This window comes from Vibrio crassostreae (assembly GCF_041439375.1).
Classification (GTDB): Bacteria; Pseudomonadota; Gammaproteobacteria; order Enterobacterales; family Vibrionaceae; genus Vibrio; species Vibrio crassostreae_D.
In genome coordinates this window covers 45,006-87,327 of record NZ_JBGONY010000018.1, presented here as the reverse complement: position 1 = coordinate 87,327, position 42,322 = coordinate 45,006, and the positions used below count along the sequence as shown (strand labels likewise).

At 44.9% G+C, this 42,322-nt stretch carries 19 protein-coding genes and 1 pseudogene; 11 read left to right on the top strand and 9 right to left on the bottom strand.

Annotated features, from left to right (window positions below):
* The first annotated feature begins 70 nt into the window (after positions 1-70).
* The 3 genes and pseudogenes from ACED45_RS10160 to ACED45_RS10150 all read left to right on the top strand — a co-directional run bounded on the left by ACED45_RS10160 (position 71) and on the right by ACED45_RS10150 (position 3,033).
* Positions 71-983, top strand: a pseudogene (locus ACED45_RS10160) (tripartite tricarboxylate transporter substrate binding protein).
* 85 nt (positions 984-1,068) lie between these two features.
* On the top strand, positions 1,069-1,524 hold the full coding sequence (locus tag ACED45_RS10155; RefSeq protein ID WP_371713925.1) for a tripartite tricarboxylate transporter TctB family protein: 456 nt from the start codon (positions 1,069-1,071) through the stop codon (positions 1,522-1,524).
* 9 nt (positions 1,525-1,533) lie between these two features.
* The gene (locus ACED45_RS10150; RefSeq protein WP_371713924.1) at positions 1,534-3,033 is read left to right on the top strand and encodes a tripartite tricarboxylate transporter permease; all 1,500 of its coding nucleotides are present in this window, start codon (positions 1,534-1,536) and stop codon (positions 3,031-3,033) included.
* A 248-nt stretch (positions 3,034-3,281) separates the two neighbouring features.
* On the opposite strand, the gene ACED45_RS10145 is transcribed toward ACED45_RS10150, so the two are convergent.
* The 4 genes from ACED45_RS10145 to ACED45_RS10130 all read right to left on the bottom strand — a co-directional run bounded on the left by ACED45_RS10145 (position 3,282) and on the right by ACED45_RS10130 (position 9,864).
* On the bottom strand, positions 3,282-3,998 hold the full coding sequence (locus tag ACED45_RS10145) for a FadR/GntR family transcriptional regulator (RefSeq protein WP_004733498.1): 717 nt from the start codon (positions 3,996-3,998) through the stop codon (positions 3,282-3,284).
* A 390-nt stretch (positions 3,999-4,388) separates the two neighbouring features.
* Positions 4,389-5,186 carry a fumarylacetoacetate hydrolase family protein gene (locus tag ACED45_RS10140; protein ID WP_371713927.1) on the bottom strand — a complete coding sequence of 266 codons (798 nt, stop codon included), beginning with the start codon at positions 5,184-5,186 and terminating at the stop codon, positions 4,389-4,391.
* Between the two features lie 323 nt (positions 5,187-5,509).
* A complete protein-coding gene (locus tag ACED45_RS10135; RefSeq protein ID WP_371713923.1) occupies positions 5,510-7,663 on the bottom strand; it encodes a heparinase II/III domain-containing protein in 2,154 nt (717 codons plus the stop codon).
* Positions 7,664-7,665: 2 nt separating this feature from the next.
* On the bottom strand, positions 7,666-9,864 hold the full coding sequence (locus tag ACED45_RS10130) for a heparinase II/III domain-containing protein (RefSeq protein ID WP_371713922.1): 2,199 nt from the start codon (positions 9,862-9,864) through the stop codon (positions 7,666-7,668).
* Positions 9,865-10,197: 333 nt separating this feature from the next.
* Between ACED45_RS10130 and ACED45_RS10125 the strand changes: the two genes are divergently transcribed.
* The 5 genes from ACED45_RS10125 (at position 10,198) to ACED45_RS10105 (ending at position 15,773) form a co-directional block, all read left to right on the top strand.
* The gene (locus ACED45_RS10125; protein ID WP_010438329.1) at positions 10,198-10,533 is read left to right on the top strand and encodes a cupin domain-containing protein; all 336 of its coding nucleotides are present in this window, start codon (positions 10,198-10,200) and stop codon (positions 10,531-10,533) included.
* A 34-nt stretch (positions 10,534-10,567) separates the two neighbouring features.
* On the top strand, positions 10,568-11,500 hold the full coding sequence (locus ACED45_RS10120; protein ID WP_371713921.1) for a sugar kinase: 933 nt from the start codon (positions 10,568-10,570) through the stop codon (positions 11,498-11,500).
* Between the two features lie 73 nt (positions 11,501-11,573).
* Positions 11,574-12,200 (top strand): bifunctional 4-hydroxy-2-oxoglutarate aldolase/2-dehydro-3-deoxy-phosphogluconate aldolase, encoded by a 627-nt coding sequence (locus tag ACED45_RS10115; RefSeq protein ID WP_371713920.1) that lies wholly within the window; start codon positions 11,574-11,576, stop codon positions 12,198-12,200.
* 779 nt (positions 12,201-12,979) lie between these two features.
* Positions 12,980-14,749 (top strand): sodium:solute symporter family protein, encoded by a 1,770-nt coding sequence (locus ACED45_RS10110; RefSeq protein ID WP_371713919.1) that lies wholly within the window; start codon positions 12,980-12,982, stop codon positions 14,747-14,749.
* 259 nt (positions 14,750-15,008) lie between these two features.
* Positions 15,009-15,773, top strand: a complete 765-nt coding sequence (locus tag ACED45_RS10105; protein ID WP_371713918.1) for a transporter substrate-binding domain-containing protein — start codon at positions 15,009-15,011, stop codon at positions 15,771-15,773.
* 76 nt (positions 15,774-15,849) lie between these two features.
* Here the strand turns inward: ACED45_RS10105 and ACED45_RS10100 are convergent, their stop codons facing one another.
* The 3 genes from ACED45_RS10100 to speA form a co-directional block, all read right to left on the bottom strand.
* Positions 15,850-33,777 (bottom strand): retention module-containing protein, encoded by a 17,928-nt coding sequence (locus ACED45_RS10100; protein WP_371713917.1) that lies wholly within the window; start codon positions 33,775-33,777, stop codon positions 15,850-15,852.
* A gap of 665 nt (positions 33,778-34,442) precedes the next feature.
* Complete coding sequence (gene speB, locus ACED45_RS10095) at positions 34,443-35,372, bottom strand: agmatinase (RefSeq protein WP_371713916.1); 930 nt, start codon at positions 35,370-35,372, stop codon at positions 34,443-34,445.
* A complete protein-coding gene (gene speA, locus ACED45_RS10090) occupies positions 35,372-37,279 on the bottom strand; it encodes an arginine decarboxylase (RefSeq protein ID WP_105057850.1) in 1,908 nt (635 codons plus the stop codon). Before speA ends, speB begins: the two co-directional genes overlap by 1 nt.
* 561 nt (positions 37,280-37,840) lie before the next feature.
* On the opposite strand from speA, the gene ACED45_RS10085 reads away from it, so the two are divergent.
* From ACED45_RS10085 to ACED45_RS10075, 3 genes are all read left to right on the top strand, one after another.
* Positions 37,841-39,277: a coniferyl aldehyde dehydrogenase gene (locus ACED45_RS10085; RefSeq protein ID WP_285954380.1), complete on the top strand. Its 1,437-nt coding sequence runs from the start codon at positions 37,841-37,843 to the stop codon at positions 39,275-39,277.
* Positions 39,274-39,852 (top strand): TetR/AcrR family transcriptional regulator, encoded by a 579-nt coding sequence (locus ACED45_RS10080; RefSeq protein WP_146489905.1) that lies wholly within the window; start codon positions 39,274-39,276, stop codon positions 39,850-39,852. The genes ACED45_RS10085 and ACED45_RS10080 overlap by 4 nt, the downstream gene beginning before the upstream one ends.
* Before the next feature lie 142 nt (positions 39,853-39,994).
* Complete coding sequence (locus tag ACED45_RS10075; protein WP_371713915.1) at positions 39,995-41,233, top strand: leucine-rich repeat-containing protein kinase family protein; 1,239 nt, start codon at positions 39,995-39,997, stop codon at positions 41,231-41,233.
* A 132-nt stretch (positions 41,234-41,365) separates the two neighbouring features.
* On the opposite strand, the gene ACED45_RS10070 is transcribed toward ACED45_RS10075, so the two are convergent.
* Both ACED45_RS10070 and yqfB read right to left on the bottom strand, forming a co-directional pair.
* The gene (locus ACED45_RS10070; RefSeq protein WP_371713914.1) at positions 41,366-41,815 is read right to left on the bottom strand and encodes a hypothetical protein; all 450 of its coding nucleotides are present in this window, start codon (positions 41,813-41,815) and stop codon (positions 41,366-41,368) included.
* A 49-nt stretch (positions 41,816-41,864) separates the two neighbouring features.
* Positions 41,865-42,179: a N(4)-acetylcytidine aminohydrolase gene (yqfB, locus tag ACED45_RS10065; RefSeq protein ID WP_017063603.1), complete on the bottom strand. Its 315-nt coding sequence runs from the start codon at positions 42,177-42,179 to the stop codon at positions 41,865-41,867.
* Positions 42,180-42,322: the final 143 nt, after the last annotated feature.

Sequence of the window (42,322 nt, the reverse complement as noted above, 5' to 3'; positions counted from 1 at the left end):
TACCGATGTATTGTTGAACGCGAAATGTACAGCAAAGATCAACACGCCCTAGAAACAGAAGGAATTTACTATGAGTAAATTATTGAAATCCATCATGCTGGCAGCTGGCATACTTGTTTCTGCAACGTCGATTGCAGCAGACTACCCGAGCAAAAATCCCATTTGGCGCGGGCGGCGGTACAGATGCCGTTGGCCGTACCCTTGCAAATAGTGCGAAAGACATTTTAGGACAAAACATTTCAATCATGAACCGTACGGGTGGTGCGGGCGCCGTAGGTATGAGCTTTGGTGCCCAGCAGCGTGCGGATGGTTACACATTAACAGTAGTAACACGTGAAATCGCTTCGCTTCCTCAAATGGGTTTGATGCGCCATACCGCAGACGATTTTAGACTCATTCGCTTAGTAAACCTCGACCCAGCGGTCGTATTAGTTGCAGCAGATAGCCCATACAACACCATTAATGATCTGATTAAAGAAGCAAAAGAAAAACCTGGTAGCGTGAAATTTGCTTCAACCGCTGCGCCAAACTTCTACTTAATGTCTCTTGAAAAAGACCAAGATATTAAACTCAACGCTATCCCTTATAACGGTGCATCTGAAGCGATTCCTGCAGTACTGGGCCACCACACAGACGTAACCATGGTGACACCGGGTGAAGCTATCGCTCAACTTCGTTCAGGCCAACTAAAAGCATTAGGTGTCATGTCAGAAGAACGTATTCAGTACATTCCCGATGTTCCTACTTTGAAAGAGCAAGGTATTGATGTAGTAACAGGAACATGGCGTGGTATCGGCGCTCCAAAAGATACGCCGGATGCAGTAATCGAGAAACTAGGTGCGGCATTTGATGAAGCAATGGCAAGTGAAGAGTTCAAGTCTTTCATGGCAAAAGGCGCAATGACTATCCACAACCTTGACGATAAAGCCTTCACTACGTTCGTTTCCGAAGATACAAAATCGCTTACTGAACTAATTCAATAACATTCATCCAGAGGCACAACGATCAGTTGTGCCTTTTTTATCGGTATGTACCTTTCCCTTGCTTTACTTTTTAGGGGTAAATTCTATGTCTAATGCCAACTTAAATCGGAATGTCGTTTTCCCTTCCATAATCATCATATTAAGCGCAATAGCACTCGCGTTGATTACTCAGTTTGATCGTCCGATGTATCAAGATGCAAGTGTTGATGCAAAATTCTTCCCGATGATGATTGTGATTGCTCAAATTGCTATCTGTATTGTTCTCATCGTTCAGCACAAACTCAAAGGTGTTCCAGAACAACAAGAAGCGATGATAAGCAAGATGTCTATCTTCGGCGTGGCCTTTCTTATTGGATACGCGTTACTCATCAGTGTGGTTGGCTACCTTTACGCGAGTTTGATTGCCTTTATGTTCTACCTCGTTTACTTCAAAGTTAAGAAGCCAATCTACTACGTTGTCGCCGTTGTCTTTGTGTTTACGGTTTACTATTTGTTTGGCGAGGTGTTCTACATCGCGCTTCCTGAAGCAACCTGGTCATAGGAGGTCATAATGTTTGAATATCTAATCGATGGTCTCGCAACCGCTGTGAGTTTTGCAGTACTTCCTGTCCTTGTTTTTGGTGTACTAGGCGGTGTAATTTTAGGCGCACTACCCGGTCTAACAGCGACGATGGGCGTTGCGATTCTCCTTCCGTTTACCTTTGGCATGGAACCGACGTCAGCCCTCGTGATGTTAATTGGTGTATACATTGGTGGTATTTACGGTGGTTCTATTGCCGCAATACTACTTAAAACACCGGGGACACCAGCGTCTGCAGCAAGTGTACTCGACGGCCACACCATGGCTGTAAGAGGGCAAGCAGCAAGAGCATTAAGTATTTCGGCTGTTGCTTCATTCATTGGCGGGTTACTCAGTACTATCGTCCTTATTGCCATTGCGCCTAAATTAGCGACCTTTGCGTTGCGTTTTAATGCACCAGAGTACTTCGCACTTGCTCTGTTTGGTTTAACTATCATTGCGAGTGTTTCTTCGAACAACATCTTTAAAGGGTTACTTGCGGGTACGATTGGCCTACTGGTTTCTACCGTTGGGCTCGACCCAATCAGCAGTGTGCCAAGGTTTACTTTTGACATCATGGATCTCTACAGCGGAATCAATGTCATCCCTGTTTTGATTGGTTTGTTTGCTCTATCTGAAGCATTAAACCAACTAGAGAAACTGTTCTCTGAAAAGAAAGTCGTCGCGCCGAAGTTTGACCACAAATTATTGAGCAAAGGCGACCTTAAAGAAATGCTACCAACCGCAATAAAAAGTGGTTTGATGGGAACAACCATCGGTTCTGTACCGGGTGCTGGTGCTGATATTTCGGCATTCGTTTGTTACAACGAAGCAAAACGTTCATCGAAAAATCCCGAAGAGTTTGGTAAAGGATCAGTACGAGGTCTAGCAGCAGCCGAATCTGGAAACAACGGTGTAACGGGTGGTTCGTTAGTTCCATTGTTAACACTTGGCGTTCCGGGGGATGCTGTGGCAGCGGTTCTTTTAGGCGCACTCATTGTTCAAGGTTTAACACCGGGGCCTCTGTTGTTTGCCCAAAACCCCGAAGTGGTTTATGGCGTATTCAGCTCGATGTTGGTTGCTAACCTTGTGATGCTAGTGATTGGTTTACTGGGTATTCGTTTCTTCTGCCGTATCATTGAAGTACCCAAGATCATCATGAGCCCAATTATTGTCTTCTTGTCGATCGTTGGTGCTTACGCGATTAACAACTCGATGTTTGATGTGGGTATTGCGATCGGTTTCGGTCTATTGGGCTTTATCTTAACTAAACTGGATATTCCATCTTCGCCAATTCTGCTTGCGATCATTTTAGGTCCAATGGCAGAAACAAATCTGAGGAAATCACTGTTGATGTACGATGGCAGTTGGTCTTTCCTTTATGAGCGCCCTATTGCACTCGCGTTTATCGTGTTGGCTGTATTCTCTGTTTATTCAACGTTAAAAATGAAGAAGAAGCAGAAACAAAAGGAAACTGAACAATGTCCATAGTTGACGGCTTGTTCAATGGATAGCGGTTAAGGCAGAATATTTAGCTTATAACCTATAACCTTAAACGTTAAAAAACTAAAGCCAGAGACCTACGTCTCTGGCTTTTTAGTACACAATAAACAATCAATTTCTGTAAAAGACAGACAATAAAAAGGCATGTACTTGGCATACCTTTTTAAGTCGTTTACCTGAACAGAGGCTATTCATCTCAATGTGAGATGGCTCAGGTGCGCTCTAAATCATTTCTATTATGCTGTTGCCAAACGGTGGTTGGCATCTTGCAAGTGAACAGCAGAAGCAATTCTAGCCTTGTCACAATCACCGGCCATGATAGCTTCATAGATTCTACGGTGTTCATTGATGCATGTGCTTCCCTCTTCAGAAGAATGCACGATGAAGTTAACAAACATCGTAGTCAAAATATTACCGAACGGTAGATAGAAGTCGTTACCTGTCGCATTGAAGATCAAGCTATGGAAACGAGTATCAATGTCTGTCCAACGTTCTTGGTCAAACACTTCAGCTTCATCCACTTCGACCATTTTTTGGAAGATCTCTGAAAGCTCAATACGTTGTTCAGCCGTCGCAAATTTGGCTGCCAGTGCACACGCTTCAGGTTCAATCGCACGGCGAAGACCTAAGAACTGTGAACAGAATTGGTCTACGTCGGTTAGGCCGTCCATCCATTCAATCAGTTGAGGATCAAGGAAGTTCCAGTATGCGCGGTCTACTACACGAGTACCGATTTTCGGGCGGGACTCTAATAGACCTTTAGAGGTCAATAGTTTAACTGCTTCGCGAAGTGCCGTTCGGCTGATACCAAACTGTTCACACAACGCCATTTCACCAGGAATAATAGAACCTTGCGGCAGATCACCAGACAAAATTCCACGAGCGATTTCGCGTGCTACTTGCACGTGCAGGCTACGCTTCGAGCCCGAAATTGAATTAAAAGTGCTAGCCATAAGTTCGCTTATTTATATGTTATGTTTATGTATTATTTAAGGAGCACTATAACAGTATTTCAACCTACAGCCAATTGAGTAAAATCAAAGCGGATAGTACCTATTAATTTATGCAATTAATCAAACACTTAGAAAGCATCTAATTTCTCTTAGCTAGAAACACTGTATTACACCACTAACAAAACCCTCGCCGAGCATGTAGGTTCGTCATTCTCGTTTTCTCTGCTCGCTTCCAAAAACATCACTCAATTGGGCTAAAATAATGGAACCGAAAAACGGTTAGTTTATTCACTACACAAGTTAACCTAGTTCAAATTAATAGGTTCAAGTCGTCTACGTACTGCAAATTCAGACATAAGCTCTGTAGCTCCCAACGCTAATTCAATTCCATCAGAACCGCACTTCGTTGACCACAGTCCCTGCCCCTTCAATCGTGACACTCACTTGATCTTTGTCGGACAGAGCATAAGTTCTACCTGGCGTGCCCATGAAAATTAGATCGCCCGGTTTGAGGGTAAAATAATGGCTCAAATAGCTCACGACTTTTCTTGGCTTGTGGATCATGAACGAAGTATTTTCTTGTTGAACCACTTTACCGTTAACACGAGTGGTCAACTCAACATTGTTGTAATCAATGCCGCGCACAATTGTGTTGCCAACCGGGCCAAAACCATCGGAAGCTTTCGCTCGGAGCCATTGTAAATCGGCGCCTTGCCAACTTCTTTTAGTAATATCGTTGCCCACCGTGACGCCAAAGATCGCTTGTTCGGCTTCTTCTTCACTGGCTTGACTGAGCTCTCTACCAATCACAACCACCAGCTCGCCTTCAAAATGAACATTTCTTGCTTTTGGTGGCACTTGAATCACTTCGCCCGTGAGAATCAAAGAAGAAGGAAGTTTAAGAAACATCGGCGGTGGTGCATCGGCAGGTGAGGCTAAGTGGCTAGCGAAGTTCATCCCGACGGCGAAGACTTTCTCTGGTTTTGTCGGTAGTAACACCTCAACCGACTCTAACGGGATCGAATTTTTTGCTACCGAATATTCGCCAAAGAGATCACCGCTGACCGGTAACACTGCGTCATTGTCTAGCTTTCCATAGCTGATTTTGTCTTGGTATTGATAACGGACGAAATGCTCACTGCTCACCTCAACATTCTTATTTTCTGCCGCCAATGCGACACCAGACATCGCAACTATTGCCAATAACCACTTCATCCTTGAATCCCTTTATTTTTAAATCCTAAATTATACTTTAGCCCACTCTGTAAGATTCGAAGGAAAAGGGAAGCTCCGTTGCCCGTCCTCTTTCCCCCTTCTTATAAAAGCAGCACGCATAAAAAAACCGAGCAACTCACAGTGAGTTACTCGGTTTGACTTATTCCCGATGTATTCAGTCGTTGTTGGTATCAACGAACGATTTTGCAATCACGACTGAATTCAATGTGATGCTTAGTTCCCGCAAAGCACCACATCAACACAAGCCATCGTTAAATAACTTGCGTGTCAATCATTTACAGTTGGGCAAATGATCCTTCCCACGAGTATGTCTCACCCGCAAACTCAACAGTGTGAATTGCTTGCTGCGCGTCTTCAGCTTGGTTTGAGATACCGTAGTGGAAAGTGTTGCCTGAAGTAGTTTCAATGTGCACAACAGTCCCGACACTGTTATGGCCTACAACTGACACCGATTTAACCAGACCACGAGCGCCTACAGAGGCTTCGATAGACTCGTTAAAGTAACCATGCGTTTCTAATACAGAAGCAAACACATGGTTTTGACCAGACTGACGTAAGATAAGCGCAGGCTCACTCTTAAGATTGAAGTCTGGATCGTTAGCACCAGTGCGAGCAAAAATAACTTCGCTACCCGCATTAGCGCTGGTTACTAGGCTGTAGTAGCTGCTGTCATGTAGCCAGCTTACTAGAGAACCTTCTTCGTTCACTTTGCCTGAAGCCACGTTCCATAGATGTTGGTAACCGTTGTCTTCACCTAATGGCTTAAGCGTTTTTTCCATGTTGTAATCGAAGTCAGTACGAATGATTTGACCTGAGTGGTGAACTGGTAAGTCGTACTGATGTTCAGCGTCAGCTTCGATGCGGTAAACATCAATCACTAGCGGCTTTTCAAACTCAGGAAGGTCAGCAAGAATTACGCTGCGCTGCATGTCTACGCCCGTGTAGTACTCAGAAATCGTACCGCTCATGCCTTGTAGAGACTGGTCGTCTGCTACGAAGAAGTGCTTCTGACCAAACTTAGACTCAGCCAATGCTGTATCGAAGTTGTTCTGTGTTTTCTGATCAACCGTTACTGTATTGTGCGCAACTGTCTGCTTACAGTAAGACTTGTTTTCTGGGATGTAACGACCGCCAAACTTAGGCTCAACGTTTACCCAACGACCGAAGCCGTAATCGTGCAGCACTTCATGCCCACGGTTGAATACGCTTAGGTGCAGGCCATCGTAGTGACCGTGGTCTAACGCAGAGTGGTACTGGTGATCGCTGCCGTGTTGACCAAACCAAATAAGTGCCATGGTATCGTCGTCTTGCTCATCACGGTGGCGAAGGATGCTTACGCCGCCTTTTTCGCCTTCAGGGCCATCAGTTACAAACAGGCTACCCCAGTTAAATGCTTTGATGTCGTCTGCAGCATTAACGGCGTCAGACAGGGTTTTACCTGATGCGTGAACCCAAACGTCTTGTTGGTGATCAGCCATACCAAGTAGAGTTTCAGTCTGCTCGTATCGGTGATAACACACAGACGTCGCCATGATAACGCCTTCATCGTTGATAGAGATTGTCTTCGATGAATCGTTCAGAGCTGGCAATGTACCGTCTGGGAATGCCGTTTTGAATACCGCGTAAGACGTTGTCTTGATCACTGAATCGTTAAATTCGTAAATACCGATTTCTGGCTGACGACGTTCAATTGCTTCTGCAAACAGGTAGATTGGACGTAGAGAGAAACGGTGGTAGTAAGGACCTTCCATATAGTAGCCGTCTGACGAGAACAGTTGATCAAGCTGCGCTAAGAAACCACCGCTTACTTTATCTAATTTCAGGCCGTAAAGCGCTTTGTCTACAGATTCTTGGTCGTTGATTGCGTAACCACAAATACCTACTGCTGCCACTGCCCATAAGCCGTGGTTATGTACGATATCGAAATCGTGTGCGTAAGTAACAACAAACATTTCGATCATTTGATTAAGAAGATCGTCTTCAATCAGACGCTTTTGTTCTTCAGAGATGGTGTGGTAGATACAGCTGTATGCACAAGAGGCGTAAAGCATCCACATGTTCTCGTTCAACGTTTGGTGGAACAGCTTACCCGGAGGGTTAGAGTCACGGCTTACGTTGCTTTCAAGTGTTGGGTACACCGTCGCGTACGCTGTTAGCATATCAACGATGTAATCACGGTACTTTGTTTCTTCAGTAATAAGGAACAAACGACCTGCTAGATCCATGTGGATGTAGTTTTGCTTATGACGGTTATGTTCGTAACCGCCGCCTTCACCGTGGCCTGGAACTTCAATGCCAACTTCAGCTATATAAGCGTCGGTTTGTTTAATATCACGAGTCAGTGCGTTACCTAAAAGGCTATCCTTGCCAAGTTCTTTACGAAGCTCTGCTGCTTCCTCAAAGTTAAGTAAAAGTGGTTGATAGCTCATTATTATTTCCCCTGCTCTGCTGTGCTTGCTAATTCTGGGTTTAAAATTGTTTCTACTGAGTAGAAGCCCGTCCAGCTGTATACTTTGCCGTTCAGTTCTACTTTGTGTTCAGTGCTGTCAGTTGCGCCAAGTTGGTTGCTAATCATCACTGTCACGTTTGATTTCTCTGTCGTAATCTCAACTACCGAACCAATATTCGTGTGAGCCACTACTTTGATGTCTTTCACAACACCACGTGCACTTACCGATTGCTCGAACTCTTCGTTGAAGTAACCGTGCGTTTCAAGAACAGAAGCAAACAGTGTTGTTTCTCCTTTGCTACGTAGAATGAACGCGGGCTCTGAACGTAGATTGAAGCTTGGATCGTTAGCGCCGGTGCGAGTAAAGATAACTTCAGCACTGTCGTTAGACGTTGCGCCCAGCCACGTGTAGTAGGTGTTGTTTTGTAGCCAGCTCACAAGTGCTGTGCCCTTCACTTCACCACTTGCTACGTTCCATAGATGTTGATAACCGAAGTCGCTGCCTAGCGTGTTTAGCTCTTTGTTCGCTTGATATTCGAAGTTAGTGCGAACAATTTGACCTTCATATTGATGAGAGTAATCAAATTGGTGCTCGCCTTCGCTGCCTTTTTTAGAATCTAAGCGGTAGAGATCTAACAATAGCGGAGATTCTAATTCTTCAAGGTTTAGCATGAATACACTGCGTTGCATGTCAAAACCTTGGTAGTGATCGTTAGCAAATGCGCTCATGCCGTTGATTTTCTCGTCTTCTACTTTAAAGAAGTGAGGTAAACCGTGTACTGAGTCTGCACGCTCAACGTCAAAGTTGTTCTGACATTGTTCATCAATCGTAACTGCATTATGAGCAATCGTTTGACGAGCGAAAGATTTGTTTTCGTCTAGGTAACGACCGCCGAATTTTGGCTCCACGTTAACCCAACGGCAGAAACCGTATTCACGAAGCACTTCTTGACCGCGGTTGAAGAAAGAAATACCCAGCGTATCGAAGTTACCGTGACCCATGCCGTGTTGACCGTAGTTCATCACTAACTGAGAAACGTCGCCTTTCTTATCCTGCATGCGGATAAAGCCTTGTGCGCCGTTATGACCTTCAGGGCCTTCGTTCAATTCAACACTTGGCCAGAAAGGCATACCGATTTCTTGCTCAGCAGACGCCGCTTCATAAGCTTTAGATAGCTCAAGACCACATGGGTGCATCCAAACTGCGTCTTGAATCTTCGCCATACCAAGAATGTTTTTGTCAACTCCGTTTTCAGATGAGTAATGTTTGCTGTAAACGCTCACTGCCACCTGAACACCCATGTCAGTGATGCCCATTGTGCGAGATGCATCGTTCAGAGCTGGGAATTCACCGTTCGGGTACGCTGTCGCCAGCATTGCTTGTACTGTGTTACCAATCACGCCGCCTTTGTAGTTGTAGATATCTACTTCAGGCATATGACGGTGAATCACTTCAGCGAACACACACGTCGGACGAATCGCGTAACGGTGGTAGTAAGGGCCTTCCATGTAGTACCCAGAAGGTGCAAAAAGTTGAGATATTTGCGCTAAGAAGCCACCAGTATCGTTACGCTCTAAGCCATAAACCGACATTTCCAAATACTCACGTTTGCCCAACGCAAGGCCACAGATACCCACAGCCGCAACAGCCCAGATACCGTGATTATGGATGCGGTCAAAATCATGCGCGTACTTCACCGTGAACATTTCTAGCATTGGTTCGAAAATGCGAGACTCAATGTTGTCACGTTGTTCTTGTGTCAGAGTTGAAGCAATACAAGAGTAAGCTAAGCTTGAAAACATTAACCAGCAGTGTTCGTTCAGGATTTGGTGGAACAAACGGCCTGTTGGGTTGGTGTTTTTCTGTACGTGGTAATCAAACGTTAGATATTTGTCTGCGTACTCTTCTAGTAATTCTGTAACAAAATCCGCGTACTTTTGCTCTTTAGTGATCAAGAACATGCGACCAGCTAAGTTCATGTACGTGTAATTTTGCTTATGGCGGTTATGCTCGTAACCACCCGCCTCTCCGTGACCAGGAACATCAATAGGTAAGCGCATGAACGCCTCTAGGTCTTTCGCGTTCGCTGCAATGGTTTTGCCCATTAAGCTCGAACGGCCCATTTCAAGGTGAAGTTGCTCTATTTCTGCTTCAGTCAACAATACTGGTTTAGTCGTCATATTCTTTGTCACCCTCAATAAAGAGTTTATCTGTTTAAACTTTGATTAAATTTTCAAACTCCATATAAAGTAATACAATATGAGCTTTAATCATACCTATTCGTCATAAAATGATGAGCAGAATCACACAATCAACCATAAGTCATTGATGTAAAGAGTAAATGGCAAATACCAAGCATTTACTAAGTTGTTGATTTATTTACGCTATATAAAGTATCGCTTGATCAACATCACACAACTTTGGATATATTGTATTACAATTAGACTCATTCCCTTATTATGAATGCAAGCTAAGTAACACTTAAAAGATTTAAACAGATTAGGAGATACACAATGAACTCTTTCTTTATGCTAGATGAAAATCCATGGGAAGAATTGGGCGGCGGTATTAAGCGTAAAATCGTTGCTTACACTGACGATCTAATGGCTGTACACCTTTGTTTTGATAAGGGTGCGATTGGCCATCCTCACACACACGAAATTCATGACCAAATCGGTTATGTTGTTCGCGGCAGTTTTGAAGCTGAGATTGAAGGAGAGAAGAGAGTACTTAAAGAAGGCGACGCTTACTTCGCTCGTAAACACATGATGCACGGTGCGGTTGCACTAGAGCAAGACAGCATCCTTCTTGATATCTTCAACCCTGCGCGTGAAGATTTCCTAAAATAATAACTAGCGCAACCTCAGTTGCTAAGGTAAGCATATGAAATCATTAAACATCGCGGTCATTGGCGAGTGCATGGTTGAGCTACAAAAGAAACAAGACGGGCTTAAGCAGAGTTTTGGTGGCGATACACTGAATACAGCACTTTACCTGTCACGCTTAACAAAAGAGCAAGATATCCAAACAAGCTATGTAACGGCGTTAGGTACTGACCCATTCAGTGTCGACATGTTGGAAAAGTGGCAAGCAGAGGGTATCGACACGAGCTTAATCGCTCAGCTTGATCACAAACAACCAGGGCTTTACTACATCGAGACCGATGAAACTGGTGAGCGTAGCTTCCACTACTGGCGTAGTGACGCTGCTGCAAAATTCATGTTTGATCAGCAAGACACGCCTGCTCTACTTGATAAGCTATTCTCTTTTGACGCGGTTTACCTAAGTGGTATTACGCTTGCTATCTTGACAAAAAACGGACGCACGCAGCTATTCAAATTCTTAGACAAATTCAAAGCTCAAGGCGGCCAAGTATTCTTCGACAATAACTACCGTCCTAAACTTTGGGAAAGCCAACAAGAAGCGATTTCTTGGTACTTGAAAATGCTTAAGTACACCGACACAGCACTACTTACGTTCGATGACGAGCAAGAGTTGTACGGCGACGAAAGCATTGAACAGTGTATTGCACGTACGTCTGAGTCTGGTGTGAAAGAGATCATCATTAAGCGTGGCGCGAAAGACTGCCTAGTGGTTGAAAGCCAAAGCGCTCAGTACGTTGCACCAAACCCAGTAGACAGCATCGTTGATACAACAGCTGCTGGCGACTCGTTCAGTGCAGGCTTCTTAGCTAAACGCTTGAGCGGTGGCAACGCGCGTGATGCAGCATTGGCAGGTCACATTGTGGCAGGGACTGTGATTCAGCATCCAGGTGCTATCATTCCTCTAGAAGCGACGCCTGATTTGTCTCTATAATTGCGCACTTTAACTATTAATCAAGGGTTTGCTTAGTTGAAAGCAGGCCCATTATTAACGTGAGAAAGAATTCATGACTACATTAAATGAACAACTAGCAAACCTAAAAGTAATCCCTGTGATCGCTATCAACCGTGCTGAAGATGCCATCCCCCTAGGCAAAGTACTGGTTGAAAACGGCATGCCATGTGCAGAAATCACACTACGTACAGAATGTGCAATCGAAGCGATTCGCATCATGCGTAAAGAATTCCCAGACATGCTAATCGGTTCAGGTACTGTACTGACTAACGAGCAAGTTGACGCATCAATCGAAGCGGGTGTTGATTTCATCGTAAGCCCAGGTTTCAACCCTCGCACTGTTCAATACTGTATCGACAAAGGTGTTGCAATCGTACCGGGTGTTAATAACCCAAGCCTAGTTGAGCAAGCAATGGAAATGGGCCTTCGCACGTTGAAGTTCTTCCCTGCTGAGCCTTCTGGCGGTACAGGTATGCTTAAAGCATTAACAGCGGTTTACCCTGTTAAATTCATGCCTACTGGTGGTGTGAGCTTGAAGAATATAGACGAATACCTATCTATCCCTTCTGTACTTGCGTGTGGCGGTACTTGGATGGTTCCAACTAAGCTGATCGACGAAGGCAAATGGGACGAACTAGGTAAACTAGTACGTGATGCTGTTGACCACGTTAGCGCTTAATATCCGTTAAACTTCGTAAAAAGCCTCACTTCGATGGGGCTTTTTGCTATCAGAAACTTGCCATCCAAACGCGTTGCAATGGGCTCTAACTGAACATTGAATTCTGCACGCCGGTCCTCTATACACTGATTTCCCTCAGCTAAAATCACCCTTATTGAAGCTTAGTATTGTCGTACAAAAGGCTCAAATCCTTCTTTAAGGTGATTCGCGCTATCAAATATGTAAAAGCGCATTTAAGGGCTATGCTTTTATACTCATGACTGCCAATGATTAACTAAGCAACGGCAACTGGAGACTGATTTTACCCTGGGGACAACCAATTCACAGAAAACCTCATCACGTTAGCTTAAACTCGCCCATTGATGAGTTAACCACACGACCACCTAAGCAAAAAATTTAAATAGATAATAAAAAAGGTATATAAAATAGATAAAAAGACGTTACGCGAATAACTTTATCGGTTCTGGTTATCCTCTATATCATTGAAAAATGTAACGACTTTGTTATGAGGATAACTAAAATATTATAAGATCTCAGTTTTTCTAGATCCTCGGCCATATTGTCGTACATATAATAACTAAAAAGATGATTACCCTTAAACTAAAGCTGAATCCACACTTCAATTAAACCCATTTAAAACAGTCAATTAGAGGGTTGTTAACTAAATAATGAAAAATCAATGCGACCTGGATCATACTAAAGGCATATTGTAGTACAAATAAATCTTTGAGCGCGTTAATCTAAGCCCAGTTAATTATGATATTTAAAAGGCTGAAAAGATGACTATTGATACTTTTGTTGTTCTCGCCTACTTCTTCTTTTTAATCGCTATTGGTTGGATGTTCCGTAAGTTCACAACGTCGACTAGTGATTACTTCAGAGGGGGCGGCAAAATGTTGTGGTGGATGGTTGGTGCAACTGCCTTCATGACACAGTTTTCAGCATGGACGTTTACAGGTGCCGCAGGACGCGCGTTCAATGACGGTTTCGTTATTGTAATCCTATTCTTAGCCAACGCATTCGGCTACTTCATGAACTATATGTACTTCGCTCCAAAGTTCCGCCAACTTCGTGTGGTAACGGCGATCGAAGCTATTCGTCAGCGCTTTGGTAAAACGTCTGAACAGTTCTTCACATGGGCAGGTATGCCGGACAGCCTTATCTCTGCAGGTATCTGGCTAAACGGTCTAGCTATCTTTGTAGCAGCTGTATTCAACATCCCAATGGAAGCAACCATTGTGGTAACGGGTATGGTTCTAGTATTGATGGCAGTAACGGGCGGCTCTTGGGCGGTTGTTGCTTCTGACTTCATGCAAATGCTTGTAATCATGGCCGTGACAATCACTTGTGCGGTTGCAGCTTACTTCCACGGTGGTGGCTTAACTAACATCGTTGCTAACTTCGACGGCGACTTCATGTTAGGTAACAACCTAAACTACATGAGCATCTTCATCCTTTGGGTTGTGTTCATCTTCGTGAAGCAGTTCGGTGTAATGAACAACAGCATCAACGCTTACCGTTACCTATGTGCGAAAGACAGTGAAAACGCACGTAAAGCGGCTGGCCTAGCATGTATCCTTATGGTTGTTGGTCCATTAATTTGGTTCCTACCACCTTGGTACGTAAGTGCATTCATGCCTGAGTTTGCTGAGCAATACACATCAATGGGCGACAAAGCCGGTGATGCTGCTTATCTAGCATTCGTACAGAACGTAATGCCAGCAGGTATGGTTGGTCTTCTTATGTCAGCAATGTTCGCTGCAACGATGTCTTCTATGGATTCAGGTTTGAACCGTAACGCTGGTATCTTTGTAATGAATTTCTACAGCCCGATTCTTCGTCAAAACGCGACTCAGAAAGAGTTAGTTATTGTAAGTAAGCTAACGACTATCATGATGGGTGTTATCATCATCGCGATTGGTCTGTTCATTAACTCTCTACGTCACTTAAGCTTGTTCGATATCGTGATGAACGTAGGTGCGTTGATTGGCTTCCCAATGCTCATCCCTGTACTACTAGGTATGTGGATTCGTAAGACTCCTGACTGGGCTGGTTGGTCTACTCTAGTGGTTGGTGGTTTCGTTTCTTACATCTTCGGTATCTCTCTTCAAGCAGAAGATATCGAGAACCTATTTGGTCTAGAAACAGCACTTACTGGCCGTGAATGGAGCGACTTGAAAGTTGGCCTAAGCCTAGCAGCTCACGTAGTGTTTACTGGTGGTTACTTCATCATGACTTCTCGCTTCTACAAAGGCCTATCGCCTGAACGTGAGAAAGAAGTTGACCAACTATTCACTAACTGGAACACGCCGCTAGTGGCGGAAGGTGAAGAACAACAAAACCTAGATACTAAACAGCGTTCAATGCTTGGTAAGCTTATCAGCACAGCAGGTTTCGGTATCCTAGCAATGGCTCTAATTCCAAACGAACCAACAGGACGCTTGTTGTTCTTACTATGTGGTTCGATGGTCCTAACCGTTGGTATCTTGCTTGTTAATGCTTCTAAAGGCCCAGCAAAAAAGTTAAACAATGAAGCCGCTGTTAAATAGTCTATTTAATAGCTAGCGACTGAGTTAACCGATACGTCAGTTAAAGAAATGCCCATGCTTTCCCCCGACAGCATGGGCTTTTTTATTGTGCACAATTCGTGAAGGTGTGATCCATCGTCGAAAGACATCCCCCCCTCACTCTCGCAACGACAAATTCAATCTATTTTCATGCGATTACGATCACTCTAAATGGTTTGATCTCTTTCTCGGATTGTTTCTGTTACTTTGATTACTACTACAAACACAACAGACAATTACAATGAAAAAAACTTCACTATTACTTGCTTCCATTACGCTGGCACTTTCTGGTGTCGCACAAGCTGATCAGTTAGAAGACATTCAAAAATCAGGCACTCTTCGTGTGGGCACCACTGGCGACTACAAGCCCTTCTCTTACTTCGACGGCAAAACCTACTCTGGCTACGACATCGATGTCGCACAGCACATTGCAGAACAGCTAGGTGTCGAATTACAGATTGTTCGTACCACATGGAAAGATCTACTGAGCGACCTAGATGACGATAAGTACGACATCGCGATGGGTGGTATTACGCGTAAAATGCAGCGTCAGTTAAACGCGGAACAAACTCAAGGCTACATGACCTTTGGTAAGTGTTTCTTGGTTGCGAAAGGCACCGCAGAACAGTACGACAGCATTGAGAAAGTGAACCTGTCTTCTGTTCGTGTGGGCGTGAATATTGGCGGCACTAACGAGATCTTTGCCGACGCGAACTTACAGAATGCAAGCTTCACACGCTACGAGAACAACCTCGACGTGCCGAAAGCTGTAGCTGAAGGCAAAGTTGATGTGATGGTGACAGAAACCCCTGAAGGTCTGTTCTATCAAGTAACGGATGAGCGCCTTGAGGCAGCTCGCTGTGAAACACCGTTTACCAACAGCCAATTCGGTTATCTGATTCCAAAAGGCGAACAGCGCCTATTGAACACGGTAAATTTCATTATGGATGAGATGAAATTGAAAGGCGTGGAAGAAGAGTTTCTGATCCACAACTCTCTTAAGTAACGTCTTTTCAATTTATACAGTGACAAAAATTAGGCCAGCATTGCTGGCCTATTTCGTATTGGTTTAATGCTTCACGTTAACCGTGAGTGATCACGTTCTGCTGCACTAATGCATCCAGAATATCCGAAGGCATAGTGCCACTTAAGGTTAGTTGTGGCGCAAGGTCTTCAACCACAATCACCTGTTCGGTGGTACCTACACCATCAGGGTTGATCGTAAGCTCAATATCATCCCCGTCCACTTTCGCGTCTATCTGCTGCAGTAACGCTGTCATGTCTGGTGAAGTATTCTTCAACTCTGGCAACACTTCTCTTAGGTCGATCTGGTCTCCTTCAGACAGGCTGAAATCAGTGATGGTGTCTTCAACGCCATCTTCGATATTAAGCCATACGAACGAATCCATACCAGCGCCACCAGTCAGGATGTCTGAGCCTCCACCGCCAATCAGGGTGTCATTACCGTCACCGCCAACAAGCGTATCATCACCCGCTCCACCCACAAGTCGGTCATTTCCTGACCCGCCAGTGAGGTTGGTATCAAAGTCACTCGCTAAAAGTTGCACATCGTCTGTTTCAGAAGACAGATCGAGATCGATTGGGTTCGCAACTATATTGAGGTTTAGATCAATGTTTTGAGATATCGCAATATCGTTATTCTCCGTTTCCTCAGATACCGCCTCAACCTTCAACGTGTAGTTACCAGGAGTTAACGGCTTACCAGCTGATGGTTGCTCGACGAGTCTGAGACTATCAATCGCATCAGCCGTCGCTATCCAAGTGTCACCTACTAGCGAAACCGTACCCGCATCACTGGCCACATTAACACCATCCGGAACATCACTGATCTTCAACGTTAACTCTTCAGTAATATCCGTCAATGCAGCAACAATTCCGACTAAAGCGACTCCACTATTAGCGACCACTGATGAGCTGGTCGTAATGTTTCTCACGTAGTTAAATGTCGGGTCGATAGACAAGGTTGGCGCATTCGCCACAGGTGTCACTGCAATATCATAGATCACAGGTGTCGTTTCTATCGCGATACCAGAAGGGTTTCCGCTGTCTTTAGCGATGACTTCTAATCCAATACTATTGGTTGGAGATAAACTCGCATCGAGGTAGACACCACTTGGACTGGTTGGCGTATCAATTAGAGCATTCAAATCGTTAAGAGTACCGACTAAGATGACCGAACTGGTATTGTTGCCGTTAACCATCACCGTCGTCACAGCCGGAAGTGATACATTCAATGTACCGTAATCCACTGTCAGCGTGACTGTCATTAAGTCATTAGCATAGGAATCAACATAATCGGGGTCAGTGACATTAATGCCACTCAACAACTGACCGGCGTCTTCGTTAATTAAATTAGTGACGTTGTCACCATTAACAATAGGCGTATCGTTAACGCCTTGCACCACAACACTGATTTCTGCTGTATCCGTTAGGAAGTCATCAGCCCCGTTGGTTGTGCCATTGTCTTCCACGGTGTAAATGAATTTAACGTCGCCATTGTAATCATCGGCTGCTGTGAATACCCAATATGGGCCGTTGATCGAGTTGTCATCCGCACCACCGACATTTTCGAACTTCTGAATCTGTCCCTGACCTTGGTCGATAACGACTCCAGTCACGGTAATGGCATCGCCCTCAGGATCAGTCGTCGCTACAATCAGGTCTTCAGCTTTGATGATCAATTGGCCTTCTTCAAGCATGGTACCCAAGTCAACATTGGTTGCCACTGGCTGATCATTCACTTCTGTCACCACAACGCTGATTTCTGCAGTATCCGTTAAGAAGTCATCAGCACCGTTAGTCGTGCCATTGTCTTCTACGGTATAAGTGAACTTAACGTCCCCGTTATAATCATCTGCAGCCGTAAATACCCAGTATGGGCCATTAATCGAGTTGTCGTCCGCACCACCGACATTTTCGAACTTCTGAAGCTGCCCCTGACCTTGGTCGATAACGACTCCAGTCACGGTGATGGCATCGCCCTCAGGATCGGTCGTCGCTGCAATCAGGTCTTCAGCTTTGATGATCAACTGACCTTCTTCAAGCATGGTACCCAAGTCAACATTGGTTGCTACCGGTTGGTCATTGACTTCTGTTACTACAAGGCTGATTTCCGCATTGTCTGTTAGGAAGTCATCCACACCGTTGGTGGTACCATCATCGATGATGCTGTAATCGAATTTAACGTCACCGTTGAAATCATCAGCAGCCGTAAATATCCAAAATGGGCCCGTAATCGCAGCGTTATCAGCACCACCAGCGTTTTCAAAGCGCTGTAATTGACCTTGGCCTTGAGTAAGGGTCACACCCGTTACGGTGAGGTTATGATTTTCAAGGTCAGAGCTTGCTGTAATTAAATCACCTTCAACGATAACAAGCTGGCCTTCCTCGGCAATCGAGCCCAGATCAACGTTGTTTGCCACCGGAGCATCATTCACTTCCGTCACCTTAATGGTGAAGGTAGTTTGATTGGTTTGAGCGGTATTCGGATCACCCGCGTCAATCAGACCGTTATTACCACCGTCATCGAGCGTTGCATTGATCGTCACTAACCCACCCTGACTAAGGTAATTCTGGTCTGGGTCTGGTTTGAAGGTCACCGCTCCATTGGTCAATGCCGTATTGATGTCGGCCTCTTTACCCGTAATCACCAGCGAGCCATCAGATTGCAATACAAACGTCACATCTGGAGAGCTTGTAAACTCAAATACGCCCTGTGCTCCCGGCAATGTTTGGTCAATTTCCAACGTCAGTACATACGGTGCATCCGGGTTATCAAAATTAGCGTCTACGTCGTAGATGCTAAAGTTGTCAATCGCCACACCACTTGAGTCTTCTTGCGTTTCAATGTTGGTGACATTCACAAACGTTGGTTGATCGTTAATAGGATCAATCACTAAATCAACATCGAAGCTCGTTGGAGTACCTAAGTATTCCGTGTTGTCAGCGTCTGTATCCACAGAGCGAACCGTAATTTGCAATGGCCCATTGATACCAAGCGCATTGCCTGTATCACTATTATGTTCTCCAGAATTGAATACGATCTTATCGAGTGACTGTGCAGGAACATCTAGCGTCCAGATCTGCGTCGCTGGATCATAGCTAGCTAAGGTGGTTCCGTCTGGATAGTAGATAGAGGCATCTTGAGGTACACCAGCCACCTCTACACGAAGTGTCTCTGGCGCATTTTCGGTATACGTGCCGCTGCCTGTTGCAGATAGCTCTTTATCCAAAATAGTCGCATTGATTTCGATATCAATGTTTTGGCCTTCATTGCCAGTAACAGAGTCCGTTGGGTTGGTGTCAACATCATCACCCACCGGCACCACATGCAGCTTAAAGCTTGGTAGATTCGAGGCTGCAGTAGGCACGCCTAACAAGGATTCTTGAGTAAAGACAGCAACGCCAAATTCCGCCGTACCACTGAAGTTTTTAGGCGGTAGAATCGAAATCTCACTCAAATCAAATGACAACCCTGAAGCTTGAGGAAGTTGAACACTCCACTCACCACCACCATTGTTCTTCACTGTATAAGCAGAGCCCGGGTCTGCACTCATTAAGAAGCCATCGGGTACACCGGTGAACTTAATCGAAACGAACTGCTCTGAGCCGTCTAGGTCAGTGAGCGCAATGGAGACTGGCCCTGTTCCCGATAGAGAAATAGCTTGATCTTCATTGCCCGTGATCTCAATGACATCAGGATCACTACCCGGCCCTGTTACAAGCACATCATCAACCACAGGAACGACTTCAAAGCTGACACTGGTAGAGAAAGTATCGGTATCAGTCGCGCTGCCAGTTGGCGAAGCTGCATCATTGTAAGTAGCAGTATCGGTAATCGTCCCGCTGACATTCACTTGTACTTGGTTAATATCGTTACCCGTTGGGTAATTAGGAGCAGGACGGAACAATACATTATCCAGAGCACCAGCATTAATTTCCGCTTCATTGAAGGTCACGGACGTACCAAGCGATACACCCGCGCTTGTGTAAAATGCACCGACACTTGTGTCATCCAAAGTCAGCGTAATAGATGTGAATTTTTCGTCACCACCCTCAACCCCACTGACTTGATCAGTAATGGTTGTGCTGAAATCAAGCTGAATGTAAGTATCTTCGTAACCCACCGGATCTTGTCCAGGTTGACCGTCAGTATCGACAGGATTAAATGAATCATCGAGCGAACCAACAACCGTAACATCAATGTCTGGATTACCTTCAACGTCAGGAGCAACTTTAATAACTACATCGGTCACCAAGGTTTTCTCATCACCAGAAAGTGTATCTTTGGTTACTATTGTGATTGGTAACCTAAAGTCGCCAGAATAGTCAGCAGGCAGGTTCAATAATAAACCCGATGAATCGATGGCTACGCCCTGTTCGATTGTCGTCTCGTAAACATATTTCCCGTTCACAAAGTCAACATCACTTGTTCCCGACAGGCTAATTGGGAATGATGTAGTAGCATCAATGACCAGAGTACCATCAATGATCACCGTCACTTGGTCAGTAGAATCATCGCGACCCGTAAAGCTTAAAATGCCGTTTAGTGCCGCGCCGAGATCAAGTTGTGTATCTTCGACCGCATCGATAACACTGTCTGGCACAATCGCAATATCTGCGGCAACTTTGTCAGGAGCCGTCAGCACTTCAGGGTAAGAAAGCGTTACTTCCCCGGTGCGCTGTACTTGGGCTGAAGTTTCATTGTTGGCATCACCTGGATCTGATACTAAGGTGAAAATTGTCATCTTGATATCATTGAAATCAGTAGCCACATCATCCGCATCATTTTCAGGGGTGAAATCTAATCCATTGGGCGCACTGACGCTAAAGGCATCTTCATTGGTCACAACCCAACGGCCACCGCCTTCGTAAGAGGCGCCTGTGACCAAAAGTTGCCCTAAAATATCATCAGATAACGCGCTTCCGTCGGTGTTAGTCAACTGAACAATCACTTCGTCGACTTGCTCTTCTACTGTGCTTAAATCCGTTTCTTGGTATCGGACGACGTATTCATCCGAAATTGATGTGTTATCACTGTTAGTTGTAAATTTAATGACACCATTAGCATCAGCCGTAATCGTAGTGAGATCTCCAGAGCCATCTTCGTTTGAAACGACAATCTTGTTGTCGGCATCGCCAGGTTCAACGACAGGTCTTACACGCACATCAATCGTACCTGTAATCGTCGCGGTAACGATGCCCTGACCAGGATCAGTTGCATCAACATACTCATGATCTCGCTCTTCAATCATGACAACCGTACTAAGCGTAAAGTCTGTACTTGAATCTTCTTCGGGTGTTATCTGAATAAAATTATTGTTCAGCGCAATTTGAGTAAACTCTTCTGCCGTCTGTCCACTCTTCGGAGTAATGGTTAAAGTGCCTGCTGCGGCATCGTAATTCCAAATTACATCACCGTTTACAACCACACTTGCAACACCACTTGGAATGCCACTGATGACGATTGAAGGGAAGTGCTCATCATCGTCAATGTAATCAGTGCCCTCTGGGTGCCAATCAATGTTGATCGCCGTATCTTCGTCCCCACGAGTTACCGTATTGTAGGTTGCTGAGGTATCAATCCTAGGCTCAACTAATATGCGAATTTCCTGATCAAAAGAGAGCGTATGACCATCATTCTCAGTCACGATCACTTTACCCTGGATATGGATATTCTCTGTCGACGAATCAACAGGTCTAATACGGATACCTGAAGTTTTCCCCGCTTCAGTGATGTTCGCTTCGTAGATAGGTTTAGATAGATCAGGGCTACCGCCCGGTCCCGTTTCATAACCAACAAAGTTCAAGTCAATCACGGTACCATCGCCATCTTCCAGAATAACGCCGTCAGGGATGCCTGAAAGAATAACCGTTATCGACTCTGAGCCATCGTCAGGTAATGGTGTTGTGCCGCTATCTGGTCTTCTCTCGCCCGACAATACAGTGAAATCTAGCTCAGCAAAGGTATCACCATTTTGGCTTTCTTGGATTGTGGTTTGAACGCCAGATGTTGTGCCATCAGTAATTGCTGTCCAAGCCGTGCCATTCGTTCCGCCATAAGGAGTATCAGCAACACCTTTCACCTCAACATTAACCGTTTTAGTCCCCAGGATTTCTTCGTCGACTTGAGCACCCGTTGATAGGTTTGCAGTGTCTTTGACTACGCCCGTTACATCGAAGGTGAAATCTACATTGCTGTGTTTGGTTGGAACAACCTCAACGTTTGCCAAATCGGAATACGCTATTTCTTGGTAATCGATACCATTAATAGTGACTGTTGGAACGACATTCGTGGTCCCTAGGAAATAGAGCACCGCACCTTCAGTAATATTGCTGATACGAACAAACAACTCTTCAGAGCCGTCAGCGTCCACCGAGCCGTTCATGGTGATCACTTCGTCCAGCGTGAAGGCATCTTTGTTAGCCAGAGGACCGATATAATCTGGATCATCAATGTTGTCTTCGTTAATACGAATCCTGTTAACACTGAAGGTTCCCGGATCGGCATCGGCAGTCACATCAATGATAATATTCTGTTCGACAGAGCGAGCAGTTGTCTTATCGTTTGCTCCGCCATTCGCCGCGTCATCGTATGGGTTGAGTGCCTCTTCTGTAATGGCTGTCGCTTTGAATTCAATTTGCCCAGAGAAGTTATCGATTGGGTTAACCACAGTGCTATTAATATCTGCAGCAGCGATAACGTAAACACCATTAACCGGTGTTAAAACATTGCCGCTTTGATCAAGTAATTCAAACTTGCCGTCGCCTTGAACAGCTTCAAGCTCATAAGTGATGGTTTCCGTTTGGCTATTGTCTTGTGACTCTGCATTCAACTGCAGCGTGACATTGTCTTCATCTTCATTCACTTGATATTGATACGTGCTATTGGCGTCATCCCAAGTCGCGATGTCCGCCACCGCTTCAATTTCGATTCTGAAGTTTGAATTGATAGTGTGATCCAGTGAACCATTGTTATCAATTTCGAGTTCATAGCGAACTCGGCCACCAGTTTCATCTGAACTAGCGTGTTGATCAGGGACGAAAAATAGGTTTTCTATCGTCGCGATAGTTTGTCTTGGTTCATTCGGATTTGGAGCAAAGCTTTGTTCGAGTTGAGGAGGACCAAATATAATGCTCCCATTTGGCTGAGGCACTAATTCAATGTACTTAGAGCTAACACTATCAAAGTAATAAAAAGTACCTTGGTGACTGTCACCTCCATTCGGGCTTTTAATCGTCAACTGCCCAATAGATTCATTGTTATCTTGGTCGTATAAGTTAACTTGCAGAGCAACTTGCGCTGGCGCATTAGGCAGACCACTTTGGTTATCTTGATCATTCTCAAAAGCGGGTTCATCACCCGATGCGTAAGGTATCGTTAAATCTCTACCCGCATCCTCAAACGTAGTCACTTTCAGCGAGATAGCTGACGAATTTCGATCTGTAATAGTGATATCTAATGGTGTTTCTGATGTATCTAAATCCCCATCTGTTGCAATCACATTAATAGAGAAATCTATTGTCTCACCGTTATGCTCTAGATAACTGTTAGCTCTAAACTCAACCTCACCATTTGAGTTAATACGCAATCGACCAAGTTCACGGGTATCAACACCTCCATTGGTCTGCTCGTATACTCGAACCTCTTGACTACCATTGTTTAAATCGAAACCATCACTGTAAGGCGCACTATTTCCTGTACGGAAAACGATATCAGCGCCATTGCTAGTAATACCTTCAATTCGACTCAGAACAGCACCATCAGCACCCACATCCGTCGCATTGGCAAACATGTCGACTTTGGAGTTACCATAGCCCTGACCTTCAAGACGAGTAATCGACTGGGTTGTCACCAGTGGAACATCATCAGTCACGGTAATTTTCAAATCGATAGCATTCGACTGGTCTTGGTCGAAATCTTCGGCCACGACAGAGAAATCAAGCTCTATGGTGTTTTCATCCGTGCCATCAGGGTGTTTAAGTGGTTTGAACAACTCAAATTGATAACTGTTGTTTGAGGTATCAAAAATGATTTCAAACACAGGCTGATTGCTAGTTACCGTCTGTGCAACATAAGTGAAGGTTGTACCGCTTTGTGAAACAGGCAGCCACTCTAGGCTTTCTCCATCAGAAGTTAAGCCTGCAATCACTAAGTTTTCATCGACCAATTCATACTTAACAACACCATCAGCACCTTCATCAACGGTGAATAGTCCATTAATAATGGTATCTTCGGATTGATCAGAACCAATCCCAGCAAGATCATCTTCATCAACTACCGTCTCACCTGTTGGCGCACTCATTACTGGCACATCATCGAGCACTTCGATCGGCAATACATACTGATTAGAGTCATCACCGTCACCATCAACCGCAACAACATCAAACGGAATCGTTAAGGTATTGGAATTCGGGCTTGTTGGATGGTTTAGAGGACCTAGCAACGTAAAGGTATAAGAGCCGTCATTCGCTAGCGCGAGCGTGAAGATAGGAGTCCCGCTTGTCGTCGTACCTTGATAGGTCGTTGTGTTCGCAGCTCCTGTGACTTCTGTAATAGAAATCGCTTCGGTTCCAGAGTTCAATGTCGCTTCAAGCGCAGAGATATTACGCAGTTCGTAAACCTCTACTTGGTCTGCACCTTCTGTGGTAACAAATGCACCTGTTGCTTGAGACACCACAGATCCAAGATCATCTTCATCAACCACAAATGTGCTGGTCGCTGTCGTGTCAGTAATGACAGGCACATCATCGGTTATAGTAACGGTCAGAGGTTTCATCGCAGAATCAGTATTGTCTTGGTCAAGTGCGATCACTGGTAACGTGAATATTTGATCATTATTACCCTGAACTGGCAAATGATCTAACTCTTCCAACAAGGTGAATGTGTACTCTCCTAGAACCATGCTGCTAAAGGTGATGGTAAAGATATCCGTTTGGACACCGCCGCTTTCAACGTAACCAATATAATTATCGCTGTTCAGAGGATCTTCTTTTAGCTGAACCACCAAACCATCCGCTTTCAGATCGCCAGACGTGTTGAACTGAGTGGTATCAATACGGAAGTGGCTCACATCATCACTTCCTGCTGTGAAAGTAATGGTTTCAGTTTGGCTCACAGGTAATCCCGGTGAAGAGCCGTCGACCAGATTCGCTTCTTCCAATGCAACCGTTGGTACTGTGTCTATAACTGGTGGAGCACCATCTGCAATAGTCAGCGTCACTGTTGAAGTGACAATATCGCCATCTTTATCTTCCGATGTCACCGTAATGGTCTTAACGATGTTACCACCCGAATGATCGAGATTACGGTTAGGTTCGAAACGTACATCACCTTCAAGATTGATAAACAGAGAACCTTCAGTGAACACAAATTCTTGCTCACCCGTGTCGGTTTGTACTAGTGACTCTTCAGGTTGGCTGCCATAGGTAAACTTAGTGATTGTGGCGCCATCTGCACTTTGCGCAGGCATCACATCAAATGTCGTTGTGGTAGGTGTGCCCGTGCTTGGCTCTGTGATGCTAAGAGCACCAGATTGCATCAATTGAACATCATCACTGATGGTCACAGAAAGCGGTTTAGACTGTGAAATATCGCCATCGGTGTCTTGTGCATATACCGACAAGTCAAAGCTGAGATCGTTGTTTCCTAATCCGTCGACATGATCCAAACGCTCTAACAAAGTAAACGTGTACTCACTCGGGTTAGTGTTATCAAATTCTAGGGTGAAGATAACTTTCTCAACACCTGAGCCGTCCGTTGTGAATGCTACGTAATCACCGGAACCAGCAGGCTCTTCACGCAAGCTCAATTCAAGGCCATCAGACTTCAATACACCGCTGGTATTAAACAACCCTACTTCGACGACAATCTTCTCGATGTCATCACTGCTTGCGAGTGAAGTAATGGTTTGGGTCACGCTGACTGGGCTGCCACTCGGCGTTGAACCATCAGCAAGTAAGCTTTCAGACAAGCTAACACTCGGAACGACATTCAACGTTGGTCCATCACCATCAACGATAGTGAGTGTGACCGTTGAAGAAGAAATATCCTTATCAAAATCAGAAGAAGTAAATTCAATCAGCTTAACAATATCGCCTGCAGAGTGGTCAAGATTACGATTTGGTTCAAACCTTACATCACCATCCAAAGTGACAAACAGCGAGCCTTCAGTGAAAACAAATTCCTGCTCACCGCTGATGCTTTGATCCAAAGTAATCGCAGAGCCACCGTCATAGGTGAACTGTGTAATGGTTGCCCCATCAGCACTTGGCGTAGGCAATACATCAACGGTCGAGGTAGTTGGTGTGCCAGTATTTGGCTCTGTGATGGTTAACGTACCATCTTGCATCTGTTGGAGGTCATCTTGAATGGTGACAACAACATCACGCTTAACTGAGTCATCACCATCAGTATCAACCGCATAAACAGGTAAATTGAAATTAAGGTCGTTATTAAGCGCGCCATCAAGGTGATCGAGAGCCTCAATCAGCGTGAAGGTGAACTGACCTTTATTGACACTATCAAAATCAATGGTGAATACATTGGTTACGTTACCGGCCCCGTCATCAGTAAACCCGATGTAGTCGCCAGGTGAAGCAGGATCTTCTTTTAGCTGAACAACAAGACCATTTGATTTCAGCACATCACCAGGATTGAATTCGTTGGTTGCAATTCTAAAGTGGCTTAAGTCATCACTACCCACGGTGTAGGTAATGGTTTGTGTTGAACTTACCGCAGAACCACTCGGCGTTGAGCCATCTGCTAGGTTCACTTCCGATAAGTTTACGCTAGGAACAACATCGATGACCGGATCAATACCATCTTGGATCGTTAATGTGACATCCGCGGTATCAGTATCGTTATCAAAGTCGCTGGTCGTTACCACAATCGTTCTAACAATATCACCAGCTGAATGATCCAGATTTCGATTTGGCTCAAAACGAACTTCGCCTTCAATCGTGATGTACAGTAAACCATCGGTTACGGTAAACACCTGCTCTGTCGATACATTCGGATCCAAGGTGACAGCAGTACCACCATCGTAAATAAATTGGGTGACCTTTGCGCCATCTGCACTTTGAGTCGGCATTACATCGATGGTTGGCGTAGTTGGTGTGCCTGCCACTAGATCCGCCAATGAAGGCTCAACAATATTCAATGACCCGTCTTGTACACCTTGTACATCATCGGTAATGGTCACTGTCATTGGTGACATCGCAGACTCATCACCATCGGTATCCACTGCTATAACAGGCACATCGAAGTTTAAGGAGTTGTTCTGCAAGCCATCCGCATGGTCTAACGCTTCAAGCAGCGTAAACGTGTATTGCCCTAAATTGGTGGTTGAGAAACTGATTGTGAAGACGTGGGTTTCTACGTTAGCACCGTCTTTTACAAAGCCAATATAGTTTCCAGAGTTCGCTGGCTGCTCTTTAATCTCAACCTCTAAGCCATTCGACTTCAAAGCCCCCGAAGTATTGAACTGAGCAGGGTCAATTCTGAAATGACTAACATCATCACTACCCTCGGTATAGGTAATCACTTGAGTCATCGATACTGGGTTACCCGTTGGCGCAGAACCATCAGCCAGATCGACTTCAGAAAGACTCACGCCAGGAATGACGTTGATGATTGGCAGATCGCCATCGGTAATGGTTAGCGTGACTGTCGAAGTCACCACATCACTATCATAGTCACTTGAACTGACCACTATCGACTTAACGATATCCCCGCCCGAGTGATTAAGATCGCGGTTTGGTTCAAAGCGCACATCGCCTTGCAGCGTGATATAGAGTGAGCCTTCAGCAACCACAAACTTTTGCTCACCCGCATTACTCTGGTCAAGCGTAAACACTGTGCCATCGTAATTGATTTGGGTAATGGTCGTGCCGTCTGCCCCTTCTTGATCAAGAACATTGACGGTCGTGGTTGTCGGCGTACCCGCGGCTAAGTCAGCCACTGTCGGCTCTTCAATGCTGAGAGCGCCATCCACCATGACTTGAATGTCATCGGTAATCGTTACAGCCAGAGGCGACATCAGAGAGTCATCGCCATCACTATCGACCGCGTACACCGGCAAGTTGAATGTTAGGTCGTTATTACCTTGAATTGGTGTATGGTCAATCGCTTCTATAAGCGTGAAGGTGTATTCACCTAAAATCGTGTTGCTAAATGCAAGTGTGAAGACCGTGGTTTCTACATTTGAAATGTCCGTAGTGAAGCCGATGTAGTTACCCGAACCCGCAGGCTCTTCTCGAATCTCAATAACTAAGCCATCAGACTTCAGAGTACCGCCAGTATTAAACTCACTCGGCTCAATGCGGAATTTTACAACATCATCACTTTGGTTGGTAAAAGTGATGGTTTCTGTTTGGCTAACCGCACTACCACTTGGTGATGAGCCATCAGCCAGATCAGCTTCTTCAAGTGCAACACTCGGCACCGCATCGATAGTCGGGTTGTCGCCATCGGTTATGGTCAAAGTTACGGTCGCAGTCACCGGATCGTTATCAAAGTCATTGGATGTCACGACTATCGACTTAACAATGTCTTCGCTCGCGGAATGGTCTAAGTTACGGTTGGGCTCAAAGCGCATCTCACCTTGAAGGGTGATGTACAACTCACCTTCTGTGAAACTGAATTGCTGTTCGCCTGCGATGCTCTGATCCAACGTCTTAACGATTCCACCAAAAGAAAACTCAGTAACCGTTGCACCATCAGCACTTTGGTTTGGCATTACATCAATGGTATTGGTTATTACCGTACCATCAGCCAGATTTGGCTCAACGATATCTAACGTACCGTCTTGCATGATTTGAACATCATCGCCGATGGTTACATTGAGTTGAGACACCAAAGAATCATCGCCATCGCTGTCTACCGCATAGACCGGAAGATCAAAGCTCAGATCATTGTTCGCTAGACCATCTGCATGATCTAACGCTTCCAATAAAGTAAAGGTGTATTCACCAAGAGTCGAGGTCGAGAAGCTAATCGTGAACACTGGAATTTCAGCATTTGAACCATCAGTAATGAAGCCGATATAAGTACCTGGATTCGCTGAATCTTCTTTTATCTCGACCACAAAACCATTCGATTTCAGTGCGCCGCCGACATTGAACTCGGTAGGTTCAAGACGGAAACGGGTCACATCATCACTTTGATTAGTAAAAGTAAGCGTCTCAGTTTGACTTACAGCACCGCTACTTGGCGCTGAGCCATCAGCAAGATTAGTTTCAGACAGAGTAACACTTGGCACCGTATCAATGGTCGGGATATCACCATCAGTAATCATCAGGGTGACTGTCGATGTCACGGTATCCTTATCGAAATCGCTTGAGGTGACCTCGATCTGTTTAACGATATCTCCGCTAGTATGGTCAAGATTACGGTTCGGCTCGAAGCGAACGTCACCTTGAATAGTGATATACAGTGAACCTTCAGCAACTACGAACTTCTGCTCGCCAGTATTATTCTGGTCAAGCGTTAATACAGTCCCGCCATCATAAGTAAATTGTGTGATGGTCGCGCCGTCTGCCCCTTCTTGATCAAATACATTAACGGTAGTTGTCGTAGGTGTACCCGCAGCCAAATCAGCAACCGTTGGCTCGACAATATTGAGAGCTCCATCTTGCATGATTTGAACATCATCACCGATGGTCACATTCAACTGTGACACCAATGAATCGTCGCCGTCGGTGTCTACCGCATAAACAGGAAGGTTAAAGCTAAGATCGTTGTTCGCTAAACCATCCACATGGTCTAATGCTTCTAACAACGTGAAAGTGTATTGACCGAGGGTAGTACTAGAGAAACTGATCGTGAACACGTTGGTTTCGACGTTCGAACCATCAGTCACAAAACCGATATAGCTACCTGGTGTGCTTGGGTCTGCTTTTAGCTCAACCACCAGCCCATTTGATTTGAGCGCCCCACCAACATTGAACTCTGTCGGTTCAATACGGAAACTCGCCACATCATCACTTTGATTAGTGAAGGTAATCGTCTCTGTTTGACTTACTGCAGCACCGCTTGGCGTAGAACCATCACTCAAATTAGTTTCGGATAAAGTAACACTCGGGACATTATCAATCGTTGGGATGTCACCATCAGTAATAGTCAACGTGACCGTAGAAGTAACAACATCATTATCTGAGTCGCTTGAAGTCACAACTATCGACTTAACGATGTCTCCACTTGTATGGTCGAGATTACGGTTTGGTTCAAAGCGCACATCACCTTGCAGCGTGACATAGAGCGAACCTTCAGCAACCACAAGTTTCTGCTCTCCCGTATTGCTCTGGTCAAGCGTAAACACTGTGCCGTTGTCATAATTGATTTGGGTGATGGTCGTGCCGTCAGCCCCTTCTTGATCAAGAACATTCACGGTCGTGGTTGTCGGTGTGCCCGTGGCTAAATCAGCCACAGTCGGCTCTTCAATCGTAAACGCGCTATCTGCCATGACCTGGATATCATCGGTGATCGTCACTGCAAGAGGCGACATTAGAGAATCATCGCCATCGCTATCGACTGCGTACACTGGCAAGTTAAACGTTAGGTCGTTGTTACCTTGAATTGGTGTGTGGTCAATCGCTTCTATCAGCGTAAAGGTGTATTCGCCTAATGTCGTGCTACTAAATGCTAGTGTGAAGACTGTGGTCTCGACATTTGAATTGTCGGTGGTGAAGCCAATGTAGTTACCCGATCCCGCTGGCTCTTCTCGAATCTCAATCACTAAACCATCAGATTTTAGAATACCGCCAGTATTAAACTCACTCGGCTCCAAGCGGAATTTTTCAACATCATCACTTTGGTTGGTAAAAGTGATGGTTTCTGTTTGGCTAACCGCACTACCATTCGGGTTCGAACCATCACTCAGATGAGTTTCAGATAAGCTAACCGTTGGAATAACATCAATGGTTGGGGTATCACCATCAGTGATGGTCAGTGTAACCGTTGAAGTAACCGAATCTTTATCGAAGTCACTTGAGGTCACCACAATCGACTTCACGATGTCTTCGCTCGTGGTATGGTCGAGATCGCGGTTTGGTTCAAATCGCACCTCACCTTGGAGCGTGATGAACAACTCGCCTTCAGTGAAACTAAACTGTTGCTCGCCAGTATCATTCTGGTCAAGCGTTCGAAGTTGACCGTCATAGGTGAACTGAGTAATCGTCGCGCCATCTGCACTTTGATCCGGCATTACATCGATAGTATTCGTTGTAACCTTACCGTCAGCCAGATTAGGCTCAACAATACCTAATGTGCCATCTTGCATGATTTGAACATCATCACCTCTAGTCACATTAAGTTGTGAGACCAATGAGTCATCGCCATCGCTGTCTACCGCATAAACTGGAAGATCAAAGCTTAGATCGTTTTTATCTAGGCCATCCACATGGTCCAACGCTTCCAACAAAGTAAAGGTGTATTCACCAAGAGTGGTGGCCGAGAAGCTAATCGTAAACACTGGTATTTCAGTATTTGAACCATCGGTAATGAAGCCGATGTATGTGCCCGGATTCGCTGAATCTTCTTTTATCTCTACCACAAAACCATTCGATTTGAGTGTACCACCTACATTGAACTCGGTTGGCTCAATGCGGAAATTCGCCACATCATCACTACCAGCGGTAAAGGTAATCGTATTGGTTGTGTTTACTGTGCTTCCACTTGGTGTAGAACCATCAGCTAGATTCGTTTCAGATAAAGTAACAGGCGGAATCAGATTAATCGCCGGGTTTTGACCATCGGTAATGCTTAACTCAAGCGTTGAAGTATCAGTGTCCCCATCGCCGTCTTCTGCTAAGAATGAAAACTGTTTTACTATAGTTTCACTACTTGAGTGGTCGATATCACGAGCGACTTCAAAACTGAAATCACCGTTTAATGAGATAGTGACAACACCCTCAGTAAAACTGAAAGTTTGAGTAGCATCGGGGAGCAGGCTTTGATCTAGCGAGTAATCAACACCATCATAATTAAACGATTGAATTGTAGAGCCATCTGCACCTTCAAAGTTGAATAGGTTATACGAAACCACGGTATCGCCCGCTAGAGTCGGCTCAGTGACAGATTCAACCTTATCGACTAACTCAACAACATCATCTGTGACATTAACGAGAATCTCAGCAGCTTCTGGTGTGTTCGAACCTCCAGATAGTGCAGAGCGGTCGCCATCTGCATCAACGGCATAAATTGGCAATGCAAAGGTCAACAACGCGTCTTCAGCGCCTTGGTGAGAAAGCTCTTCATACAGATTAAATTCGTAGCTGCCTAATGAAGGGCTATCGACTTTAACGTCAAAGACTGTAATTCTCGAACCATTGACCTCAACATAACCTTCGTAAGTTCTTACACCGTTGGTTTCATCAATCAACTCAAGTAGCACAGCCTCGCCATTTGAAACCAAGCTGCCACCAGTATTAAACTCTGCTGGTTCAAGTTCATAATGGTCAATGATATCACTTTCAAAAATGTCCGCGGTGATACTGCCGCTGCCTGAAACTGGCGCCGTGCCCTCTTGTGAGCCGCCAACAATGCCCGCTTCATCAACATCAATACTGTCAACATTAGTGATAACAGGGCTATCACCATCAGTGATGGCAATGTTGATGGTATTGGTTACAACATCTTGGTCAAAATCGGTAACCGTGATTGGTAATGCAAACAAAAGAGTGTCGGAGCTCACTTCTTCGATTGGCTTAAACTGTTGGAAATTGTACGTGCCATCGGTATCAAGCGAGATAGTGAGAACAACCTCACCTCGGCCTTGGATGGACAGAGTAATCGTTGTTCCATCATCAGAAAGTCTGGCAAGCGTGTTTTGATTATCACTAAGCAACCCATCAAACTGGTCCAGAGCACTAGCATCAAAGACTGCCGATTGAAGATGATCACTTCCAATAATCGAAAAGGTCCCTTCGATAGCTGCACTACTAGTTTCAACGTTAGTGATAGTCACGCTTTCTGCTGACGGGTCCTCCCAGTCAAACACCGTAACTTGTGCGCTGATTGGTGCTGCTATCGGGTTTCCTGCGGAATCTTCACCTTGAACATCAAAGGCAATATTAATTTGATCGCCAGTATAAGAAACCTGGCCACCACCAATAGAAGGCACATGGTCAATAGGTTGAGAAACTGTTGTGGTCAGCGATAGTTCAATGTTATTTCCAACACTGATAGCTTCAATATCAATGCGTAGTACTTCGTCCGAACCTAGAACACCGACGATAGAATTGGTCGCCGCATCATAAGTGAACGTAACGGGCTGACCACTTGAGGTAATATCACTGTTTAGTTCATTGAGTAGTGAAGCAAGGGATAGTGCTTCTGGAGCGAAGGAATCAGGAGAGAGAGCCAAACTACCAGCAACAATCGTTTCGATAATCGTTAAGGATTGAGGATAGGTATTGCCTGATATCGAGCCTTCATGGAGCTCTTCACTAATAGATTGACCACCAGCTGAACGGGTTATCGTTCTGAACTCTTCTCTGTCTTCATCAACGGTTTGTTCTGCTAGACCAGCGGTCTCAAAGAATGTCGATGGCTGAGTTTCGGTGTAGTTATAATCAATCGTCACAAAGCCAGCATTTGCAGAACCTAATCCGCCACCAGCAGCCGTTGCCTCTAAGATTTGAGTCGGATCCGCACCACCTAAAATGGCTTCTTGAATTGCAGCAAAGTCGTCTTCGGTGAAGGTTTCTGCGTCTGTTTGCTGTAAGTCAAAATTAACCTCACCGGCGACTGGAGCGTCTACCCATGCGGCAGTCTCATCAACACAGCCAACACAATTCTCTCCAACCGGAATCGAATCATTCTGAACGCCTAATACAAGCTCTGACTTGTTGGCCGTAATCACGATCTCATTTTCACGGATGATATCGCCAACTGAAATCTTTCTTGCGCTGCCGTCAGGCTTAACTACGACGACATCTCCACTAGTTGCTTCAACTACCGCAACCTGGCGCGAAACTTCGATATCCATATATCCCCCGTTGTCACAAAGCACTATTCTCTAGAGCTGTGAAAATTATTTGTAATAGCAATTTCAGGTTTTAATTAAACACATATTTAGCTCTCATCAATGGCAATCCATTGTTATGCCCAATCGGCTTGAAAAGAGAGAAGTATTTCACCTGTTTTTTTATAGTTTACTTACCCTTAAGCCTAGTCTTCCCCATAAAAAATGCCATGTCTGTGCGACGAGACGTCTTTTCACAAATCTAGGTATTGTGGCTGGGATTTGAAAACCTGAGTTAAAAGTTAGTAGGATGCTGATTTATATGCAAATAAACGCACAATGTAATTGCACCTCTTCGTTTTATAAATATATACAGTAATAAGGTTGATAAATCATTAGCGAATATGGGGTATTAATAGAGGTGAGATATGCGTTAACAGCAAAGCAGAGGTAAGTCCCATATTTGAGACAACAGCCAGAGTAAAGATGATGTTTTTCTACCCAGAATCAATTAAACGACTTGCATAAGCAACACCTGATAGCGCATTAATTCATAACAGGGAGAAGCTGCTCATTTCCAACGATGAGTTACTCTATTTGTCCACCACCAAAAATAAAAAAGCCCACTAAGTTGAACCTTAGTGGGCTTTAAAATCAGTATGTAGCGTTACGCTGCTAACAATCAAACACTATGATTTAGCGAGGCGATTTGCAGTCCAAACGTAAAGTAGCTCGAGGGCAATCGTCGCACCAGCTAATGCCGTAATCTCACTTTGGTCGTACGCTGGAGACACTTCTACAACGTCCATACCAACCATATTGATACCCTGTAAACCGCGGATGATTTTCAGAACTTTATCTGAATTCAAACCGCCGCATACCGGTGTACCTGTACCCGGAGCAAAAGCAGGATCCAGACAATCGATATCAAACGTTAGGTAAACTGGCTTATCACCAACAATGCCTTTCACTTGAGCAATGATCTCGTCCACGCTCATGTCGTTCGCTTGCATCGCGTTAATTACGTTAAAGCCGTGACCTTCCTGCTTGTATTCTGTACGAATACCAATTTGCACTGAATGTTCAGGCGAAATTAAACCTTCGTTTGGCGCATGGTAGAACATAGTGCCGTGATCGTAACGACTGCCCTGACTGTAAGTGTCAGTGTGCGCGTCGAAGTGAATCAGAGCCATCTCACCGTACTTCTTGCCGTACGCTCTAAGCAAAGGCAGTGTAATGAAGTGATCGCCACCTAAACCTAACAAAGTTTTACCACTGTTTAGAATCGCATCAGCAGCCGCTTCTAAACGCTGAGTCAGGTCTTCTGCATCACCACAATCAAACACAAGATCGCCAGCATCAATCACCGAGGTATGTTCAAATACATTGAAGTCCCAAGGGAATTTTTTGCCTTCCCACGCCAAGTTAACTGACGCACGACGAATCGCATCAGGGCCCATACGAGCACCCGGTCGACCAGACGTCGCCATATCTAACGGCGCACCTAGCACAACCACATCAGCATTATTGTCGATTGGGTTCTGCACCAATGGACAGCGCATAAACGTCATCGCATTGGAATACAGCGAGTAATCTGGTTTCGTAAATAGATCGTTCATTAAAAATCCTCAAGATAGGTATAACCCATCAAGCCTTGCTCTAACTCTTCAAGTACGCTTTGCTGCTCTTGAGCTGGTACTTTAGCCGTTACCAATTCTTTGTAGTTCTGACGAATTAGGTCCATATCAATGTGAACGTAACGCATCATGTCTTCTACTGTGTCGCCTTCATTGATGTAGTCAATGTTCGCTTCTCCGCTCTCATCAACATTCACCACGACACTGTGCGTGTCACCAAATAGGTTATGCATATCACCCAAGATCTCTTGGTATGCACCTACTAGGAAGAAGCCCATTAGGTATGGTTCATCTGGGTTCCACGCAGGCACTGGCAATGTTGTTTCAATGCCTTGGCCATCAACGTACTGATCAATCGTACCGTCAGAATCACAGGTGATATCCAATACCACAGCGCGTCGCTCGTCCGCATTATCCAAACCACTTAGAGGCAATACAGGGAATACCTGATCGATACCCCAAGCATCTGGCAACGATTGAAACAACGAGAAGTTCACGAAAAACTTATCAGCCAAACGCTCGCTCAACTCATCCAAAATTGGACGGTGGTAACGGTTCTTTGTGCTCATACGAGTGCTTAGCTCGTAGTTGATACGCAAAGACATCTGCTCAGCCCAAGCACGGTGCTGAAGGTTCAGCATACCGGTCGCAAATTGGTTGTGTGCTTCGGCAATATCACTCTGCGTGTCGTTGTAGATCTCAATCAACGCACGGTCATCGTTACCAGCATCGAGCTCTAAGAAGTTCTTCCACATGTTGTTAAGCAACAGTGGTGCGTCTGCTTCTGGCGCTGCCATATCTTCCGGTGAGTAGCTTTCAGTACCAATCACGTTGGTGATCAACACAGCATGGTGCGCAGTCAATGAGCGGCCAGACTCCGAAATAATTACAGGTTGTGGTTGATTGTAGAGCTTACAAATATCCCCGACTGTCATCACGATATTACGAGCGTACTCAAGCAAGCCGTAGTTCATTGAGTTTGAAGATTGGCTGCGCGTGCCGTCGTAATCGACCGCCAAACCACCACCAACATCTAAGAACTTCAGTTGAGCGCCAATATCACGCAGTTCACAGTAGAAACGAGCCGCTTCACTTACACCATTTCTCACATCACGAATGTTCGCCATTTGCGAACCTAGGTGGAAGTGCACGAGTTCAAGAACATCCAGCTGGTCTTCTGCTTTCAAGCGTTCGATAACGGTAAGCACTTGTGATGCAGACAAGCCAAACTTCGACTTCTCACCACCACTTGCTTGCCATTTACCCGCGCCTTGAGAAGCAAGACGGATACGTAAACCCAAACGAGGTTTCACACCAAGCGCTTTCGCTTCAGAAAGAACAAGATCAAGCTCAGACAATTTCTCTAGAACGATAAATACCTTGTGCCCTAACTTCTCGCCAATCAGCGCAAGACGGATGTATTCTCTGTCTTTGTAACCGTTACATACGATCACAGAGCTCGCTTTTTGAGCCAACGCCAATACCGCTAATAGCTCAGGCTTGCTGCCCGCCTCTAGGCCTAGCTGCTTCTGCTCTAATTGAGCTTGGCTCGCTAAGATCTCATCAACCACTTCTTTTTGCTGGTTAACTTTAATCGGATAAACAAGTAGGTAACGGTTGTCGTACTGATACTCTTCGATCGCTTGGTTAAATGCGTTACAGATATTGTGCACACGCTGATGCACGATTTGAGGAAAACGCACAAGAGCAGGCAAACCAATATTTCTTTGCTCTAACTGTTTTACGATCTTACTTAGTGGGACTTGATGATCCGTTTCGCTCGGTGATACATACACTTCACCGTTATCATCAATGCCATAAAAACCTTGGCTCCAGTGCTTTACATTATACTCAGCACGGATGCGTTCCAAATTAACCGAATTTTCCAATTCTAGAGACCTCACACTATAGGGCCATCGACAGAAGATACCTCTTTGGAATAGCGAGGTATAACCCAACAAAAAGCGTTCAAAAACGATTTGTTGGCTGCATTAACCGATATTATTAAGAGTGAGTCCAACCATTGATATTTGTGGTTACGATTACGTTTTTTTATCGACAGATCGACTTAAAGTGACAGCTAAGGAATTACAAGGTTTTAGGGTAAAAAACAGGCTGAAGCGCATTAAATATAAAGCAATTTCTCACATAAAATTAGGGAGACAAAAAGTGCAGTAACCATAAGATTCTTAGTAAATTGAGTGAGGTTAAGTCAGAGTTGTGACAAATATAAGCACTTCCCAATCTGAACTTTCACTATCACTGCCATAGCGGGTGTCCCCTAATTCAATGCCGATTAATACTTCCTTCTTCCAACTAAAAATCGCTCACTTCAATGTTTTAACCGCTCAATTATTGAACTTTTCTTGCGCATATCTTGTATTCGGCTAGATATTCTTGTAATTTCAACCGACCAACCAATCGGTCAGCATTCAAATTTAGGGGATACCATGAGTCATAATCTAGACCTTGAACCAAACACGTCGAACACCAACGACATGGATCAACTGTTCAACCGACAAAAAGATCACTACCGCAATAATGTAAATCCGACACTAGGACAGAGAAGAGCCGATCTCGCAACGCTCAAGTCATTACTAATGCGTTATCAAGAAAAGTTGATTGAGGCAGTATCAGAAGATTATGGCCATCGAGCAAAGCACGACAGCTTAATCGCTGACATCACCCCTTCCCTACACCAAATCAATTACAGTGATAAAAACCTTAAAAAATGGTTGAAGCCTTCACGACGTAAAGCCGGTTTGATGCTAACACCAGCTAAGATTACTGTTCATTATCAGCCTGTGGGCGTGGTCGGTATTATTGTTCCTTGGAACTTCCCGGTGATGCTCTCTTTAGGTCCTCTGATCACAGCGTTGGCGGCAGGTAACACGGCAATGCTTAAGATGTCTGAGTTCACCCCTGCAACCAACCGTGTGTTAAAAGCGATGTTGGCAGAAGGGTTCAGTGAAAATCAGGTTGCGATTATCGAAGGCGAAGCGGATGTTTCCGCAGCATTTAGCCAGCTGCCGTTCGACCATATTCTATTCACTGGGTCGACCGCTGTAGGAAAGCACGTTATGAGAGCTGCAGCCGCGAACTTAACGCCAGTGACACTTGAGCTAGGTGGAAAATCTCCAACTATCATCGCTCCTGATTTCGATGTCGCTGACGCCGTTGAACGTATCTTGTTTGCCAAGAGCTTGAACGCAGGTCAAATCTGTGTCGCACCGGATTACATCTTGCTGCCACGAGAGAAAGTCGAGGCATTTATCACCGCTTACAAGCGCTACTTCAAGAAGCTCTATAAAGCGGGAATTGAGAGCAAAGACTTAACCTCAGTGGTTAACATGCGCCAGTACAATCGATTAAAAAGTGTGGTTGACGATGCGAAGTCAAAAGGTGCTGTGATACACACCGTCACCGAGCAGGCACAAGACGACGTGAACCATAGAATGACACCGCACCTTCTCACCGAAGTGAATGATGACATGGTGGCAATGCAAGAAGAGTTGTTTGGCCCTGTGCTTCCTGTCGTGCCTTATGATTCGATTGAAGAAGCGATAAGCTACATCACCACTAGAGAACGTCCACTTGCGCTGTACCTAATGAGTCACGATAAACAGACTCAAGACCGATTCTTATCAGACACACACTCAGGCGGTGTTTGTATTAACGACTCTCTAGTACATGTAGCAGCAGAAGACGCACCGTTTGGTGGTATTGGCCCTTCAGGCATGGGACACTACCACGGCATTGAAGGCTTCAAAACGTTTAGCCATGCGAAAACCGTGTTGACTCGAGGCAAGATCAACTTCACTAAGTTGATGCACCCTCCATACAACAACCCAATCAAAAAAATGATGTTCAAAGTACTGAATCGATGATTACAAAAAGGCAAAAAATCCTAGATGCTGCGCTCCTACTCTTCTCTCAACAAGGGTTAGAGGGCACATCTACTGGGCAGATAGCGAAGACCGCAGGTGTAGCAAAAGCGACGCTATTTCATCACTTTGAAAACAAATCTCTACTGATTGATGAACTGTTTCGTGAACTGAAAGTAGAGCTATTTTCTACTCTTGACCAGCACGCAGAAGTCGCTGAACAAAACCGCTATCAAGCCTTTAAATTCATGTGGATGACAGGGATTGAGTGGGCATTAGAAAACCCAGTCGCCATGAAGTTCTTCACCAATGTTCATTTTGACCCAACGACTCAAACTCGTGAAGTCATCGTGTCGCAGATGTTCGCATCACTCGATGACATCGTACTGAAAGGACAAGAGGCTGGTGAGTTAATGGTGTTAGACATTAATCTTGTTAGACACTTCATTCACAGCCATTTTTTGATTTGTGCAAACTGGCTAATCGAACAGGACGAGTTATCGCAAGAGCAATCAGCCAAGTACATTAATGATAGCTTTGATATGTGTTGGCGTGCCATTGGTGGTCAAGCGCAGTAACTCCCAAAGTGCTACAGCTCGATAAAGCAGACAGGCACCTAAACAGTTAGATTAGTTAGGCGAGTATTGTTGCGGATACTCGCCTTTCTCAATTGAGACAAGTAAACTACGCGCCTCGAACATCTATTCATAAGGCTAAGGTTTGCATACTCTAGAACAATTAAAATCAGGGCAACTTAAAGGTATTAAGCGCTTAAAACTATCAGAAGGTCTCACTGAGTTTCCATTAGAAATATTGGATCTCGCCGATTCACTAGAAATTCTGGATCTTTCGGGGAATCAACTATCAGACTTACCTGAAGAGTTATCACAGCTGACTCACCTGCGTATTATCTTCGCGTCGAATAACCTATTTACGCACCTTCCTGATGTTCTTGGGTCACTTCCTAAACTTGAAATGATCGGTTTCAAGACCAACCAAATCAAAACCGTGAGTGAAGAGTCTCTGCCACCTCAATTACGCTGGTTGATCCTGACAGATAATGCAATCGAGGTTCTGCCTAACTCACTGGGTGAAAGACCAAGACTGCAAAAGCTGGCACTCGCAGGCAACCAGCTTCGCGCTTTACCTGAGAGTATGGAAAAGCTATCCAACCTCGGACTAGTTCGGTTGTCTGCAAACCAACTGACGGAATTCCCAGAGTTCCTTATTAAGCTTCCGAAACTGGCTTGGTTAGCCTTTGCGGGTAATCCATTTTGCAAACACCCGAGCAGCTTAGATAGCGTGCCAGCGGTGAGCTCGCAATGCTACTCATTGAACCAAGTGCTTGGCCAAGGCGCATCAGGCGTGATATCTCACGCTAATTGGTCAAACAGTGATTTTGATTTCCCTCAGGAAGTGGCAGTTAAAGTATTCAAAGGCGAAGTAACAAGCGACGGCTACCCACATGATGAACTGGAAGCGTGTCTTCAAGCTGGTCACCATAGCAACCTAGTGAAGTCTATCGCTCAAGTGGACGAGCAAGATTACCTTGCATTGGTAATGGAGCTTATCCCAAGCAGCTATTACAACCTAGGCTTGCCACCGACACTCGAGACTTGCACCCGTGATACTTTCCCAGAAGATTTCGAACTTCCAATCGCGCAAATCGACAACATCGTTACTCAAATGATTGATGTATTTAATCACCTACACGACAACAAGGTGTGCCACGGTGATTTGTATGCGCACAACACCCTAGTCAATGAGCAAGGCCAAATGATCTTTGGTGACTTTGGCGCTGCAACTATCTATGGCTACCTAACTGAAGAACAGCAACAAGGCATTCGTCGTATCGAAGCTCGCGCATTAAAGTACTTTATTGATGACTTGCTAACGGTTTGCGCGAAACAAGATGTTGGAAGTGAACTGCACTCTCGCCTAACAAACTTTGAAGCGTAAACGCCGTAGATAAACAGAACTTAAAGAATGCTAACGCTTAGTTAGCTTCGCCAGAAACAACAAAGCCAACATCACTGTTGGCTTTGTTGTTCCTGGGAATATTGCTCACTTTAGTAAGCTCGATGAAAGGAGTTAACACTCAGCTTGCACCAGCTTCAGATACGAATGCAGGTCGCCGTTCTTATATTCCACCGCTGAATGGATATTAAGATCTGCCCTAGCAACAACCGCAAATTGATATCGGTTATCGCCCTTAGTAATCTCAACGTGCAATAAGCCGTCTTTTAACTGCCATTGCCCTACCGTTTTAAAGCGGTCAAACAAACGGTACTCCGTTAGAGTGCCATCCGCTTTAAAATGCACTTCAGTAATGTAACCACCCGGGCAGCTTTTTACCCAAACACGGTTTTCAATATCACTGACAACAAAGTCGCGCTTGGTTGCACGCCAAACTAAAAACGCTTCGCTGTCGTAAAGATCGATGTCGAGATCGGTACGAGGAATTAACGGCTGGTCAGTTTGCTCACGACAATAAAGTTGAAGCAAGATTTGCTGCTTAGTGTCGCTCGAGAACTCAGTCATAATCCCTCCTATCTATCCAAGAACTGTACTAAACGTGCGTTGTTAGCGATTAAACCAGCTCGTAGGATACAACGTAAAGCTGAGAAATACCTGGGTAGATATCTTGAATCACGTCTTTCAGTACTTGCAGCGTCATGTTCTCTTGCTGAGCATGGAACTCACCTAAGTCATCAAACAAAATTGGCTCAACGCTGATGATCTTAAGATTACAGAACACACGGTCTTGCTCTAGCGTCGATACTTCCACAACACTGCCTGGCTGGTAGTCTCGCTCAGATTCATCACGAATAGTAATCGTCTTTTTGCCAGATAGGATGTCAGTTTCAAAACGTTCGAAGAACGTCATAGTGGTCGGTGCGGTCATTTATTTCGGTCGCTTTACATTTAAAGGTTAGGTAAATGTTTATATACCAGAATGCGTGTTCAAGCGAATAAAAATTAGGTGCGGGATGCGATATGCGATATGCGATATGCGATATGCGATATGCGATATGCGATATGCGATAT

What these genes read in the sequence shown, in the direction of transcription:
- ACED45_RS10155 (WP_371713925.1), top strand. Translation starts at nt 1,069, where the DNA reads ATGTCTAATGCCAACTTAAATCGGAATGTCGTTTTCCCTTCCATAATC.
- ACED45_RS10100 (WP_371713917.1), bottom strand. Translation starts at nt 33,777, where the DNA reads ATGGATATCGAAGTTTCGCGCCAGGTTGCGGTAGTTGAAGCAACTAGT.
- ACED45_RS10140 (WP_371713927.1), bottom strand. Translation starts at nt 5,186, where the DNA reads ATGTCTGGTGTCGCATTGGCGGCAGAAAATAAGAATGTTGAGGTGAGC.
- ACED45_RS10135 (WP_371713923.1), bottom strand. Translation starts at nt 7,663, where the DNA reads ATGAGCTATCAACCACTTTTACTTAACTTTGAGGAAGCAGCAGAGCTT.
- ACED45_RS10110 (WP_371713919.1), top strand. Translation starts at nt 12,980, where the DNA reads ATGACTATTGATACTTTTGTTGTTCTCGCCTACTTCTTCTTTTTAATC.
- ACED45_RS10085 (WP_285954380.1), top strand. Translation starts at nt 37,841, where the DNA reads ATGAGTCATAATCTAGACCTTGAACCAAACACGTCGAACACCAACGAC.
- ACED45_RS10130 (WP_371713922.1), bottom strand. Translation starts at nt 9,864, where the DNA reads ATGACGACTAAACCAGTATTGTTGACTGAAGCAGAAATAGAGCAACTT.
- ACED45_RS10125 (WP_010438329.1), top strand. Translation starts at nt 10,198, where the DNA reads ATGAACTCTTTCTTTATGCTAGATGAAAATCCATGGGAAGAATTGGGC.
- ACED45_RS10115 (WP_371713920.1), top strand. Translation starts at nt 11,574, where the DNA reads ATGACTACATTAAATGAACAACTAGCAAACCTAAAAGTAATCCCTGTG.
- ACED45_RS10150 (WP_371713924.1), top strand. Translation starts at nt 1,534, where the DNA reads ATGTTTGAATATCTAATCGATGGTCTCGCAACCGCTGTGAGTTTTGCA.
- yqfB (WP_017063603.1), bottom strand. Translation starts at nt 42,179, where the DNA reads ATGACCGCACCGACCACTATGACGTTCTTCGAACGTTTTGAAACTGAC.
- ACED45_RS10120 (WP_371713921.1), top strand. Translation starts at nt 10,568, where the DNA reads ATGAAATCATTAAACATCGCGGTCATTGGCGAGTGCATGGTTGAGCTA.
- ACED45_RS10080 (WP_146489905.1), top strand. Translation starts at nt 39,274, where the DNA reads ATGATTACAAAAAGGCAAAAAATCCTAGATGCTGCGCTCCTACTCTTC.
- speB (WP_371713916.1), bottom strand. Translation starts at nt 35,372, where the DNA reads ATGAACGATCTATTTACGAAACCAGATTACTCGCTGTATTCCAATGCG.
- ACED45_RS10105 (WP_371713918.1), top strand. Translation starts at nt 15,009, where the DNA reads ATGAAAAAAACTTCACTATTACTTGCTTCCATTACGCTGGCACTTTCT.
- ACED45_RS10070 (WP_371713914.1), bottom strand. Translation starts at nt 41,815, where the DNA reads ATGACTGAGTTCTCGAGCGACACTAAGCAGCAAATCTTGCTTCAACTT.
- ACED45_RS10145 (WP_004733498.1), bottom strand. Translation starts at nt 3,998, where the DNA reads ATGGCTAGCACTTTTAATTCAATTTCGGGCTCGAAGCGTAGCCTGCAC.